Source organism: Puniceibacterium confluentis, assembly GCF_007923445.1.
Classification (GTDB): Bacteria; Pseudomonadota; Alphaproteobacteria; order Rhodobacterales; family Rhodobacteraceae; genus Puniceibacterium; species Puniceibacterium confluentis.
The window spans coordinates 112218-168554 of record NZ_VOJI01000009.1; the positions used below are offsets into that span (position 1 = coordinate 112218).

Genomic DNA, 56337 nt, shown 5'->3' on the forward strand with positions numbered 1-56337 from the left:
AGCGCTGACGATGGATCTGGCAAACCAGCTCGCGGGCGAGTTGCGCTCGGCACTGGCGCAGAATGACAGGGTGGCCTTTGCGGTGCCGGGGGGCACGTCGCCGGGGCCGGTGTTCGACGACCTGTGTGCGGTCAGTCTTGATTGGGACCGGGTCAGCGTGATGCTGACCGACGAACGCTGGGTGCCCGAGGACAGCGAGCGGTCCAACACCAGACTGCTGCGCGAACGGCTGTTGGTCGAAAAGGCTGCGGCCGCACATCTGTTGCCGATGTACCTGGACTGCACCCACCCCGAAGAGCGGATCGCGGAACTGTCTGACATCATCGCGCCCAACCTGCCGTTGGGCGTCGTGCTGCTGGGCATGGGGGCTGACATGCATACGGCGTCGCTCTTTCCCGGCGCGGACAGGCTGGTCGAGGCGCTGACGCCCGGCGCGCCGATAGTGCTCCCGATGCGCGCGCCTGGGGCGCCGGAACCCCGGATCACCCTTTCAGCCGAGGTGCTGAACGGCGCGTTGCGCAAACATCTGCTGATATTCGGGCAGGACAAACGCGAGGCGCTGGAGCGATCCAGGTCTCTGACACCGCTGGAGGCGCCGATTTCGGCGGTTCTGGACGGAGCAACGGTTCATTGGGCGGAGTGACCTCATGTGGGATGACGTAAAGCAACTGGCGGACGGCATTGGACCGCGCCGGATCGAAGACCTTTTCCAGAACGCCAACCGGGCTGCGGAATTCAGCCTGCAGGCGTCGGGCATGTTGTTCGATTATTCCAAGACCCAACTGGACGATCAGATCCGCGCGGCGTTGATCAAAGTCGCGCAGGACGCGGGCGTCGAAGCGCGCCGGGACGAGATGTTCGGCGGCGCTCAGATCAACGAGACCGAGGGCCGCGCCGTGCTGCACACCGCGCTGCGCAATCTTGACGGCGGTGCGGTGCTGGTGGATGGCACCGACGTCATGCCCGAGGTGATGGCGACGCTCAGACAGATGGAGACAGTCGCCAACGAGATCCGCGGGTCGCAGATCACCGACGTGGTGAACATCGGGATCGGCGGTTCCGATCTTGGACCCAAGATGGCGGCGATTGCGCTGTCTCCCTATCACGACGGTCCGCGCTGCCATTTCGTGTCGAACGTAGACGGCGCGGATATCTCGGACGTGCTGCGCGGGTGCGATCCTGCGACCACGATGTTCATCGTCGCGTCCAAGACCTTCACGACCATCGAGACGATGACCAACGCCCGGACCGCCAGGGATTGGCTGGACCATCACGGGGTATTGGACAGCGGACGCTTTGTCGCCTTGTCCAGCAATGCGGCAAAAGCTGCCGAATGGGGCATCCCGGGCGACAGGGTTCTGGGGTTCGAAGACTGGGTCGGAGGGCGCTATTCGGTCTGGGGACCAATCGGTCTGACACTTATGGTTGCCGTGGGCCCCGATGCCTTCAAGGCGTTTCTGCGCGGCGCGCAAGAGATGGACCGGCATTTCCGCGCGGCTCCGCTGCATCAGAACATGCCGGTGCTCCTGGCGCTTGTCGGCATGTTCCACAATCAGGTTCTGGGCCATGCCACCCGGGCGGTGCTGCCCTATGACAACCGGCTCTCGCGCCTGCCGGCCTACCTTCAGCAGCTGGAAATGGAGAGCAACGGCAAAGGCGTGTCGATGGACGGCAACCCGCTGTCGGTCCATTCCGGACCGGTTGTCTGGGGCGAGCCGGGCACCAATGGCCAGCACGCGTTCTATCAGCTGATCCATCAGGGCACCCGCACGGTTCCCTGCGAATTTCTGGTCGGGGCGGCGGGTCACGAGCAGGACCTGCGTCACCATCAGGATCTTCTGGTCGCCAACTGTCTGGCCCAGTCCGAGGCTTTGATGAAGGGCCGCTCGATCGAGGCGGCGCGTGACATCATGCGCACCAAGGGGCTGACGGGCGCCGAGCTGGAACGGCAGGCGGCGCACCGGGTCTTTCCCGGCAATCGCCCATCCACCACGCTGATCTATCCGTTGCTGACACCCGAGGTGCTGGGACGGATCATCGCGCTGTACGAACACCGGGTCTTTGTCGAAGGTGTCATTCTGGGCATCAACTCCTACGATCAGTGGGGGGTCGAGTTGGGCAAGGAGCTTGCGACCTCGCTCGGGCCGGTCGTCACGGGCCGGGAAACCGCCGAAGGCAAAGACGGCTCCACCCGGCAATTGGTTGAATACGTGCTGCTATATCGCTGAAAACCGAAGTCGCAAACGCACGGTTTGTGGTCAGAGTTCCGTGAAAATTGCGAAATAAATTTCCCGGCTTCCAGGGAACGGAGGCCGGGCAAGCCAGTTATCCTTGCACAACTTCGAAGCAGTTCGCAAAGGATCTGAACATGACACGTCTTCTGACCACAACCGCTCTTGCCTTCACGCTGGCGACCGGCGCCGCATTTGCCGAAAGCCACACCAATGGCGAGCAGATGGAAAAGAACCTCGAAAATGCCGGCGAGAACCTTGAGAACGCCGCTGAGAACGCCGCCGAAGCCACCGAAAACGCAGCCGAGAACGCGGCTGACGCGACTGAGAACGCAGCCGACAATGCGGCCGATGCGGCAGCGGATGCTGCAAACGATGCGGCTGTCGCAACCGAGACCGCGGTCGACAACGCCACGACTGAAACCGCCGAAGCGACGGACGGCATGATGGAAAACCATTCCAACCTGATCCGCGCCCGCGACATTCTGGGTGGCACGATCTATTCCGCCAACACTGTCGAAGGTGTGGCCGAGTTTGAAACCGTGACCTACGAAGGTGTCGGCGAAGACTGGGAAAACATCGGCGAAATCGAAGACATCGTTCTGTCGTCTGACGGCAAGATCAAGGGTGTCGTTGCCGAAGTCGGCGGCTTCCTCGGTATCGGCGACAAGCACGTCTTTGTCCCGATGGAGAGCGTCAAGCTCATCCCCGTGGACGATGCCAGCATCTCGCTGGTGGTGGGTTACAGCGAAGAGCAGCTGAAAGAGCTGCAGGACGTTGACGAAGCCTTCTGGGAGTAACTTCCTGCACTCATCGCCGGGGTCGCTGACCCCGGCACAGCGCGCGTCCCGACCGGGGCGCGCGTTTTTTCGTACCCCCGCGTATTTTCGTACCCCGTTGATCGCGCAAGCAGGCCCTGCAACCGCCGCAGTCAGTCCGGAATGGTCACGTCCGGTCTGGCCAGCGTGAAGCCGTCGAACCGGAATGCCGGGCAGACGGTGCAGCCGACCAATGTCCAGAGCCCGGTTGTGGCAGCGGCCTGCCAGTGGTCCCTTGGCACAATGATCTGTGGTCGCGCACCGCCGGCCAGATCCGGTCCAAGCAGATGGTCCCGTCGCGGGCCCCGCAGCGACGGTGCCAGTGACAGGGTCAGCGGCGCCCCGGCGTAGTGATGCCAGATCTCGGTGGCATCCACCCTGTGCCAGTGGCTGGCCGCACCTTGTTTCAGCAGGAAATAGATGCAGGTCCCGCTGGGACGGGCGTCACCATCCGCGGTGTCGATCCAGGTCTGGCGGTAAAATCCGCCCTCGGGATGAGGCGTCAGGTCCAGAAGCGCGATGATCTGGTCTGCGGTCAGGCTGTCGTGTTGCATCGGGTCTCCGAACGGCGGGCTCAAGGATCGTTAATCCCTTTGGAACAGCCTTTGCCCAGGCTTTCAACACAGCACGAGGCAACAGATGTCCCGAACCCGTCGGAGCGTCCGTCAGATCGCAGAAGAAATTGTCACCCGCGAAGGTGGCTTTGTGAACGATCCCGACGATCCCGGGGGCGCCACCAATTTCGGCGTCACCATCCACACGATGCGCAGGCTGGGGCTGGACCTTACCGGCGACGGGCAGGTCAGCGTCGCGGACGTGCGACGCCTGACGCGCACCCGGGCAGTGGACATTTTTGTGGAGCACTATTTCCAGCGTCCCAGGATCGCGCTCCTGCCCGAGGCGTTGCAGGCGTCGGTATTCGACATGTACGTGAACGCCGGGGCGAATGCGGTGAAGATCCTGCAGCGGCTGCTGTGTCAGATGGGCGAGCTTGTGCAGGTCGACGGGCTGATCGGTCCGCAGACCGTCCGTGCCGCGGCGGCGGCACTGGCGGCGGCCCCGGACCATCTGGAAGATGCCTACGGTATCGCGCGACGCAACTACTATTTCGATCTGGCCGAACGTCGCCCGGCCTCTCGAAAATACGCACGGCGACGGGATGGCGGAAAAGGCGGCTGGATCACACGCGCCGAGAGCTTCATCGCACCGCGCTATCATCTCAGTGACCGGCAATTCAGCGAAAGGGTGGCAAGATGGGGGTGATCGGGAAGATGATGACGCTGTTGTTCGGGTCCGGCCGCAATGTCGTGGCCGAAACGGCCGAGGTGTTCCGCGTCAATGCCGAAGCGCAGGCGGGCCGCGACTCCTCATTGCAGACGGCCGCCCTGCAACAGTTTGGCCAGGAATTCCGCCTGACCCGGCGTGGCCTGTTCGATCGTTTCATGGATGCGCTGAACCGGGTGCCGCGCCCGGCGATGGCATTGGGAACGCTGGGCATGTTCGTTGCGGCCATGGTCGATCCGGTCTGGTTTGCCGCGCGGATGACCGGAATCGCCCTGGTGCCCGAACCGCTCTGGTGGCTGCTGGGGGCGATCGTGAGCTTTTATTTCGGGTCGCGCTATCAGGCCAAGGGACAGGATTTTCAACGCGATCTTGCGGTGACAATGGCGTCGGTGCCGCAGGTGGTGCGCACCCTTGGCGATATCGAGACTCTGCGGGATGTGACTCCGGCGCACGACCAGGGGGCGTTGTTGCAGGAAGATGACGACACCGCGCCCGACAATCCGGCTTTGGCGGACTGGCTGCGCTCCAGGGCGTGAGACCCGCGACAACGTGAACACCCGGGGCCGCGGAATTCCGTTGGCCCCTTGGCCGTGAGCGCCTATACCTTGGGCATGATTACAGAGCTTGGCCACTTCGCCCTTATCCTCGCGTTTCTGATCGCCTGCGTTCAGTCGGTTGTCCCCCTTGTCGGCGCGCACAAGCGCTGGCCGGGGTGGATGGCCGTCGCGGAACCGGCGGCGACAGCGCAGTTCCTGCTGACGGCCTTTTCCTTCGGCGCGCTGATGCATGCCTTCATCGTTTCGGATTTCAGCCTGAAGCTGGTGGTCGACAATTCCCACTCGGCCAAACCGATGCTCTACAAGATCTCTGGCACCTGGGGGAACCACGAAGGTTCGATGCTGCTCTGGGTGCTGATCCTGGCGCTGTTCGGCGCGATGGCCGCCTGGTTCGGGGGCAATCTGCCGCCAACCCTGCGGGCACGGGTGCTTGCGGTGCAATCCTCGATTGCCGTGGCGTTTTTCGCGTTCATCCTGTTCACCTCGAACCCGTTCCTGCGGCTGGTCGTGCCGCCGTTCGACGGCCAGGACCTCAATCCGCTGCTGCAGGACCCCGGATTGGCCTTTCATCCACCGTTCCTGTATCTGGGATATGTTGGCCTCAGCATCTGTTTTTCCTTTGCGGTCGCCGCACTGATCGAAGGCCGGGTCGACGCGGCCTGGGCCCGCTGGGTCCGGCCCTGGACGCTGGCGGCCTGGATCTTTCTCACCATCGGCATCGCGCTGGGGTCCTGGTGGGCCTATTACGAGCTCGGCTGGGGTGGGTTCTGGTTCTGGGACCCGGTCGAGAACGCGTCGTTCATGCCCTGGCTGCTGGCCGCGGCGCTGCTGCATTCCGCCATCGTGGTCGAAAAGCGCGAGGCGCTGAAAAGCTGGACGATCCTGCTGGCGATCCTGGCGTTCGGATTTTCGCTGATCGGCACCTTCATCGTGCGCTCGGGATTGCTGACCAGCGTCCATGCCTTTGCCAACGATCCCGAACGCGGCGTCTTCATCCTGATGATCCTCGTGTTTTTCACCGGCGGCGCGCTGACCTTGTTTGCGGCGCGGGCCGGGGCGATGCAGGCCAAGGGTGTCTTTGGCGTGGTCAGCCGCGAAAGCGCGCTGGTGGCCAACAACATCCTGCTGGCGGTCGCCGCCTTTGTCGTCTTTGTGGGCACCATGTGGCCGCTCGTGGCCGAGATGTTCTTTGACCGCAAGCTGAGCGTCGGGCCGCCGTTCTTCAACTTCGCCTTCACACCGTTCATGATCCTGCTGGGGCTGATCCTGCCGCTTGGCGCGATGATGTCCTGGAAACGCGGAAAAGTGACCCGCACGCTGCAAAGCCTGCTGCCGGCCTTTGGTCTGGCGGTTGCCCTGGCCGGGCTGGTCTGGGCCAGCCAGACCGGGCGCAGCCTGATGGGGCCGATTGGCGTCTTTCTCGGGGTCTGGCTGGTCGCGGGGTCGGTCACCGATCTCCTGGGGCGGCTGGGCCGGTCGCGGAACCTGTCGCGACTGCTGCGGTTGCCACGCGCAGACTGGGGCAAGTTGCTGGCACATTCCGGCATGGGGATCACGATCCTGGGGATCGCCGGACTGATGGCCTGGCAGGAAGAAGACATCCGGGTGGCGCAGATCGGTGAAACCTTCACGGTTGGCCAGTACGAACTGCAGCTGCAAAATGTCGAGCAGATCCGCGGGCCGAACTATTTCTCGACCATGGGCACGGTAAGCCTGTTGCGGGACGGGCAGGAGGTCGCCCTGCTGCATCCCGAGAAACGCAACTATCCGGTGGCGCAGATGCCGACGACCGAGGCGGCGATTGACTACCGCTTTCTGCGCGACGTCTATGTGGTGATTGGCGATGCACAGGACAACGGTGGCTTTGTCATGCGCACCTATGTGAAGCCGCTGGCGAACTGGATCTGGGGCGGGTGCATCATCATGGCCCTTGGCGGCGCGCTGAGCCTGTCGGACCGGCGTTACCGGATCGCCGCCGGAGCCCGCAAGGCGACAACCCCGGTACAGGGGATACCGGCGGAATGAGGGCCCTGTTGCTGTCAGTGATGTTCGGGACGCTCGTCGGTATCTCCGCGTCGGTTGGCGTCTTCCCGAGCGCGGCGCTGGCGGTGCAGCCGGACGAAGTGCTGGACGACCCGATGCTCGAGGCCCGGGCGCGGGAACTGTCCAAAGGGCTGCGCTGTCTGGTTTGCCAGAACGAAAGTATCGACGAATCCAATGCGCCGCTGGCGCGGGATCTGCGCCTGCTGCTGCGCGACAGGCTGGTGGCCGGGGACAGCGATTCCGAGGCCATAGCCTTCATCGTCGAACGCTACGGCGAATTTGTCCTGCTGCGCCCCACCACGGGCGGCTGGAACTGGCTGCTCTGGGCGGCCGGACCGCTGATGTTGCTGGCGGCACTGGGCATGGGGGCGTTGTACGTCAGGGGCCGGGCGGATGCCGCCGCACCGCGCGAAGCCGGGCTCAGCCCGGACGAGCAAAAGCGCTTGCAGGAGATCCTCAAGGAGTGACGCCGCGTTTGGCTTTGCCAAACCCTGTGGCGGCGTGTTTGATGCCGACGCACCACAGGAGGCACGCCGATGCACTATGATACCATCCAGTTCGAAATCCGCGACAACGTGGCGGTGGTCACGCTGAACCGTCCGGATGTGATGAATGCCCTGAACACCCAGATGCGGGCCGAAATCACCGATGCGGTGCTTCGGGGCGGACGCGACGCGCGGGTGGTTGTGTTGACCGGGAACGGGCAATCCTTTTGTTCCGGTCAGGATCTGGGCGATCGGGCGACGGCGGCAAATCTCGATCTCGAGCGGACGTTGCGCGACGAATACGTGCCGATGCTGCGGGCGATCTATGACTGCCCGGTGCCGACGATTTGTGCGGTGAACGGCGCGGCGGCCGGGGCCGGGGCCAACCTTGCGCTGGCGGCGGATGTGGTGATTGCCGCCGAATCCGCGTTCTTCCTGCAAGCCTTTACCCGGATCGGACTGATACCCGATGCCGGCGGCACCTGGTATCTGCCACGGCAGATGGGGCTGGCCAAGGCGATGGGGGCGGCGCTGTTTGCCGAAAAGATCACGGCGCGGCAGGCCGACGACTGGGGCATGATCTGGGAAGCGGTCGGGGACGAGGACTTTGCCGCGCGGTGGCAGGCACGTGCCGCGCATCTGGCGAAAGGGCCGACGGCGGCCTATGCGCGGGTCAAGGAATCTATCCGCGGGTCGTTCGACAACTCACTGGACGAACAACTGGCGCTGGAGGCAAAGCTTCAGGGCGAATGCGGCAAGACCCGGGATTTCCGGGAAGGGGTCGTGGCGTTCCTCGAAAAACGCCCGGCGCAATACGAGGGGCGCTGAAACGGGATCTGGGCTCTGCCCTGTCCCGGCCTGTGCCGGGACTCCCCGGGATATTTGACACCCGGAGAATGTGCAGTCGCTGTCAAAGGGTTCAGGCGGTGCGTCAAAAAGGGCGCGGGGGTTGTTCCCCGCGCCCTTTTTTGATGTCAAAAGCGCTGGTTCAGCGGTTTTCGATATCGATGTAGTCGCGGGCGGTGGCGCCAAGGTAGAGCTGGCGCGGGCGACCGATCTTGAGTTGCGGATCGCTGATCTGTTCCTTCCACTGCGAGATCCAGCCGACGGTGCGGGCGACCGCAAAGATCGGTGTGAACATCGAAGTCGGAAAGCCCATGGCCTCGAGGATGATGCCCGAATAGAAATCGACGTTCGGGAACAGCTTTTTGTCGGCAAAGTACGGGTCGGCGAGGGCCGCGGCTTCCAGTTCCTTGGCAACCTGCAGCACCGGGTTGTTCTCGACCCCGAGCAGATCGAGCACTTCGTCGGCGGACTGCTTCATCACCGTCGCGCGCGGATCGAAGTTCTTGTAGACCCGGTGGCCAAAGCCCATCAGACGGTAGGGGTCGTTCTTGTCCTTGGCGCGGGCGATGAATTCGGGAATGCGGTCAACCGTGCCGATTTCCTTGAGCATCTCGAGGCAGGCCTGGTTGGCGCCGCCGTGTGCGGGCCCCCAGAGGCAGGCGATACCGGCGGCGATGCAGGCAAAGGGATTGGCGCCGGACGAGGACGCCAGCCGCACGGTCGAGGTCGAAGCGTTCTGTTCGTGATCGGCGTGCAGGGTAAAGATCCGGTCCATGGCGCGGCTGAGGATCGGGTTGACCACGTAATCCTCGGCCGGGACCGCAAAGCACATGCGCAGGAAGTTCGAGGCATAGTCAAGATCGTTGCGCGGGTACACGAAGGGCTGGCCGACGTGATACTTGAAGGCCCAGGCCGCGATGGTCGGCATCTTGGCGATCAGGCGGATCGAGGCGACTTCGCGCTGCCAGGGGTCCGAGATGTCCGTGGAATCGTGATAGAAGGCCGACATCGCTCCGACCACACCGACCATAACCGCCATCGGGTGCGCGTCGCGCCGGAAACCGCGGAAGAAGTTCTGCATCTGCTCGTGCAGCATAGTGTGGTTGGTGACGCGGTTCTCGAAATCTTCGAGCTGCTTGCCCGAGGGCAGTTCGCCGTACAGCAGCAGATAGCAGACCTCGAGGAAGTGGGACTTCGACGCCAGCTGGTCGATCGGATAGCCTCGGTGCAGCAGTTCGCCCTTGTCGCCGTCGATGAAGGTGATGGTGCTGTCGCAGGCCGCGGTCGACGTAAAGCCCGGATCATAGGTAAACACGCCCGCCTGGCCGTAGAGCTTGCGGATGTCGAGCACATCTGGCCCCGCTGTGGGCGAGTGGATCGGCAGGTCATAAGACGTGCCGTCAATTGTAAGGGTCGCAGTCTTGGTGGAGTCAGCCATGGAAGTTCCCTTCGTCTCAATCCGCCTGGGCGGGCGCCCGGGCCAAGTAACCAGTTGCAGCTCAGGCAAGGGTGAACCCAGTGGCTCCTATCCCTCGTAAGCCGCGGCCTGGGACAGACGAAGAATGCTTTCGTCGCGGCCCAGGACCAACATCATGTCGAATACGCTCGGCGTCACTGTCCGGCCTGCCAGCGCGGCCCGCAAGGGACCGGCCAGCTTGCCGAATTTGGTGCCGTTTTCTTCGGCAACACGGTTCAGCACCGCCTCCAATTCGTCTCTGGTCCAGCTAGCATTTTGCAACTGCGGCGTCAACGCAAGCAGTATACCACGGGATACCGAATCCAGCATCTTCGCCGCTTTCTCGTCCATGGACAAAGGGGTAGAGGTCAATACAAAATGTGCCTTTTCAATAAGTTCAGGGTATATCTTCACGCGATCTTTGAGGCAGTACAGCGCCCGTTCGATGCCCCGTGCCTGTGCCTCACTGAGGGGGGATTTTTCCGCAGCTGCCAAATACGCCTGCAATTCATGCAGCAGTGCAGCATCGGAAGCCACCGCGATATGCTGCCCGCACAGGTTTTCCAGTTTTTTAAAGTCGAGACGTGCAGGTGACTTGTTGATTCCCGACAAATCGAACCATTCCCGCGCTTGGGAATCGTTGAAGAATTCGTCGTTGCCGTGGCTCCAGCCCAGCCGGGCGAGGTAATTGCGCATCCCCGCGGCCGGATAGCCCATGGCCTGATACTCTTCGACCCCGAGGGCACCGTGGCGCTTGGACAGCTTCTTGCCGTCCGGTCCGTGAATCAGCGGAATATGGGCCCAGACCGGAATATCCCAGCCCATCGCAGTATAGATGCCGATCTGGCGGGCCGCATTGTTCAGGTGGTCGTCGCCACGGATCACGTGGGTCACGCCCATGTCGTGATCATCCACCACCACGGCCAGCATGTAGACCGGCGTGCCGTCGCTGCGCAGCAGGACCATGTCGTCGAGCTGATCGTTGCGGATGGTCACATCGCCCTGCACCTCGTCCCGGATCACCGTCACGCCCTCGGTCGGAGTCCTGAGGCGGACGACATAAGGCCGGTCCGGAAAGGTCGCCGGATCGGCGTCTCGCCAGGGGCTTTGGAACAGGGTCGAGCGGTTCTCGGCCCGGGCCGTCTCGCGGAAGGTTTCGATTTCGTCCTGCGTGGCAAAGCACTTGTAGGCGTTGCCGTCCGCCAGCATCTGGTGCGCCACTTCGGCGTGGCGCGCGGCCCCGGCGGCCTGGCTCACTGCCTCGCCGTCGTGATCAAGCCCGAGCCAGTCGAGCCCGCGCAGGATCGCGGCGGTGGCCTCTGGTGTCGAACGGGCGTGGTCGGTGTCTTCGATCCGGAGCAGAAATTTGCCACCGCGCCCCCGGGCATAGAGCCAGTTGAAAAGGGCGGTTCGGGCACCGCCAATGTGCAGATATCCGGTGGGGGACGGGGCGAAACGGGTGACGATCTGCTGGGACATGGGGGCATTAACCTTTTGATAACCGCGGCGGGGCTAGCGTTGGGCATTCCTTAACCATGCACCGGGATGAGGACAAGCACCGGGACGGGGACAACCATTGCGGCGCGGCGTCAACGCCTTGATCGACAGCCTGCTGCTCCAGCGCGGACATCTGTTCCACTGGACACCGGTTTTCCTTGCTCTGGGGATCGGATGGTATTTTTCCCTGCGCTTTGAACCGCCCCTCTGGGTGCTGTGGACCGCCTGCGCGCTGGGAGTGGCGGGCCTGTTGACCTGCCGCCGGTTCGGGATCCTTGCCGGACCTGCGGCCTGCGGTCTGGCGCTGGTTCTGATTGGACTGGCACTGGCCGGCGCGAGAGCACATCAGGTTGCCGGGCCGTTGCTGACATTTCGGTATTATGGCCCGATCGAAGGCCGGATCGTCAAGATTGACCGGTCCGCGTCCGATGCCCTGCGGCTGACTCTGGATCAGGTGGTGCTGGAACGCATGGCACCAAAGCGCACCCCTCTGCGGGTGCGTGTGTCGCTGCACGGCAGGACAGCGTTCGTCCCGGTGCCTGGTGCGGTCGTCATGACCACCGGGCACCTTTCGGCGCCCAACGGCCCGGTCGAACCAGGCGGGTTCGATTTCCGGCGCAACGCCTGGTTCCAGCGCATCGGCGCAGTGGGATACACGCGGGTGCCGGTGGTGACTCTCGCCCCCCCGGGCGGCGCGTTGCCGGTGTTTGCCGCCCGGATGGCGCTGTCGGGCCATGTCCGCGACGCGCTTCCGGGCGAGACCGGCGCCTTTGCTGCCGCGATCATGACCGGTGACCGGTCCGGCATCGGTCAGGACACGTTGCAGGCTTTGCGGGACAGCAACCTGGCGCATTTGCTGGCGATCTCCGGACTGCACATGGGGCTGCTGGCAGGTTTCCTGTTTGCAACGTTGCGACTGATGTTCCTGATGGTGCCACCGTTGGCGTTGCGCTGGCCGATAAAGAAGTTCGCCGCTCTCGGCGCCCTCGCGGGGGCTGCCGGGTACCTTGTGCTTTCCGGCGGCAATATCGCAACCGAGCGCGCCTTCATCATGGTTGCCGTCGCGTTGATCGCCATCACGCTGGACCGCAGGGCGCTGACGCTGCGCGCCGTGGCGATGGCCGCGCTGCTGGTGCTTGGTCTCTGGCCCGAGGCGTTGCTCGGTCCCGGGTTTCAGATGTCGTTTGCCGCCACCACCGCGCTGGTCGCCGTCTTTGCAATGATGCGCAATCTTCCCGAGGGATGGCGCGCGCCGCGCTGGCTGGCGCCGGTTCTGGCGCTCTTTCTGTCCTCTTTCGTGGCCGGGGCCGCGACTGCGCCCATCGGCATGGCGCATTTCAATCAGATCTCGCATTTCGGGCTTGTGGCAAACCTGCTGTCCGTGCCGCTGATGGGGCTTCTGGTCATGCCGGCCGCAGTTGTGGCTGCGCTGCTGATGCCCTTTGGCCTTGACTGGATCGGACTTTGGCCGATGCAGTTGGGGTTGAGGTGGATCCTGTGGGTGGCGCATGCCGTCGCGGGCGCTGACGGGTCGGTCGGCCAGGTGGCGGCCCCGGTGCAACCGGTCTTGCCGCTTCTTGCCTCGGGTGCTCTGTTCGTCATCCTGTGGCAGGGACGTGCCCGCCTGTTCGGGGCCGTGCCGATGATCGTCGCGGTCGTTCTGTGGCAGCAAAGCGCGCGCCCCCTGGTGCTCATCTCCGAGGACGGCGGCCTGGTGGGGGTGATGACCGCGGCGGGACGCGCCCTGTCCAGGTCCAGCGGCGCGGGCTTTGTGGCCGGCAACTGGCTGGAAAATGACGGCGACGGCGTGGCTCAGGCGCAGGCGGCAGCGCGCTGGCCCAGGCAGGACGGGCAGGGGATAGCGACCTACGATCTGGCAGAGTTCCGCCTGGTGCACGTCCAGGGCAAGCGGGCACTCAAGGCGTTTGCCGGATGTGACAAGGACGATATCGTCGTGTCCAGCACACCGCTCGCCGCGCCGCTTCCCTGCCTGACGTTCGATCCCGCAAAGCTGTCACAGACCGGAGCGACGGCGATGTATGCGCACCCGGACGGTCTTCGGTTGCGCAGTGTCTCCGACGTCACCGGACACCGCCTTTGGCATGGGGCACCAAAGAGCCCGCCGAAGGCTCAGTATGTTCTGATCAGACCGACGAGTTTGCCCTGAACGGTGACATCCCCCACCGGCAGGCGCCGCGATTCATGGGCCGGATTGGCCGCTTCGAGAACAATTGTGCCCCCGTCGCGCCGAAACCGTTTCAACGTCGCCTCATAGCCTTCGATCTGCGCGACGACGATATCGCCGTTTTCGGCCTGACTGGTTTCCCGGATCACCACCACGTCGCCATCGTTGATCCCGGCGTTGACCATCGAATCGCCTTTGACCTCGAGCGCATAGTGCCGCGCCGATCCGGAAAGCATCCCACCGGGCACCGCAATTGCCGGAGCGGGGTCGTTCATCGCCTCGATCGGGACGCCTGCGGCGATGCGCCCGACCAGGGGCAGTTCCATTGCATGGATGGCGGCGATGGGCAGGGCATCGTCAGGAACGCTGTCAGGGCGGTCTCCGTCGATCACCCGGGGGGTAAAGCCGGCCGGTTTGGCGGACATGCTGTCGGGCAGTTTGACAATCTCGATGGCCCGGGCGCGATGGGCCAGACGGCGGATGAATCCGCGTTCCTCCAGCGCCGTGATCAGCCGGTGGATGCCGGATTTCGAGCGCAGGTCCAGCGCCTCTTTCATCTCGTCAAAGCTGGGCGGAACCCCGTCACGTGACACCCGTTTGTTGATGAACGCCAGAAGGTCGAGTTGTTTTTTGGTCAGCATGGCCCGGTCCTCACTTCAGTTCCGATTTGTTCTATCCATGTTCCCGTTTTGTGTCAACGCCAGCTGTTTGCATTCGTGCGGTCACGGACGCGGCAGGGCGCAAACGAGGATCGGAATTGAACTGGGATTACAGCAGGATGAACGGCATTTCCGCGCCGACGGCGCGGGCCGGATCATCGGGGGCACGCACCAGCAACGCATTCGCTTCGCCCAGCACGCTGAGCAGCGAGCTGTCCTGTCGCTCAAAGATGCGCAGGCCCGTGGCCCCAAGGATCGCGCGCATGTAATGCTCACGCGGCCCGTTGGCGGCAATGGCATGTGCAAGCGGCGCGTGCCGGCGCGGTGCAGGAACGGCGGGCAGACCCTGCATGGCCCGGACCACCGGGGCCACGAAGACATGGCCGCAGACCATGGCCGATACGGGATTGCCGGGCAGTCCGATCATCAAGGACACGCCGTAACGCCCTGCCATCAAAGGCTTTCCCGGTCGCATGGCCACCTTGTAGAACGACCGTTCCAGCCCCAGCTCCTGGGCCATCCTACCCAGGATGTCATGATCGCCCACCGAGGCGCCGCCGACGGTTATGATCAGATCCGCGCCGACCGCCAGATCCAGCGCCTGGCGCATCGAGACAACAGTATCGCGCCCGATGGGCAGCAGACGCGGATCGGCGCCCAGCTGCAACATCTGGGCGTAGAGCCCGAAGGTGTTCGAGGCGATGATCTGGTCCGGGCCGGGCTTCTCGCCCGGCATGACGAGCTCGTCTCCGGTTGCGATCAGGGCGACCACCGGGCGGCGTGTGACCGTGACCCGGCTGACATTCATCGCAGCCAGCAAGGCGATATCGTTGGGGGTCAGGCGGCGGGGCGACGGTACCCTGAAACCGGCGGAAAAATCGTTGCCCGCCGGGCGGATATGGTCGGAGGTATCGAGCTTTGCTCCCAAAGTTATGGAATCGCCCGTGCGGATCACATCCTCCTGGATGATCACGCGCGTTGCGCCCGGGGGCACTGGCGCGCCGGTGAAAATGCGCACCGCCTGACCGTCGCCCAGTTGCCCGTCAAAGCGGTGGCCGGCGGCGGATTCCCCGACGACTGCAAGGGTTGTGCCCGGCTCGGCCCGGACCACCGCGTAACCGTCCATCGCCGAGGCGGCGAAGGGTGGCTGATCGCGTTCCGCGGTGGCGTCGACCACCATCACCCGGTCCAACGCCCGGGTCAGCGGAACCGTTTCGGTGTCCAGCGGTGTGACCAGCGCGAATAGCTGCTCGAGGGCGGCGCTGACAGAGATCATTCCGCCTCGTAACGTCCTGATTTTCCACCGTCCTTGAGTCGGACGCGGATTCCGCCGATTTCCATCGCCTTGTCGACGGCCTTGGCCATGTCATAAACGGTGAGCGCGGTGATGCTGACGGCCGAAAGCGCCTCCATTTCGACCCCGGTCTGCCCGGTCGTCTTGACCGTGGCCTCGATCCGCAGCCCCGGCAGAGTCGGATCCGGGATTAATTCCACCGCCACCTTGGTGATCGGCAGCGGATGGCACAGCGGGATCAGATCCGCCGTCTTCTTGGCGCCCATGATGCCGGCGATGCGGGCGATGCCGATGACGTCGCCCTTTTTTGCGCGCCCTTCGGTAATGATATCATAGGTTTCCTGCGCCATCTTGATGTAACCCTCGGCCACGGCGATCCGCGCTGTCACCGCCTTGTCCGAGACATCGACCATATGGGCGTCGCCCTTGGCGTCGAAATGGCTGAGGCCTGTCATGCCGCCACCGGGTTTGCCAGCAGGCTGCGGGTGGCCTGCGCCACATCTGCCTGCCGCATCAGGCTTTCCCCGATCAGGAAGCTGCGCGCGCCATATCCGGCCATGTCGGCCAGGTCCGACGGGGTGTTCAGGCCGGACTCGGATATCAGCATCCGCCCGGCAGGCACAGCGCGTGAAAGCGTGCGCGTCGTGTCCAGACTGGTCTCGAAAGTCTTGAGGTTGCGGTTGTTCACGCCGATCAACTGCGACTTCAACCGCAAGGCGCGATCCAGTTCCGGCTGGTCGTGCACCTCGATCAGCGCATCCATTCCCCAATCAAAGGCGCAGGCTTCAAGCTCTGCCGCCTGAACATCCGAGACGCTCGCCATGATGATCAGGATGCAGTCGGCTCCCAGCGCGCGGGCTTCGGCCACCTGATAGGGGTCATACATGAAGTCCTTGCGCAAAGCAGGCAGCGACGTGGCACTGCGGGCCTCGGTCAAATAGGACTTCTTGCCCTGAAAGCTGGGGGTGTCCGTCAGAACCGAAAGGCATGTGGCGCCTCCGGTCTCGTAAGCCCGGGCGAGCAGGGGCGGGTTGAAATCTTTCCGGATCAACCCTTTGGAGGGAGAAGCTTTCTTGATCTCCGCGATCAGTCCATAGCCCCCGGTCTGCGCGGCGATCAATGCCTGCGCAAACGGGCGCACCGGATCAGCGGCCTTAGCGGCGGCTTCGACGGCGGCAAACGGCATTGCGGCCTTGTCGGCAGCGACTTCCTGCAACTTGTAGGCCTTGATCTTGTCGAGAATGGTCTCGGTCATGGGTCCGTCCATTTGATCGGTGTGTCGCCTCTGGCTTTAAGCCAAGCGTTGATCTGGGAAAAGGGTCGCGCACCGAAAAAGCCGCGATGCACCGACAGCGGCGACGGGTGAGCCGTCTTCAGGATCAGGTGATCCGACCCGGTGATCGCTGTTGCAAAGCTCTGGGCATGGTTGCCCCAAAGCACAAACGCGCGGGGATGACCGGAGAGGCGACCCAGCACTTCGCGGGTCAGCGCGTGCCAGCCAAGCTTGGCATGGGCATGTGCTCGCCCTTCGGCCACCGTCAGCGCGGTGTTGAGCAGCAAGACACCCTGTCTGGCCCAGTCCGTCAGGTCCGTGCGCGTGCGACCCGCGCCAAGATCCGACTGTATCTCTTTGAAAATGTTGCCAAGGCTGTCCAGTCTGCCGCCAAAATCCTGCGGAATCGAAAAGGCCAGGCCGTCGGCCTTGCCCGGCGTGTGATAGGGATCCTGACCGAGGATCACCACGCGCGTCGCGGCCGGGGACGACAGCTCCAGCGCGCGAAATATCTGCGATGCCGGTGGATGGACGATGCGCCGTTCGGCGGCCAGTTTTTCACGGATGCCGGGCAGGTCGCGCTGGAAGAACGGCAGGTCGGCCCAGGCGTCGGGGATCGCAGGATCAGGCATTCTGCGTGGCGCGTGCAAGCGCTTCGATCTTTCCCAGAGCCGCGCCACTGTCGATGCTGGCCCTTGCGATTTCAACGCCTTCCAGCAGTGAGCTGGCGCGGTCGGCGACGACCAGTGCGGCCGCGGCGTTCAGCAGGACCGCGTCGCGATATGCCGAGGGTTCGCCTGCCAGCAGCGCGCGGAAGGCGGCGCCGTTCTGCTGCGGGCTGCCACCGACGATATCCGCGAAGGGGTGCACCGGCAGGCCGGCGTCATCCGGGTGGATCTCGAATTCGCGCACCGAACCGTTTTCCAACCCGGCCACCCAGCTGACTCCGGTGATGGTCAGCTCGTCGGTGCCGTCAGAGCCGTGCACCAGCCAGGCCTTGTCCGAGCCGAGCTGCGCCAGCGTGTCCGCCATCGGGCGGATCAGGTCGCGTGAAAACGCGCCGGTGAGCTGGCGCTTGACCCCGGCGGGGTTGGTCAGCGGCCCGAGGATGTTGAAGATCGTGCGGGTGCCCAGTTCGGTGCGGACCGGGCCGACATGCGCCATGGCCGGATGGTGCATCGGCGCCATCATGAAACAGATGCCGACCTCGCGCAGCGCGGCTTCCACGCGGGCCGCATCCAGCATCACGTTGATGCCCATCTGGCCCAGCGCGTCTGCCGCACCGGACTTCGAGCTGAGGTTGCGGTTGCCATGCTTGGCCACAGGCACCCCGGCACCGGCCACCACAAAGGCGGTGGCGGTCGAGATGTTCAGTGTGCCCTTGCCGTCACCGCCGGTGCCGACAATGTCCATCGCCCCGTCCGGGGCGGCGACGCGGTGGCATTTTGCACGCATGACCGAGGCGGCGGCGGAATATTCATCGACCGTTTCCCCGCGCGTGCGCATTGCCATCAGCAACCCGCCGATCTGCGACGGCGTCGCCTCGCCGGCGAACAGGATGCCAAAGGCGGTTTCCGCCTCGGCACGGGTCAGCGGACGGTCGGCGGCGGCGCCGATCAGCGGTTTCAGCAGATCGCTCATGCAGGGACTTTCAGCAGATCGACAAAGTTTTTCAGCAGCGCGTGACCGTGCTGCGAGGCGATGGATTCCGGGTGGAACTGTACGCCGTGTATCGGCTGACTGCGGTGCGACAGCCCCATGATGGTGCCATCCTCGAGCTCGGCCGTGACCTCGAGGCAATCGGGCAGGGTGTCCCGGGCCACAACCAGAGAATGATAGCGCGTCGCCTCAAACGGGGTGGGCAGGCCGGCGAACACGCCGCGCCCGCTGTGGTGCATGATCCCCATCTTGCCATGCACGATCTGGTCATGCTGCACCACCTGGCCGCCAAACGCCTGACCGATGGTCTGATGCCCGAGGCACACCCCCATCAGCGGCGTGCCGGTTTCGGCCGCGGCGGCGGTGAGCGCCAGGCAGATGCCGGCGTGATCCGGGTCGGACGGCCCCGGTGACAGCAGGATGCCGGCGGGATTCAACGCCATCGCCTCCTGCACGTTCAGCGCATCGTTGCGGGCAACTTTCACGTCGGCCCCAAGCTCGCCCAGATAATGGACAAGATTGTAGGTGAAACTGTCATAGTTATCGATCAGCAGCAGCATAAGCGTTTCTTTATTGCAGGGCTGGCCTGCATGGGCCAGGTCGCGATATACATGCGCAGGCAGGTGGCACAGCGTCAAGGGGCGCATGTCACAACCGGCCCGAAGGAACGAGGTCGCGGGTGCAGAAGGTCTGGGCAGCAAAGGGTACAGAGACATGGCAAAAGGTTTGTTGGCAGGGGCAGTCTGTGGCGCTGCGGTAGCGGTGGCCAGTGCGGCCGCCCTGTCGTTATATGTCGGCGGGCTGGACGGAACCGGGATGCCCAAGGGCTCGGCCGCACCGGTGGTTACGCCGGACCCGGACACTGCCGCGATGCCTGCGGATCCAGCTGGAACCACGGACATCGCAAATGTTCCGCCGAAGGCCGTGCAGGCCGAGGACAGCCCGATAACGGCCGAGATGCCACAGGATGCGGTGCTGCCCGACTCGCCGCCGCTGCGTTTCGAGCCCGCGCCGACTCCCGAGACCGCGGCCGTCGCACCTCCCGCGCCGGCTGTGCGCCCGGGGGACGAAGCCGGAATTATGGTGCCGGACGCCAGTGCGCTGGACGCGCCCACGGGCGTCGATGCCGATGCGCGGGAGGCTGCGGACACCACACCGGGTGAGGTGCCCGACGTCGCCGACGACAGCGCCGCGCTGCCGCCGCCGCAGGAGCCGGACGCCACCACGGCGGTGGCGGTTTCGACCGACACACCGGTGATGCCGACCATCCAGAGCCAGGTTCCCGCCGCGCCACGCACCGAGCCCGAGCCAAGCGTCACAACCGAACCGGCACAGCCGCCGGTGCCGCAGGTGCCGCAAGAGAACAGCGGCCTTGTGGTGGCCGAGCCAGACGCGGAGGGGGCACCGCGACTGCCGGTCATCGCTCCTGCCGAAGAGCCGACACAGCAGGCTGACGCCCCGGCGCCGGGGCAGGTGGCAGCGGTCACGCCTCCCGAACCCGAGCGTCCGGCAATCGGCACGCCCGGCGTATCGCTGGTTGATCGCGGCGGTCAGGCCAGCCGGCTGCCCAGTGTCGGCACGGACAGAAAGGACTTTGTGCCCAGTGCCGCGCCGGACGCCCCACTCAGCCGGTATGCAGTGAACCTGGAGCTGGACTCGGATTTGCCGCTGATGGCAATTGTGCTACTCGACGACCCGGACGGCCCGCTTGGGCCGGACGCGCTGGACGCGTTTCCTTTCCCGCTGACCTTTGCCATTGACCCCAGCCGCCCGGGAGCTGCCGCCCGGATGAAGGGCTACCGGGACCAGGGGTTCGAAGTGGTCGTGCTGGGGGCGGTACCCTCGGGCGCCCAGGCCAGCGATGTCGAGGTCGCGCTCGAGGCGACGCTGTCGTCGGTGCCCGAGGCGGTGGCGGTGCTGGAGCCGCCGTCGGGCGGGCTGCAAAGTTCGCGGCAGGTTTCTGATCAGGTGACCCGGGTGGTCAAGGACAGCGGTCATGGCCTGGTGCTGATGCCCAACGGCCTGAATACCGCCCAGGCGCTTGCGCTGCGCGACGGCGTGGCGGCGGCAACGGTGTTCCGTGATTTCGATCAGGACGGTCAGGATGCCCGCACCATCCGCCGCTTTCTGGACGGTGCGGCCTTCCGTGCCCGGCAGAACGGCAATGTGATCATGCTGGGTCGGCTGCGTGCCGACACGATCTCGGCGCTGCTGCTGTGGGGCTTGCAGGATCGCGCGGCACAGGTGGCACTGGTGCCGGTGTCGATGGTGCTGAAGGCCGAAAGCGCACCGGAATAACAGGGCGGGTGGTGAGCGTCAGCGCGGTGCGCTGCGCGCCCAACCCGCCATCGCGGTTTCCAGGTCGCCGTATCCTGTCAGCCGCCGCTCGAACGTCAGGCCGAGACGCGCGGCGTGGTGCCGTGCCAGTTCGGTGAGTGCCGGATCATCGGTCTGCGCCTGATAAACCAGCGTTTCGTAATTGCCGAAATACATCTCGAGAAGCTCGGGATGCCGTCCCAGCCCCAGCGGCTTCCAGACAAAGGCGTCGAACTGCCGCACCAGAAAGTCGGTGAGAAAGAACGACGTCACCTCACCCCGGGTGGCAAACTTCTCGACACCTTCGAAGAAGCTGTAACAGTGCGGTCCTGGCAGCATCTGCACCCCCATGTCCTCGCAGGCGGCCTGCAGCAGGCCGCCGGTGCCGCAGTCGCCGTACAGAACGTGGATGCTGTCATAGGAGCCGCGATGCCGCGCCACGGTGTCGCGCACCGCCTGGGTGATCCTTTCGGGGTGATTGTGCAGGATGGCCGGCAGGCAGGTCAGATCCAGGTGATCCCAGCCGTTCTGTGCCTTCAGGTCCAGAATTTCCCTTGCCAGCGCACCACAGGCGATCAACAGAACCTGTCCGCAGCCCCGGGGGCCAAGCCCGCTGCGGGTCAGCGTGGTGTCGTCGGGCGGATCTACCGTGGCGCCGGCGGTCTCAGGGGCGGCTGTCGTCATAGGGCACATGCCCCAAAGCCCATCGCGCGAGAAGGACAACGACCATCAGGAGCGGGAAGACGGTCAGAAAGCCCCAGGCGGTCATTGCCCACAGAGTGAGTGCGGCGGCGAAGATCACGCCAAGAATGGTCAAAGCAAACGACGTAACTGGCATTCGAATCTCCTCTGCCCACCAATATGGGGCGGAGTCGCCTAAAGAAAAAGACCCTGCCGACACGGCAGGGTCCGAAAACTGCACAATTCAGCGACATTCAGCCGGCTTTTGCCCGGTTATGCTTCCGTGCGACGTATTCTTTGGCGGTTTCGACGGCCACGGCCGCATCCCGACAATAGGCATCGGCGCCGATTGCCTTGCCGAATTCCTCGTTCAGCGGCGCGCCCCCGACCAACACGATGTAATTGTCGCGGATGCCGCGTTCGATCATCGTGTCAATGACCACCTTCATGTAGGGCATTGTCGTGGTCAGCAGTGCCGACATGCCGACGATGTCCGCGCCTTCCCTTTCGGCGGTGTCGAGATAGTTTTCGACCGGATTGTTGATGCCCAGATCCAGCACCTCGAACCCGGCGCCCTCCATCATCATGCCGACGAGGTTCTTGCCGATGTCGTGGATGTCGCCCTTGACCGTGCCGATCACCATCTTGCCGATGGTCGGTGCCCCGGTTTCTGCGAGCAGTGGCTTGAGAATGGCCATGCCACCCTTCATCGCATTTGCGGCCAGCAGAACCTCGGGGACAAACAGGATACCGTCGCGGAAATCCTTGCCGACGATGGTCATGCCGCCGACCAGCGCCTTGGTCAGCACTTCGTAGGGCTGCCAGCCGCGCCCGAGCAGGATGTTCACACCCTCCTGGATCTCTTCCTTGAGACCGTCGTAGAGGTCGTCGAACATCTGCTGGACGAGTTCGTCGTCATCAAGTTCCGACAGGATGATATCGTCTTCTTCAGACATAAAGCGTTCCTTTGTACCGATGCCGGGCGCCGCGCGGATTGCAAGCTTGACAACGACACTTGGTCATTTTCGCGCCACCGCACTTGGCGGATTGCGACATGACCGGCGCGTTCCCCGACGTTGACACTGGCCTAAGCAGACAGCGCCGTGGAATGCAAGCCTGCGGATTGCAAGTGTTCCCGTATTGTTCTAATATTTGCCGATGAGCGAACTTGCAAACAGGGTCAGCCGGGAGATCTGCCGCGGACGGGGCGCGTCAAGCGCGCAATCCGGGCGGTTTGAAAAACTTGCCCGGGTGCGGGAACCGGATGGCTGGGACATCCCCGAAGAGCAGGGCGTTCTGCGCACCGAGGTCACGCTCGAACAGCCGCGCAGCGTGATCAATTACGTCCGCTCGCCGGATTTGCCGTTTGACCGGTCACTCAATCCCTATCGCGGGTGTGAACATGGCTGCATCTATTGCTTTGCCCGTCCGAGCCACGCCTGGCTGGGGTTGTCGCCAGGACTGGATTTCGAAACCCGGCTGATCGCACGACCCGGCGCGCCAGAGGTGCTGCGCCGCGAATTGCGGGCGCGTGGCTATCGGGTCGCGCCGCTGGCGATCGGCACCAACACGGATCCCTATCAACCGATAGAGCGGCAGCACGGCATCACGCGTGCCTGCCTTCAGGTGCTGTCGGAGTGCGATCATCCGGTCGCGGTCACCACCAAGGGCACGCTGATCGAGCGGGATATCGACATCCTTGCGCCGATGGCGGCACGCGGTCTGGCCCGGGTCGGGATTTCCGTCACGACGCTGGATGGCGACCTGTCGCGCCGGATGGAGCCGCGCGCCCCCGCGCCTCGGCGGCGGCTGGAGACGATCCGGCGGTTGAACCAAGCGGGCATTCCGGTGCGGATCATGGTGTCACCGGTGGTTCCGGCCCTTACCGACCCCGAGCTGGAGGCAATCCTCGAAGCGGGCAGGGACGCCGGAGCCGAAGCGGCCAGCTGGATCATGCTGCGCTTGCCGCACGAGGTGTCGGCCCTGTGGCGTGACTGGCTGGACGAGCATTATCCGGACCGGGCGGCGCGGGTGATGGCCCGACTGCGCGAAATGCACGGCGGCAGGGACTATGACGCCGCCTGGCACCGCCGGATGCGTGGCGACGGGCCGTATGCGCACCTCATCGCCCGACGTTTCGAACTGGCGGCGCGGCGGCTGGGGCTGGACCGCCGCACCGAAGCGTTGAGGTGTGATCTGTTCCGCCCTCCGGCCGAGCCGGGCGATCAGCTGAATTTGTTCGCGGCGCACCGGTGACGCCCGGGGTCCGGCACGGTTCGAGCGTTGACACTGTTCGAACCCTGCAAAAGAAAAGGGCCCTTTCGCAAGGGCCCCGTCCTGTATCGGTCCTGGTGCGGGCCTAGCCGCGACGGCGGCCGCCCCGGCGTTCGCGTTTGGGCGCAGTGTCGTCGCCGGTGCCGTCGCCCTCGGAAGAGAACGGCCCCAGCGCCTGGACAATCTTTTCCAGAGTCGGGCGGTCGCCCTTGGGGCGGGTTTCAAGCGCCTCACGCATGGCGCGCAGATGCTCGGGCATGGTGCCGCAGCAACCGCCGATGATGCGGGCGCCGCAATCCCGTGCCAGCACGGCGTAATCCGCCATCAACTCTGGTGTACCGTCATAGTGGATATGGCCGTCGTGGTATTTGGGAATGCCGGCATTCCCCTTGGCGATGATCGGCATTTCGGTGCCCTGGGCGGCAAAGCCCAGAACGGTGCGCAGCAGATCCGAGGCGCCGGTGCCGCAGTTGGCGCCAAAGGCCAGCGGCGCGTTTTCGATTCCGCCCGCCAGTTGCACCATATCCGCCGACGTGACGCCCATCATCGTGCGTCCTGCGGTGTCAAAGCTCATCGTGCCACACCACGGCATCCCGGCCAGCTTGAAGCCTTCGGCCGCCGCGCGATATTCCTCGGGGGCCGAGATGGTTTCAAGCCAGAGCACATCCGCGCCGCCCGCCTTCAGCCCCTCGGCAGTCTCGTGGAACATTTCCACGGCGTCCGCATGGCTCAGCGTGCCAACCGGCTGCATGATGTCCCCCGTGGGTCCGACCGAGCCGGCCACCACGATCGGCCGGCCGGCACCATCCGCGATCTCGCGCGCGATTTCGGCGGCCAGGCGCGACAGTTCAAAGGCGCGGGCCTGCGCATTGTGCAGCTTGAGCCGCGACGCGTTTGCACCAAAGGAATTGGTCAGGAAGATGTCGCTGCCCGAATCAACCGCCCCGCGATACAGGGTGCGGATCTTGTCGGTTTCGGTCTCGTTCCAAAATTCCGGCGGATCGCCGGCGCCAAGTCCCATGTTGAACAGGTTCGTGCCCGTTGCACCGTCGGCCATCAGCCAGTCGTTGGTTTCAAGAAGTTTGCTCAGGGCATTGGTCATGTTCAGGTCCTGTCTGGCGGGTTTGCGCGTCGGGCTCCGTTTCTCACAGAACCCGGCGCGACGCAATTTCTATCCCAGATCGGCGGGCGCGCGGCGGTGTCGGCGCGACCTGAACCGTAGAGCTCAGGCTTCGTCGACCATCTGCGCCTTTGCCACGACCGCCAGCTCCGCCATTTTCCTGCGGATGTCGTCGTCGCTCACCTTGCCCGCCAGATCACCGGAAACCTTGCGCACCACATCTTCGTGACCGGCTTCTTCGAAATCCGATTTGACCACCTCTTTGGCATAGGCATCAGCCTCGGCGCCGGTCTTGCCCATCAGGTCCGCAGCCCACAGACCCAGCAGCTTGTTGGCGCGCGCCTGCGCCCGGAATTTCATTTCTTCGTCATGGGCGAACATGTTTTCAAAGGCATGTTCACGGTCGTCAAATGTGGTCATCTTTCGGGCTCCCTGGTTCTTGCCGTTACCTTCAGGATATGCCGTCCCGTCGGCTGTCGTGCAAGTCCCGTGGCCCGCAGGCGGCAAAAGTTATCTGCGTCGCCCCCTGCGGCACCGGCACCCGCATCCGCAACCCAAGCGGCGCTTGCGACAAGGCTGTCCATGCACTATGACGGCGCAAACGGGCGGATTTCCGGCCCGAATGCTCCTTAGGGAAAGAGACCGTATGGCACGCCGCAAGAAAATCTATGAAGGCAAGGCGAAGATCCTGTATGAAGGCCCCGAACCGGGCACGATCGTGCAGTATTTCAAGGACGACGCCACCGCCTTCAACGCCCAGAAGAAGGACGTGATCGACGGCAAGGGTGTGCTGAACAACCGGCTTTCCGAGTTTTTCATGACCGGGTTGAACAACATCGGGGTGCCGACGCATTTCATCCGTCGCCTGAACATGCGCGAACAGCTTGTTCGTTCGTGCGAGATCGTGCCGCTGGAAATCATCGTGCGCAACTTTGCCGCCGGATCGCTGTCGACCCGTCTGGGCATAGAGGAAGGCACACCGCTGCCGCGTCCGATCGTCGAATACTGCTACAAGGACGACAAGCTTGGGGATCCACTGGTCACCGAAGAGCATATCGCCGCCTTCGGCTGGGCCAGCCAGCAGGACATGGACGACATTCTGAGCCTCGCCCTGCGGGTCAACGATTTTCTCTCGGGCGTGATGATGGCCGTCGGCATCCGTCTGGTCGATTTCAAGATCGAATGCGGCCGGGTCTACGACGGCGATTTCCAGCGGCTGGTGGTGGCTGACGAGATTTCACCCGATTCCTGTCGCCTGTGGGATCTTGAAACCGGCCAGAAGCTGGACAAGGACGTGTTCCGCCGCGATCTGGGCAATCTGACCGATGCCTATACCGAAGTGGCGCGGCGTCTTGGCGTGATGCCGAAGAATGCAACGCAGATGGCCAAGCCCAAGCTCATCAACTGAGCTGTCGGCACCTTGACCGGTGCCGGATCCGCGCAATTGAAATGACAAGAAGCAGGGGCGCCGTCCCTTGCCACGACCGGAGACGACACGATGAAGGCACATGTGCATGTGATGCTCAAGGACGGCGTTCTGGATCCGCAGGGCGAGGCCGTGCGCCATGCCCTGGGCGGACTGGGCTTTGATGGCGTCCGGGGTGTGCGCCAGGGCAAGGTGATCGAACTGGATCTGGCCGAGGGCACGAGCAAGGACACTGTGCGCGACATGTGCGAAAAGCTTCTGGCGAACACGGTGATCGAGAGCTACCGCATCGAGATGGCCTGAGTCGCGGCCGCCCGCGCCGCGGGCCGGAGGGTTTCACCCTCGGGCCTTGCAAACCCGCGGCAACCGCGCCAAAAGCAGGCCAAAGCCGCAAGGAGCTAGCCCCATGAAAGCCGCCGTCGTCGTGTTCCCCGGGTCCAATTGCGACCGTGATCTAGCCACCGCCTTTCGCAATGCCGGTTGCGAGGTCACAATGGTCTGGCACAAGGACACCGCGTTGCCGACCGGGATCGACATTGTCGGCCTGCCCGGCGGGTTCTCGTTCGGTGACTACCTGCGCTGCGGCGCCATCGCCGCCAATTCGCCGATCTGCCGTGCGGTCAAGGCACATGGCGAAAAGGGCGGTTATGTGCTGGGAATCTGCAACGGCTTTCAGGTTTTGACCGAGACCGGCCTGTTGCCCGGGGCCCTGCTGCGCAATGCCGGACTGAAGTACATCTGCCGCACGGTGCCGCTGACCGTGGCATCGACCGACAGCGTCTACACCCAGGGCTATGCCGCCGGTGAAACGATCCAGGTGCCGATTGCCCATCACGATGGCAATTACACCGCGGATCCGGACGAGATTACGGCCCTGAAGTCCGAAGACCGCATCGCCTTTACCTATGGCACCAACCCCAACGGCTCGGACACCGACATTGCCGGCATCCTGTCCCCGAACCGCCGGGTCCTTGGCATGATGCCACATCCCGAGCGGGTGGCGGAACCGGACCATGGCGGCACCGACGGTGCGCGCCTTTTCGCCCATCTGACCGGGGTCCTGGCTCAGGCTTGACTTGAGCCTGCGGCCGCCGCGCCGTATCCTCGGGTATGTCCAAAGACAAGCCAGTCCCAGCGCGCCCCCACAGGGTCCGGCGTGAAAAGCGCGCCGGACCGCTGAGCTGGCGCGTGCGCGGCGCTCTGGTCGTCATGTTCCTGCTGGCGGTCTCCACGGTCTGGGTCACCAATTCGCTGTTGACCAGCCGCTTTACCGAAACCACCCGCAACCGCGCCGAACTGCGTCTGGCGCTGTACAGCGGCAACCTTCTGTCGGAACTGCGCCGCAACGCCATCGTGCCGCAACTGCTGTCGCGGGACCCGGCGCTGATTTCGGCGCTCAACTCTTCGGAGTACAGCCAGAGTTCGCAGCGGCTGATCTCGTATGTCGATGAAATCGGCGCGGCATCGTTGATGCTGCTGGATTCGGATGCGCGCACTGTGGCGGCCACCGATCGCAATCGTCTGGGCGAGTCGCACCGCAACGCGCCGTATTTTGTCGATGCCCTGCGGTCGAATGCGACGGTGTTCACCACGCTTCAGCGCGAAACAGGCGGCTATTCGTTCACCTATTCGCGCCGCCTTGACAGCCAGGGCAGCGCCATCGGCGTGATCGTGGTCGAGGTCGATCTTGCCAAGTTCGAACGGGCCTGGGCCGGCATTTCGGATGCGGTGCTGGTCACCAATTCCGAAGGCAACATCATCCTTGCGACCGAACCGCGCTGGCGCGGACTGACGCCCGCTGCGGCGCTGAAGCGCGAGCCGCCGGACAGTGCCATCGAACGGGCCATCCAGGCGACCGCCGACTGGACCGCCTTGCCCGCCGACGCCTATGTCCAGGGCGAGGCGGTGATGCGGATCGACGGCCGAATTCCTTTCCGCGGCTGGTCGATGACCAGCTTCACCACCTATTCCTCAGTCCGCGAACGGGTGAACGGCGTTCTGGCACTGGAAATCATGGGGTTTGCCATCCTTGCCGCGCTGGCGTTTTACGTGCTGTCGCGCAAGACCGCGCTGCGGATGGCCCTGTTCCAGCGGGAATCGGCGGAACTGCGCCAGCTGAACCTGCGCTTGCAGCGGGAAATTGCCGAGCGTGAACGCGTGCAGGAGACGCTTGCCGTGGCCGAACAGACCCTGGCGCAGAGCTCGAAACTCGCCGCGCTCGGAGAGATGTCGGCGGCTGTCAGCCACGAGTTGAACCAGCCTCTGGCGGCAATGAAGACCTATCTTGCCGGTGCCCGCCTGCTGCTGCGCCGGAACCGTCCGGACGAGGCACTGGCGGCATTCCACCGGATCGACGATCTGATCGAGCGGATGGGCGCCATCACCCGGCAGCTGAAAAGTTACGCCCGCAAGGGACAGGCCGAGTTTACCCCTGTGGATATGGGCGAGGCGCTGGTGTCGGCCCTGTCGATGATGGAACCGCAGCTGAAATCCCGCCGGGTCAAGATCACCCGGATCCTGCCCGAGGAACGGGTGCGCGTCATGGGGGACCGGATGCGAATCGAACAGGTCATGGTGAACTTGTTGCGCAATGCGCTGGATGCCACCAAGATGGTGCCGGATCCGCAGCTGGATATCATTCTTGCCTCTGGTGAAACGGCGACCCTGACAGTGCGCGACAACGGTCACGGAATCGAAGATCTGGATGCGCTGTTCGAACCCTTCTACACCACCAAACAGCCCGGCGACGGCGTGGGGCTGGGGCTTGCCATTTCCTCGGGCATCGTAAACGACCTTGGCGGCAGACTGATGGCACGCAATGCCGAAGCGGGCGGGGCTGTATTTGAAATTCAGCTGCCCATATTAAGTGACAAGACCCAAGCGGCAGAGTGATATCTCTTGTCGAAGCCGGAGCGGAGAGACCTATGTCCAAGGCGATGAAAATAGCTATTGTCGATGACGAAAAGGACATGCGCCAGTCCATCAGCCAGTGGCTGGCCCTGTCGGGCTATGACACGGAAACATTTTCCAGCGCCGAAGAGGCGCTTGGCTCGGTTGGCGCGGATTATCCGGGGATCGTGATCTCGGATATCAGGATGCCGGGGATGGACGGCATCCAGCTGCTGCGCAAGCTGATGGGGCACGATTCCGCCCTGCCGGTCATCATGATCACCGGTCACGGCGATGTGCCGATGGCGGTCGAGGCGATGCGCATCGGCGCCTTTGATTTCCTCGAGAAGCCCTTCAACCCGGACCGCATGTCCGAGCTGGCCAAAAAGGCGACCAATGCCCGCCGTCTCACGCTGGACAACCGGGCGTTGCGCCGCGAACTGTCTGACGGCACTCAGATGATGCGCAAGCTGATCGGCAACTCTGCATCGATGGAGCGGCTGCGCGAGGATGTGCTTGATCTGGGGCAGGCCGACGGTCACGTGCTGATCGACGGCGAAACCGGCACCGGCAAGACATTGATCGCCCATGCGCTGCATGCGGTCGGATCGCGTGCCGGCAAGAAATTCGTGCTGCTGTCCTGCGCCGCGATGGACGAGGACACGCTGATGCAGCGCCTGTTCGGTCCGATGCAGCCCGAAGACGTCCGGCTGCCCGCGGTCGAAGAGGCACGCGGCGGCACCCTGGTGCTCGAGGATGTCGAGGCGCTGAGCGATGCGGCGCAGTCGCGGTTGCTGTCGGTGATAAACGATCAGGGCAACCCGCCGGAAACCCGCATCGTTGCCATCTGCAACATGCAGGACGAAGGCCGCACCTGCGAGGATGCGTTGCGGTCCAATCTGTATTACCGGCTGGCGGCGCTCAAGATCACCGTGCCGCCGCTGCGGCAGCGCGGCGAGGATATTCTGACGCTGTTCACTCGCCTGTCCGAGCAATACGCCGAGGAATATGGCTGCGACGCGCCGCAGGTCAGCGCCCAGGAGGCCGCACAGCTGTTGCAGGCGCCCTGGCCAGGAAATGTGCGCCAGCTGATCAATCTGGCCGAGCGCGCGGTGCTGCAATCGCGGCGTGGTTCGGGCACCATCGCGTCGCTGCTGATGAACGACCATGACGAGATGCAGCCGGTGATGACCACCGAAGGCAAACCGCTCAAGGAATATGTCGAAGCGTTCGAGCGGATGCTGATCGACAACACCATGCGGCGTCACAAGGGATCTATCGCCGCAGTGATGGACGAGCTGTGCCTGCCGCGGCGCACCCTGAACGAAAAGATGGCAAAGTACACGTTGCAGCGTTCGGACTATCTCTGACGACACCGCGCCGGTCCGGCGCGGCCACTGCGCGGGGCCAAGGCCCCTCGTCTGGCCTGCCGCACGGGTCGGAAGGTGCGACGCCGGGACGACGCCGCCTGCAATCAACGCGCGCGTCGGCGCGTGCCGTCAGGTCGTTGTGCAACTTTTGTCTAATCCCGCCCGTGGCTCTTGAGGTGCAGGAGATTTGCACCACAATGGTCTGGAAATTGGCTTGGGGGCAAAGACTTGCGCGCATTTTTTACGGTTTTGGCAGCATTCATTTTCGTGGGGTCTGTCGCGAATGCCCATGAGGTACGCCCCGCCATCGGCGATCTGACGGTGTCAGGCAGCCTTGTGACGCTGGAAATCACCCTGAATGCCGAGGCCATCGTCGCGGGCGTCGATCTGGAAGGTGTGGCAGATACCAACGAAACCGCACAAGCGGCACAGGTGGATGCGCTGCGGGCGCTTGCGCCTGCTGCCTTTTCCGACCGGATCCGCGCCGACGCGGCGCAAGTGGCGGCGGCGATCTCGCTCCGGGCGGATGGTGTTGAGCTGCCGCTCGCGCTTGACGACGTCACCGTCGGTCCGGTCGGCAATGTCGAGCTGCCGCGCGACTCGATACTGCGGTTCACCGCCCCGATTCCGACCGACGCCAAAGGTCTGCAGGTGACCTGGCCCGCGTCCTACGGGGCGCTGATCCTGCGCCAGCAGGGGGTCGAGGCGCCCTATACCGGCTATCTCGACAACGGCACACCCAGCGACGAGATCGCGTTGACGGGCGGCGGCGAGGACACGGCACTGCAGGCGTTTGCGGGGTATATACCAGTCGGATTCGATCACATCCTGCCCAAAGGTCTGGATCACATCCTTTTTGTGCTGGGACTGTTTTTCCTCTCGACCCGCATCGGTCCGCTGCTGTGGCAGATCTCGGCTTTCACGCTGGCGCACACCGTCACCCTAGCACTGGGGGCAATGGGCTGGGTCACCCTGCCGGGGTCGATCGTCGAGCCGCTGATCGCCGCGTCGATCGTCTTTGTGGCGGTCGAGAACATTCTCACCGACGGGCTGAGCCGCTGGCGTCCGCTGGTGGTGTTCCTGTTCGGGCTTTTGCACGGGCTGGGTTTTGCGTCGGTTCTGGGCGAGTTCGGACTGCCGCCGGGTCAGTTCTTTCCGGCGCTGATCGGCTTTAACGTCGGGGTCGAACTGGGGCAGCTTACGGTCATCGCTCTGGCCTTTCTGCTGGTCTGGGTGGCGCTGCGGGTGGATGACAACGACATGACCCCGCGCAGCGGTCAGGTGTTTTACGGTGTGCTGGCAGCGGGTTTCCTTGTCCTTGGCTGGTTGCTGAATAATCCGGAATTCACGTCCGTGATGGGCGCAAGGGCACCCGTTTTCCTGTGGCCCATGGCGATGATTTCCCTGTTCTGCGTATTGTCGGCGACCTGGGTTGACCAGCTTGCGGCCTATCGCACCTATGTGGCCATCCCTGCCTCGGTCGCAATCGCGCTGGTCGGCTTTTACTGGTTCGTCGAGCGGGTCTTCCTCTAGCCGCGCCGCGACCGCCGACCCTGATCCTCCGTCCGACACGGCGCCGCACCGAATTTTGTGGCACCGGGAAAATTGCGCCGTATTGTCATTTTTGGCGGAGATTGGCTCCGCCAGATTGGTTGCAGGTAACCGGAAGACTTTTTGTCTTCCGAAGTTTTCAGGGAACGATAGATCCATGGCCATTGCCCTTACGGACACCGTGTTCGACGCCATTCCGTCTGACGGACAACGTGTCCATTCCTACGCCATCGGCAATACGCTGGTGCTGGTCTGGACCAGCGCCGGGCCGGTGTTTTCCGACATCGCCAATTTCACGGTTCTGTCGCTGGGTGACGGCACTGTGCTGGTGCCGCCGACACAGCTCGACACCGGGTCACTGGACGCGCCGAACGGTTTTGACGACAGCATCATCAACGTGGCAGCGGACGGGGCAGGGGGCTATGTCTTCCTCGTCTCGCACGCGCAGAACGGTTTCATCGACGAAGACAACAACTTTACACCCTATTCGGAATCGCGGCTGGCAATCTCGGTCGATTCCGCAGGCACGGTGACCGGCAGCCAGAGTGTGCCCGCGACATTTGTCGGCTGGGAAAACGCCAGCTCCGTGACACTGGACAATGGCAATGTGGCGGTGCTGTCGCGGGCCACCGCGACGCAGGCCGTGACGCTGCAGATCCTCGGGCCGGATGGGGCCACGCTGTCGAGCACGGAAGTCGAGGGCACCTTTGGCACCTCGGAGGTCGAGGGTATCTTTTACCAGCTGACCGCCGGGCTTGAGGTTGCCGAAGTCGGTGGCCGGATTCTGGCGCTTTATCGGGACAGCTTTACCGACACGCTGTTCGGACAGTTCTTCACCCAGGCGGGTGTGGCCGACAGCGGCGAGTTCGATATCTCGGTTGGCGATCATGGCGATGCCAGCAACGCTGCGGTGTTTCAGGACGGACTGCTCGAGGCCGCGGTGCTCACCGATGGACGGGTCGCCATTGCCTGGGCGGACAGTCTGGACGGGGACATCAACGTCTGGGTGACGGTGCTGAATCCCGATGGCACGGTCTCGGTTTTCGAGCAGCAGGTCAACATCGGCGCGACCGCCGCGGGCGAGCAGTACCACGCCACTGTGCACGCGCTCGAGGGCGGTGGTTTTGCCGTTACCTGGAATCAGAACCTTGTCACATCACAGGAACCGGGCAGCTTTGTGCAGTGCTTTGGCGCGGACGGCACCCCGGTCGGAGACCTGATCACCATCACCGCCGGTCCAGGCGCGGGCGTCGGGTACGGCGCCATCCTGCCGGATGGCAGCGGTTTGCTGGTTGACTGGTACGGCAACGTCACCGATCTGGCCGGGGGCGACACGTCCACGCAGGGTCTGAGCCTGACCGGCACCGAGAGCAACGACACCCTGACCGGCAGCAACGGCAATGACACGCTCCGGGGCGCGGGTGGCGATGATGCGCTGTCCGGCGCGTCTGGCGACGATGTCATGGATGGCGGCGACGGCAACGATGGCATTCAGGGCAACGCGGGCAACGACACTTTGAATGGCGGGCCCGGCGATGACCAGATTTCCGGTTCCGACGGCGACGATGTGATCGACGGTGGCGACGGCGATGACAATATCGGCGGCGGGCTGGGCGACGATTCCATCACCGGCGGGGCTGGCAACGACACAATCGGCGCCGGTCAGGGCAACGATTCTGTCGACGGCAGTGGCGGCAACGACGTGCTGGCCGGCGGGGCCGGGGATGACACCCTGTCCGGTGGCGACGGCAATGACGTGATGGGGGCCAGCTATGGAGTCGACAGCATCGATGGCGGTGCGGGCAGCGACAACATCGGCGGCGGCTTTGGCCGCGACACCATCGACGCCGGGGATGGCGACGATTCGGTTGGCGGCGGCGAAGGTGACGACAGCATCGAGGGTGGGGCGGGCAATGACTTTCTGGCCGGCGGCGGACGCAATGACACCATCACTGGCGGGACCGGCGCGGACACCATCAACGGCGGCGCCGGGGATGATGTGCTGACCGGCGGCGCGGACGGCGACCTGTTTGTCTTCAATGCGCTGACGGACGGCGAATTCGACCACCTCACCGATTTTGCGGTCGGCATCGATACGCTGCGGCTGAATGCGGCCAATGGCACCAACTTCGACGACCTTGCCTTTGACTCCACCGCTGTGGATGGCATTGCCGGGGTGCAGCTCGCGCTCGAGGGGCATGTGATCTTTTTTGCCGGGCTGGAACAGGGAGAGCTGACCGCCGGCGATTTCCTCTTCGTCTGAGGTTGCCGCCGGGCTGAAAGTGTCGCGCGCCGTTGTCCGGGTCGCGGCACTTGCGCCCGGGTCAAAACCCCGCTATGAGCGCCCCACTCAATCCCGCAGGCGGGGTCGGGCCGTTGGGGGAGACATCCCCAGAGGTCCACCGGTTGGCGCAGTCGCGCACGCACCCCCGCCAAGGCGTAAACCGGAAAGGATAAGACCATGGCTCTTCCCGAGTTCAACATGCGTCAGCTGCTTGAAGCAGGCGTACACTTTGGCCACCAGACGCAGCGCTGGAACCCCCGTATGGGCGAGTTCATCTATGGTGCGCGCAACGGCATCCACATCATGGACCTGACGCAGACCGTCCCGATGCTGGACGCCGCGCTGAACGTTGTCCGCGAGACCACCGCCAAGGGCGGCCGCGTGCTGTTCGTCGGCACCAAGCGTCAGGCGCAGCAGTCGATTGCCGACGCCGCCGAGAAATGCGCGCAGTATTACATGAACCACCGCTGGCTGGGCGGCACGCTCACCAACTGGCAGACCGTTTCCAAGTCGATCCAGCGTCTCAAGCAGATCGACGAGCAGATGGAAACCGGCTCTGAAGGTCTGACCAAGAAAGAGCGCCTGAACATGGAGCGCGACCAGACCAAACTGCAGGCCTCGCTCGGCGGGATCCGCGAAATGGGCGGCGTGCCTGATCTTCTCTTCGTCATCGACGTCAAGAAAGAAGCGCTGGCCGTGGCCGAAGCCAACAAGCTGGGCATCCCGGTTGTCGCCATCGTCGACACCAACTGCTCGCCCGATGGCGTCGACTACATCATCCCCGGCAACGACGACGCGGCCCGCGCCATCTCGCTTTACTGCGATCTGGTCAGCCGTGCGGCTCTGGATGGCATGACCGCCCAGATGGGTGCCGCCGGTGTCGACATCGGTGCACTCGAAGACGCCCCCGTCGAAGACGCTGCCGCCGAGGCCTGAGCGTCTTTTGTCGCACGGGCGACATGCAGAGATGACATGAGCGGACAGCCTTCTGGCTGTCCCGGGATGGCCCGGACGGGGCCGTCCCAAATTGCAATTCCAGACGAGGAGAGCCGCAGATGGCGATTACAGCATCCCAGGTGAAAGAACTGCGCGAGATGACCGGCGCAGGCATGATGGACGCCAAGAAGGCGCTGACCGAGACCGACGGCGATATGGACGCCGCCGTTGACTGGCTGCGCACCAAAGGTCTGGCCAAAGCCGCCAAAAAGGCCGGCCGTACCGCAGCCGAAGGCCTTGTCGCCGTCGCCGTCGAGGGCAGCACCGGCGTTGCCGTCGAAGTGAACTCGGAAACCGACTTTGTCGGAAAGAACGCCGATTTCCAGAAGATGGTCGCAGGTATTTCCGCCGCCGCTCTCAAGGTCGACGATCTCGAGACGCTGATGGGCGCCGATCTGGGCGGCAAGACCGTTCAGGACGAGATCACTTCGAAGATCGCCACCATCGGTGAAAACATGTCGGTGCGCCGCATGGCCAAACTGTCCGGTGAGACCGTTGTGTCCTACGTCCACAACGCGGCTGCCGAAGGCATGGGCAAGATCGGCGTCCTGGTCGCCATGACCGGCGACAACGAAGCCTTTGGCCGTCAGGTCGCGATGCACATCGCTGCCGCCAACCCGGCATCGCTGTCCGAAGCGGATCTCGACCCGGCCGTTGTCGAAAAGGAACGCCAGATCCAGATCGAAATCGCACGCGAGTCGGGCAAGCCTGACTCGGTGATCGACAAGATGATCGTTGGCCGGATGAAAAAGTTCATGGCCGAAGTCACGCTGCTGGGACAGGCATTCGTGGTCAATCCCGACCTCACCGTTGCCGCCGCGGCCAAGGAAGCAGGCGTCGAGATCACAGGTTATGTGCGTCTTGAAGTCGGCGAAGGCATCGAAAAGGTTGTCGAGGATTTCGCCGCCGAAGTCGCAAAGACCGCCAAAGGCTGAGGGGCAGGGGCTCTGCCCCGGCTTCAACCTCAGCGCGCGTCGCCCCCGGGGGTGGCGCGCGATTTGCGTTTCAGACCAGCTGTCAGCCAAACGTAAACGGAGCCGCCCGCAAGGGCAGCTCCGTTTTTTCTTGACCGGAAGGCATCCCCGAGACATTGGGGATGAGATGAGGATACCTCCAAGTGCGCCGACCTTCCCAGGGCAATACCCGGAAAGGCCGACAGCGGTACTTACCGCAAAGTCCTGCAGTGCCTTGAAATTACAAGGGTTTCAGAACCAGCATTCCCAGGCTAAAGGCCACCACTCACGGAACAGTTATAGATTGGCAAGGTTTGTGACGTAACGGAAGTCAGGATTTCCCGACCTTTGTTCATTTGCGCTCATATGTTAACTTTTTCACGGTGGGTTCACGGACCACGCCAGACCGGAGCGAATTTATGCCTCCAAAACAAACATCTGGTTCTGAAACGTTGCCTTCATCACCGCCTGTGCGGTGGTTTCGACGTTCAGAGCCTCGCGTGCCAGCCGCAAATGCTTTTCGACAGTTGCCTGAGTGAGTCCCATGATTTGCGCGATGTCCTGCATGGTCTTGCCACTTCCCACCCATTCCAGCGCCTCCCGCTGGCGTTTGGTCAGCGTCTGGTTGGGGGGCGTATAGGGCAGGGACAGGATTTTCAGGTGAACGAGGTTGTTCATCAGCACGATGGTTTCACCATGTTCGGCCCACAGGGCATCGGTATCGGCCTGTGACAGACCGGGCTTCGCCGTCAGTGCGATGGCGCCCTTGGCCCCGGCGGACACCGATTTGAAGCTGATCGAATAGCCCGCGGTTACATTGTGGGACACGTTGAAATCAAACACCCGACGTTCTTCTCGGGTCAGCGTATCGCTGAGTATCTTCTCGGCAAGCACGCGCCAACTGCAGAACCCTTCGTTCTCGAGTGCCCATTTCACCATGGGCGCATGGGCATATAGACCCTGGCCGATGAAGACGTTCGTGTAACTGGGCGCATGATTGGACAGCAGCAGGAAATCGTTTGGATCACCCAGGGAATGGGCCGTGCGAAACCGGGTAAATCCGTACAGAAGCCGGTCAAAGCCATAGGCCGCCATATGTTCGCAATGTTTCGACCACAGCATTTCGATGCTGCTGGCATTGGTCAACTCGATCAGGTCACCGCAGAGCGCCGGTGTCATCAGGTACCCTCAAGGTGGCTGAACAGCGCGTCCATCGCCAATGTATAGCCGCGCGCCCCAAAGCCGCAGATCAGACCGATGGCGACAGGCGAGATATAGGACAGGTGCCTGAAACTCTCGCGCGCATGGATGTTGGACAGATGCAGTTCGACGACGGGGACTTCTGCCGATCGGATCGCATCCATCAGCGCGATCGAGGTGTGGGTATAGGCTCCGGCATTCAGGATCACACCATCCTTGGTGCCGCGCGCCGCGTGCAGTGCATCGACCAGAACACCTTCGTGATTGCTCTGGGCAAAATCCAGGGTCACTCCGATCTTTTCCGCATGCGCCCGGCACATGGCTTCGACATCCGCCAGTGTCGTCGAGCCATATATCTCTGGCTGACGGGTGCCCAGCAGGTTGAGGTTTGGTCCGTTGAGGATCAGCATCGTGCGCATTGTCGTTGTCCTGTTGTTTGACATCACAGTGACCGTCTAGGTTTGTCCTGTCCAGATGCCGGGGTTGGGGCTCTGACGCAAGCGGCCAACACCGTGATCGACGCACCACTGAGGCGCGGACCCGAAAAACACCTGTGCGGCTGGGATAATTGACGAATTTAAAATACATAATACTGATTATACGAATTATTGAATTACCGCGGCACGCGCGACTTTGCAGTGCGGCGCATGTCCGGCTCGACGGCCCTGTCGCGCAAAAAAACTGCGGCGCCCGTTACAGGCGCCGCAGTCCAGGGATCGTCGTATCCTGACGCAGGGTTTAAAAGAACGCCTGCAAGCCCGTCTGCGCCCGGCCAAGGATCAGCGCGTGCACGTCATGCGTGCCCTCATAGGTGTTCACTGTTTCCAGGTTCACCATGTGCCGGATGACCTGAAACTCGGCTGAGATCCCGTTGCCGCCGTGCATGTCGCGGGACTGCCGCGCGATATCCAGCGCCTTGCCGCAGTTGTTGCGCTTGATCAGCGAGATCATCTCGGGTGCGCCCTTGGCCTCGTCCATAAGCCGACCGACCCGCAAGCTGGCCTGAAGTCCCAATGAAATCTCGGTCTGCATGTCGGCCAGTTTCTTTTGAAACAGTTGGGTTTGCGCCAGTGGCTTGCCGAACTGCTTGCGGTCCAGCCCATAGCCGCGGGCCGCGGTCCAGCAGAACTCGGCCGCGCCCATGACCCCCCAGGAGATGCCGTACCGGGCGCGGTTCAGACAGCCGAAAGGCCCCTTGAGCCCCTGAACGTGCGGCAGAAGCGCGTCTTCACCCACCTCGACATTGTCCATCACGATTTCGCCGGTGACCGAGGCCCGCAGGCTGAGTTTGTTGCCAACCTTCGGCGCCGACAGTCCCTTCATGCCTTTTTCCAGCACAAAGCCGCGGATCTTGCCGTCGTGGGCTTCGGATTTGGCCCAGACCACAAAGACATCGGCAATCGGCGAGTTCGAGATCCACATCTTGGAGCCCGAGATCCGGTAGCCGCTGTCGGTTTTCACCGCACGGGTCTTCATGCCCGCAGGGTCAGACCCCGCGTCCGGTTCGGTCAGGCCGAAACAGCCGATCCATTCACCGCTTGCCAGTTTCGGCAGGTATTTCTGCCGCTGCTCTTCCGAGCCATAGGCATAGATCGGATACATCACGAGGCTGGATTGCACCGACATCATCGACCGGTAACCGGAATCGACCCGCTCGATCTCGCGTGCCACCAGCCCGTAGGCCACGTAGGAGGATCCCAGCCCGCCGTATTCCTCGGGCACGGTGATGCCCAGCAGGCCCATGTCGCCCATTTCGCGGAAGATTTCCGGCTCAACCCGCTCTTCGTTATACGCTGCAATCACCCGCGGCTGCAGTTTTTCCTGCGCGTAGGACCGGGCGCTGTCAGCGATCATGCGTTCATCTTCGCTCAGCTGGTCAACCAGCCGGAACGGATCTTCCCAGTCGAAGGATCCCATATCGGGCGCGTCCTTGGCTTTGAGCTTCGGCCCAGGTGTCTTCATCTCGTTCATGTCGCAACTCCTCATGTTCGGATCAGATTAACTTGCATCTGCCGCAAGTAAAATGGACATTCCCGCAAGTAACCATGCGGAAATGTCATATATGTCCCTCGCCCGTCGCCTGCTTCCCCCGATTGCCGCGCTCCGCGCGCTGGAAGCGCTGGACCGACTGGGCAGTGCCACAGCCGCTGCACAGGAGCTCGCGCTCAGCCAGAGCGCCATCAGCCGCCAACTGCAGACGCTTGAGGACCACCTTGGCACTGCGTTGCTGATCCGTGAAAAACGCAGTCTGCGACTGACCCCGGCGGCGCAGGATTATGCCGTCTCGATTCGCGCGGCGCTCGGCAGCATCGCCAATGCTTCGATGGCATTGCGGGTTGGCCCCAAGGGAGGCAGCCTCAGCCTGGCGATACTGCCGAGCTTTGGCATGCGCTGGCTGGTGCCGCGTCTTCCCGATTTTGCCCGCCGCCACCCCGAGGTGACGATCAACCTGACAACCCGCCTGAAGCCCTTCAGCTTTGCGGCAGAACCCTTTGATGCTGCGATACATTTTGGTGACAACTGGCCCGGAACCCACCGGCTTCAGCTGATGCGCGAACAGGTGCTGCCGGTCTGTGCTCCGTCACTTCTGGCGCGGGCGACAGAGATTCCGGCGCTGGCAAAGCTGCCACTGCTGCACATCCAGACCCGGCCCGAAGCCTGGCGAAACTGGTTCCGGCTGCACGGAACCGATCCGGGCGCCCTGCCCGGCACCACCTTTGACCAGTACACCACCATCATCCAGGGGGCGCTGCACGGGCTGGGTGTGGCCTTGCTGCCCGACTACCTGGTCGACAGTGAACTGATGTCGGGGCAACTGATGCGCGCGGCGGAAACCGCTCCGGTCAGCCTGGGCGCATATCATCTGGTCTGGCCGGACGACAGACCACCGGCCCCGGCGCTGATCAAATTTCGCGACTGGTTGTCGTTCCAGACCGAAGAGGAAGAAAACCTTCCGCGCTGAGTCCGGCAGTCATCTGCGCGAAACCGCCCGGGGATCTTGGCCCGACCGCGCTGGTGCGCCGGTCGTCGCGGCGTCAGGCGTCACCCCAGGGCGTAGCCCGCGCCCCGGACGGTGCGCAGCGGATCACCTCCGCCGTACTGGCACAACGCCTTGCGCAGCCGCCCGATGTGGACATCCACCGTGCGCGTGTCGACATAGATGTCCCGTCCCCAGACCCGGTCCAGCAGCTGTTCGCGTGACCAGACCCGGCCGGGTTTTTCCATGAAGGTCGACAGCAGCCTGAATTCCGTCGGACCCAGTTTGAGCGGTTCGCCCAGACGGGTGACGCGATGGGTTTCCGCGTCCAGCATGATGTCATCATATTGCAGCCGCAGACCTGCCGCCGCCGGCCGGGTGCGGCGCAGCTGCGCGCGCACCCGTGCCATCAGTTCCACCACCGAATAGGGTTTGACCACGTAGTCGTCCGCCCCGGTTTCAAGCCCGCGCACCTTGTCGACCTCTTCCGAGCGCGCCGACAGCATGATGACGGGCACCGAGCGGGTCTCGGGCCGGGTCTTGAGCTGGCGGCACACCTCGATTCCCGAAACATTCGGCAGCATCCAGTCCAGCACGATGATGTCGGGCTGTTCCTCTGCCACCAGAATCAGCGCCTCTTCGCCGTTTTCGGCACGCGCCACCCGAAAGCCTTCGGCCTCAAGGTTATAGCTCAGGACCTCGCGCTGCGCGGCCTCGTCCTCGACCACCAGAACGACCGGCTGATCTGCTGACATCCGTTCAATCCTTGTCGCTGCCGGCATCGACGCTGTAACGCGGATCGGACGACGTCATGTCGCCTTTCTGACGCGGTTCGCCGGGCTTGGCCCCGGTGACCAGGAACACCACCTGTTCGGCGATCGAGGTCACGTGATCGCCCATGCGTTCGATGTTCTTGGCGATAAAGTGCAGATGCATGCACGCGGTGATGTTGCGCGGATCTTCCAGCATGAAAGTCAGGAATTCGCGAAACAGGGTGTTGTACATCTGATCGACGTCGCGGTCGCGCTCGATCACGTCCCGTGCCAGTTCGGCGTCGCGCTGGATATAGGCGTCCAGCGCGTCCTTCAGCATCAGCTCGACCTCGCGGGCCATGCGGCGCAATGCGGTCGGCGAGCCCTGGATGGGCTGAAGCTGCACCAGGACGCCGGTGCGCTTGGCGATGTTCTTGGACAGATCGCCAATGCGCTCGAGGTTGGCCGACATCCGCATCACCGACAGGATCACCCGCAGGTCGACGGCGGTGGGCGAGCGGATGGCGATGACCCGCGCCGCCTCTTCGTTCAGCTGTTCTTCCAGTGTGTCGATGGCCTTGTCGCCCTGCCGCACCTGTTCGGCCAGCTCTTCGTCGCGGGTTTCCAGCGACTTGGCACCGTCGCGGATGGCGGCCTCGACAAGACCGCCCATCTTCATGATCTTGGCCTGGATGCCTTCGAGGTCGCGGTCAAAGGCCGAGGCGATGTGCTGTGTCATCTCTGTCATGGCTCTATCCGATCCGTCCGGTGATGTAGGCTTCGGTGCGTGGGTCCGTCGGGTTGGTGAATATCTTGTCAGTGACACCGAATTCCACAAGGTTTCCCAGGTGGAAAAATGCGGTCTTCTGGCTGACACGCGCGGCCTGCTGCATCGAGTGGGTGACGATCACCACGGAATAGTCCCGGCGCAGTTCGTCAATCAACTCCTCGACCTGGGCGGTGGCAATCGGATCCAGCGCCGAGCAGGGTTCATCCATCAACAGCACCTCGGGTTCGGTGGCGACGGCGCGGGCAATGCACAGCCGCTGCTGCTGTCCGCCCGAAAGCCCGGTGCCGGGCGCGTGCAACCGGTCCTTGACCTCGTTCCAGATCGCGCCGCGTTTCAGCGCGCGCTCGACGATCTCATCGAGATCGGCCTTGTTCTTGGCCATGCCGTGGATGCGCGGGCCATAGGCGACATTGTCATAGATGGACTTGGGGAACGGGTTGGGCTTCTGGAACACCATGCCAACCTTGGCGCGCAGCTGCACCGGGTCGACGCGCTTGTCATAGATGTCCTCGCCGTCGAGCAGGATGTTGCCCTCGACGCGGGCGATGTCGATGGTGTCGTTCATCCGGTTCAGGCAGCGCAGGAAGGTGGACTTGCCACATCCCGAGGGCCCGATAAAGGCGGTCACCGTCTTGTCCTCGATATCGACGCTCACGTCCTTGATGGCATGGGTGTCGCCGTAGTAGACCTGCACACCCTGCGCGGTGATCTTGATGTCCTTGACTTCCACGTCTCTCTCCGAATTGGGGGCGTCGTACATGGGTATACCTTTCTTGTCCGCAGCGTTCAAAGCGGCAGTCCTCACCAGCGACGCTCAAAGCGGCGGCGCAACAGGATGGCGATGATGTTCATGACCATGAGGAACACGAGAAGGATGATGATCCCGCCCCAGGCGCGTTCGTAATATGCCGGATCGGCGCGTTTCGCCCATTCATAGATCTGCGCCGGCATGGCCGAGTTCGGGTCGAGAAAGCCGCTGGCCACGCCGTCGGGATAGTTGGTGGCGATATAGCCCACCATGCCGATCAGCAGCAGCGGTGCCGTCTCGCCCAGCGCCTGCGCCAGGCCCAGAATGGTCCCGGTCAGGATGCCGGGCATGGCCAGGGGCAGCACGTGGTGAAACACCGACTGCATCTTTGATGCCCCGACCCCCAGAGCGGCCGAGCGGATGCTGGGCGGCACCGAAGCGAGCGATGCGCGGGTCGAGATGATGATCGTCGGCAACGTCATCAGGGTCAGCACCAGCCCCCCCACCAGCGGGGCGGACTGCGGCAGATGCATGAACTGGATGAAAACCGCCAGCCCGAGGATGCCGAACACGATCGACGGCACGGCGGCAAGGTTCGAGATGTTGACTTCGATGATGTCGGTGAACCGGTTCTTCTTGGCGAATTCTTCCAGATAGATCGACGCGGCCACCCCGATCGGCAGCGACAGCAGCAGGACCACCAGCATCATGAACAGCGACCCCAGGATCGACACGCCCAGACCCGCCTGTTCGGCGCGGGATTCCGAGGCATCGGCCCCGGTGATGAAGTCCATGTTGAATCTGCGCGCGACAATGCCCTTTTCGCGCAGCGCATCGGTCAGGTCGAGATGTTCGACATTGATGTTCTTGTCCCGCGCAACATCCGCGCGCTGGACCCGGCCCTTGAGATATCCGTCCACCCGGCTGGATGCGAGAATCTGGAAATCGACCGTCTCACCGACCAGGTCCGGATCTGCCAGCACCACATCCCGCACCTGTGCGGCGGCAGAAGCGGAAATCATCTCTTTCATCGCCTTGGCACTGTCCAGCGGTGTGTCGACGCCCTGTGCCTGCACCTCGGCAAACAGCGCATCCTGAATCAGCGGGCTGTAGCCAAAGGTCGATACCTTCTTCATCTCTTCGGGATCGCGATTGCCGGACTTGTCCAGCTTGGCCGGGTCCAGATAGACCGGCACCTGAATGAAAGTCTGCTGGAATGCGCCGACCCCGTTGATCAGGATGGCACTCAGCAACACCACCAGAAAGAAGATCCCGGCGCCGATGGCAGCAACCCCGTAGGCTTTGAACCGGGTTTCCGCGGCGTTGCGGCGTTTGGTGCGGGCGTCCGGAACCACCAGGGATTTGCCCTTGCGCGCCGGGGCGCCTGACGTTGCGAGGCTGGCATCGGTCATTCGTATTGCTCCCGGTATTTCCGCACGATGTAGAGGGCAAAGACATTGAGCCCGAGGGTAATGACAAACAGGCTCATCCCGAGGGCAAAGGCCACCAGCGCCTCGGGCGAGGAAAAGTCGGCGTCGCCGGTCAGCTGGCTGACGATCTTGGCAGTGACCGTGGTCATGGCATCAAAGGGGTTCATCGACAGCCGGGCCGCCGCCCCTGCCCCCAGCACCACGATCATCGTCTCACCGATGGCGCGGGACGCGGCCAGAAGGATGGCACCGACGATGCCCGGCAGCGCCGCGGGCAGCACCACCTGGCGGATGGTCTCGGACTGGGTGGCACCGAGCCCGTAGGATCCGTCGCGCATCGCCTGTGGCACGGCGTTGATGATGTCATCCGACAGCGAACTGACAAAGGGGATCAGCATGATGCCCATGACCAGACCGGCGGTCATCACCGCAGTTCCCGCCTGCATCCAGCCCAGGCCCTCGCGGCCAAAGACCGACATCAGCAGCGGGCCGACCGTCAGCAATGCAAACAGGCCGTAGACGATCGTCGGGATGCCGGCCAGCACCTCAAGCAGCGGCTTGGCGACGCCGCGCACCTTGGGGCCGGCGTATTCCGAAAGGTAGATCGCGGCGAACAGCCCGATCGGCACCGCCACCAGCAGTGCAATGACCGAAATGTAAAGCGTACCCCAGAGCAGCGGCAGCAGCCCCAGTTCAGAGCCGCCGCCGAAACTGGGCGACCAGACCAGACTGAAGAAGAACTCGCTTGCCGGATACCGCTGAAAGAATTCGATGGTGTTGAAGATCAGGCTGAGCACGATGCCGAAGGTGGTCAGGATCGCCAGCGAGGCGGCGGTGACCAGCAGCGCCTCGATGCCCGCCTCGACCACGTTGCGCGCACGGTAGTCCATGTGCGAGTTTTTCACCCCCCAGGCGCATCCGCCAAGGGCGGCAACCAGGACCAGCGCCGACATGAACAGCCGTCCGGTCGCGCTCAGCACGCGGTACCGCTGCGCGGCGTTCAGAACCTCGGCACTGACATCCGAGCCCAGTGCGACACCGGCGGCACCCAGCGTTTCGCGGACATTGTCAGAACTGGCATCCAGAGCCTGCGCTTCGTCCGGTGACAGCAACCCCTCGGCCACGGCAAAATCCAGCCCGTCCGCCACCCGGCGCACGTCGGACATAACCAGCCCGAGAGTGGTGTCCTCGGACTGCGCGGCGTCAGGCAGCAGTTTCGACACCGTGGCGTCGACGAAAAAGGGCTGAACAATCAGCCACAGAACCAGGACCCCCATCGCGGGCATGATGGTCTTCATCGCAACGTTGCTGCCGTAGTAGCTGGGCAGCGAATGCAGTTTGCGATTGTCCCCGCCCGCACTGGCAAGCGCCCGGCCGCGTCCCAGCACAAAGCCGATCCCGCCCAGCGCCACCACGATGAGAACAAGCCAGAGTGTGGGCATGGTCGCTCCGTTCGTACTGATATTGATCTACAAAAGAGTCGGGGGCGGTTTGGACCGCCCCCGCCGCAAGCCCAGTGGCTTACATGTTCGAACCCATGACCTGCTCGTCGGCAACGATGCCCTGGGTTGTGGCCAGGTCCGGATCGGCAACCAGACCATAGTCGGACAGCGGGCCATCGGGGCCTGCAATCTCGTCCGCAACGAAGAATTCAGCGAATTCCTTCAGGCCGGGGATCACGCCGATGTGGGCCTTTTTCACGTAGAAGAACAGCGGGCGCGATACCGGGTATTCACCGGTCGAGATGGTCTCGGTCGAGGGCGCGATGCCGTCCATCGTCGCAACTTTCAGCTTGTCGGTGTTGTTTTCGTAAAACGCCAGACCAAAGACACCGACACCGTTCTGGTTGCTGTCGATACGCGCCAGCGTCTCGGTGTAGTCGCCGTCGATGTCGACCGACATGCCATCGGTGCGCACCGCGATGCAGCCATCTTCCATGCCCGCGGCTTCCAGCAGCTCCTTGGCACCGGTTTCTTCACAGCCGGCCTCAAGAACCTTTTCCTCGAACACTTCACGGGTGCCGTGCTTGGTGCCGGGAATGAAGGCGGCGATTTCGACGTCCGGCAGTTCGGCGTTGACTTCGGACCATTTGGTGTAGGGGTTGTCGACCAGCGCGCCGTCAACGACGACCTTCGGCGACAGGGCGTTGAACCAGTCGGTCGGGGTGAAGGCAGAGAAGGCCGGGCCGTTGATCTGGCTGGCAAAGACAATGCCGTCATAGCCGATCTTGACTTCGATGATGTCGGTCACGCCATTTTCGGCACAGGCGGCAACCTCTTTTTCGCGGATGGCGCGCGACGCGTTGGCGATGTCGATGGTGTTCTCGCCCACACCTTCGCAGAACCGCTTGAGGCCCGCCGAAGAGCCGCCGGATTCCACGACCGGTGTCGGGAAATCAAAGTTTTCGCCAAAGGCTTCGGCCACGATCGACGCGTAGGGCAATACGGTCGAGGAACCGGCGACCTGCACATTGTCACGGGCATAGGCTGCGGAGGCGGAAACGGCAGCGATCGCCAGGGCAGAGGCGGTCAGTTTCACGGTTGTCATTGGTAGCTCCTGTTCGGGTCGGTATGACGGCCATCATCGCGATGATCCTGGCGCCGGACTAAAGGTGCCGAGCTATAGTTTTGTGACGCTTGTGTAACAGTTTTGCGACGACGGCGGAAATGGAAGGATTAATCTGCGCGCCCGGAAATCCGGCCGCGCGGCGAGCTGCGGATTTCCGAACAAATTCAAGCAGGACCGATGACTTCGGCAGCGCACCTGTGCCGCCGCACTGACCCGAGGTCAGCATGGCCAGGCCCCGAGGGCACGGCTGCGGCGATACCCTGCCCGCCCGCTTCGCGACGAATGTGACTGATTCTTTAACAGGGATACCTCGGCGGAAAGGGATCTGCGATGGTCAGGTCCGGGCCTGTCACAACCTGCGCCGAACCGCTGGATACACCTGCACCCGCGGCGCCGGAGTTGCCGCTCAGACCGGCAGCACCACCTTGAAACAACTGCCCCGACCCAGGGTGCTGTCGACCTGCAGGCGGCCGCGATGGCGGTTCACGATGTGTTTGACGATCGCGAGTCCCAGGCCTGTACCGCCCATCTCGCGGCTGCGATGGCTGTCGACGCGGTAGAACCGTTCGGTCAGCCGCGGGAGATGGATCGGATCAATTCCCGGGCCGCTGTCTTCGACCTCCAGTGTCACCCCTTCGGCGCGTACCCGCGGTTCGTACCGGGGCGGGGATATGCGCACCGTCACCTGGGACCCGCGACCGGAATACTTGATCGCATTTTCCAGCAGGTTGGTCAGCACCTGACGCAGTTGATCGGCGTCGCCAGTCATCTCGAACGGCGGTGGCAGGTCGGTCTCGACCTGCACCCCGGCCTCGTGTGCCAGTGGCGCCAGTCCGTGGACGGTCGACAGCACCAGCCCCCCCAGGTCCAGACGTTCCGTCGGCCGGACCCGTTCGTCCGCCTCGACCCGGCTGAGCGACAGCAGATCGCCGACCAGGCGGTTCATCCGCCCGGCTTCGGTTTCCATGATGCCCAGAAACCGGTCCCGGGCGACGGGATCGTTGCGCGCCGGTCCCTTCAGTGTCTCGATAAAGCCCATCAGCGCCGTGAGCGGCGTGCGCAGTTCGTGACTGACGTTGGCCACAAAGTCGCGGCGCATCTGTCCGGCCTGCTCGAACTGGGTCACATCCTCGAACACCACCAGGGCCCCCATCCCGTCCGCCAGCGGCAGCGGACGACACGAGACCCGGAAAGTGGTGTCCTGACGCCCATCGTTGGTCAGATACCGGGATTGGCGCGGCGTTCCGTCGCGCAGCGTCGCCTCGATCACGTCGAGCAGCGCCGGCTGACGCAGGGCCGTGATGAAATGCCGCCCTCGGATGCCCTCGCCCAGCAGGCGCAGCGCGGCCTCGTTCGCGCCTTCTATCCGCTCGTCGCGCCGGATCATCACGGCCGGCAGCGGCAGCGCATCGATCACGGCCTGTGGCGCAGATGTCATGCAGCGGCTCCGGCGGCGCGCAATCCGTCGTCGAAGGTCGCGATCAGCGCCTCGGCCTCTTCCAGCCCCACCGAAACGCGGAAGAAGCCTTCGGTTATGCCCAGCCCGGCGCGCGCCTCGGCCCCCAGTGCGCGGTGTGAACTGGACGCCGGGTGAGACAGGGTGGTGCCAACGTCCCCCAGGGTCGGTGCAAAGGCGATGCCCTTGGCGGCAGCGGCAAAGGCATTTGCCTGTGCGCGTCCGCCATCAAGCTCAAAGCTCATCATGTTGCCGCCCAGCCCGCGCAGAACCCTCTGCGCGCGGGCGCGGTCGGGGTGATCATCGCGGGTCGGATACAGCACCCGGCGCACGCCCTTCTGGCCTGCAAGGTGATCCGCCAGCCGACGCGCCGTCTGCTGTGCATGGGCGAACCGCAGGCCAAAGCTCAGCATCCCGCGCTCGGCCAGCCAGCAGTCGAACGGACTGGGGGTCATGCCTGTGGTCACGATGAAATCGTAAAGTTTCCTGGTCAGCTCCGGTGTCTTCGCCGCGATCCAGCCCAGGGTCACATCGGAATGGCCGGCCAGCAGTTTGGTCACCGAATGCAGCACCACATCCGCGCCCCAGTCGAACGGGGTGATCGCCGCCGGGGTGGTGAAGGTGTTGTCGACCACCAGCAGCACACCGCGCGCCTTGCAGACCTCGGCGATCCCGGCCAGATCGGCAATCCGCAGCGTCGGGTTGGACACCACCTCGATCAGCGCCAGCCGGGTTTCCGGGCGGAAGGCAGCGGCAAAGGCCGCCGCATCGGTCGGATCCGCCATCGAGGTCGCGATGCCCAGTCGTGGCAGATCCTCCTTCATCATCCGCAACGACCGCCCGTAAAGCTGGTCGCCGCCGACCACGTGATCGCCGGACCGGCACAGACCCAGCAGCGCCGCCGTGACCGCCGCCATGCCCGACCCGGTGACGAGCCCGTCGCTGCATCCCTCCAGCGCGTCGATCCGGCGTGCCAGCACATCGGCGTTGGGGTGACCCTCGCGAGCATAGGTATAGCCCCGCACGTGACCGTCGTACTGCGCATCCAGCGCATCCGGCGTTTCGCTGGCGTAGGCGACAGCGGGCATAAGCGGCGTGACCAGGGGGGTCGAGGCACTGGGGGGCAGTCCGACAGGGCGCATCAGTGTGGGTTTCATGTCCGGTCTCCTTCTCGTTTGCGCAACTGGTGGCACAAGGCATGCGGCTGGGCAAGGCAATGGCACCTCGGCCCGGCGGCCGGGCCGTCCCGCCCGCTGTGCATCGTTTCCCACTGCAATGGGCTCAGGCCGGCCTGCCGCAAAAGATGCCGGGCAGATTGAGGGCCGCCGCGCTCGTGCGTGCAGCCGTCGCGGGACGGGTCTTGCGAAACCACGGCATCCGCGCCAGAACTCGAAGGATGACACAGTCTCCTGATATTCTCTGCATAGGCTCGGTCCTCTGGGACGTGATCGGCCGCTCTGCCAGCGTCATGGCGCGCGGCAGCGATGTGCCGGGGCGCATCATCCGCCTGCCCGGCGGAGTCGCGCTGAACATTGCCATGACGCTGGTGCGTTTCGGCCTGCGTCCCGGGCTGCTGTCGGCCGTGGGGCGCGATGCCGAAGGTGACGAGCTGACCACGGCCTGTGCCCATCTCGGGCTCGACACCACATATCTCTACCGCTCGGAGGACCTGCCGACGGACCGGTACATGGCCGTCGAGGGCGCCAACGGGCTGATTGCCGCCATCGCCGACGCGCATTCGCTGGAATCCGCGGGGGCCAAGATCCTGCGCCCCCTGACCGAAGGGCCGCTGGGCAGTGTCGACTCCCCCTACCCCGGACCGATCGCGCTGGATGGCAACCTGACCGAATCCCTGCTGGACGAGATTGCCCGAAGCCCGGCGTTTCGTGCCGCCGATCTGCGGATCGCGCCAGCCTCGCCGGGCAAGGCCGAGCGGCTGTTGCCGTTTCTGCGGGCCGGACGCGGCACACTTTATGTCAACCTCGAAGAAGCGGGGCTCCTGTGCCAGACACGGTTTGATACCGCGCCGGAAGCCGCCGCCGCCCTGCTCAGGCGCGGTGCGGCCCGCGCCTTGGTCACCGACGGCGGAGACATCACCTGTGACGGGCATCACGACGGCATTCTGTCGCTGAGCCCGCCCGAAGTTCTGGTGACCCGCGTGACCGGTGCGGGGGATACGTTCATGGCCGCCCATGTGGCCGCCGAATTGGGCGGGCAGGACCGCGGGTCGGCACTGGCGCGGGCGCTGGATGCCGCCGCCGCCTATGTCTCGGGCGACACTCCGTCCTGACACGGGTCCGGGGCCAGGCCCCGCGACAGCGGGCAGCGACACGGCGCACCTGATTGAAAACCCAAGACTTAACACCAATCGCTGTCTCGACAGGACGCCATGAACCGGGCTATTCCCAAAGGGCCCGGCACCCTGCCCCGACACTCGGCCCCGACACCCTGCGATGAAAGGATTCTCCATGCCGCTGTTCCATCTCTCTCCCGCCGTCGCTGCAGCCCTGTCGGAAAAGCGTCCTGTCGTGGCGCTGGAATCCACCATCATCACCCACGGGATGCCCTGGCCACAGAACCTGGAAGTGGCCCGCCGGATCGAAGCCACGGTCCGCGAATCAGGTGCCGAGCCTGCCACCATCGCTGTCATCGACGGACGGCTGTGCATCGGCCTTCAGGATGCGCAGATCGAGGCGCTTGCCAAGGCGCGGGGCGTGGCCAAGCTCAGCCGGGCCGACATGGCGGTCTGCATGGCCGAAGGGCGTACCGGTGCCACAACCGTCGCCGCCACGATGATCGCGGCACAGCTGGCGGGCATCCATGTCTTTGCGACCGGCGGCATTGGCGGCGTCCACAAGGGCGCGGAATCCTCATTCGACATTTCCGCCGATCTGCGCGAACTGGCCCAGACCGCGGTGACGGTGGTCGCGGCCGGCGCCAAGGCCATTCTCGACCTGCCAAAAACCATGGAAGTTCTCGAAACTCTGGGGGTTCCGGTCATCGCTTATGGTCAGGACCAACTGCCGGCCTTCTGGTCTCGTTCTGCCGGAATGCGGGCGCCGCTGCGCATGGACAGCCCCGCCGCCATCGCGCGGGCCCACCGGATGCGTGCCGCGCTGGGCCTGCCCGGCGGCCAACTGATCGCCAATCCGATTCCGGAAGCGGCGGAAATTCCGCGCGCCGAACTGACACCCGTGATCTCCAAGGCGACCCGCGACGCGGCGGACCATGGTATCACCGGCAAGGACCTGACCCCCTACCTGCTTCAGCGCATCTATGAACTCACCGAGGGCCGCTCTCTCGAGGCCAACATTGCGCTGGTTCTCAGCAATGCCCGGCTTGGGGCGCAGATCGCCTGCGAGCTTGCGAAAGACTAGGACAGGCCGTGGGGGCGGGAAAAATGCGCACTGGTGCCCGCGAAACAGGCTGTTGCCGGTCTGGCGGGCAGATCATTGTACCGGGACCATTGTACTACTCGGTCCGACTGCCTAGATTTCGCAAAAGCCTTTGAAAGCCCGCAGATGAACACCCCCTTTGATCCCACCACTCCACGCCCTCCGGGGCTGCTGGCCAAAATTCGCGCCAGTTTTCTGACAGGGCTGGTGGTCATCGCGCCAGTCGGACTGACCATCTGGCTGATCTGGACGGTGATCGGGTGGATCGACGGCTTCGTCTTGCCCCTGGTGCCGTCGCGCTTCAACCCCGAGCAGTATATCGGCATCAACCTGCGCGGCATCGGCGTGATTTTCTTTCTGGTGTTCACGGTGGCGGTGGGCTGGGTTGCCAAAGGACTGATCGGGCGGTCGATGATCCGGTTTGGCGAAAGCGTGGTGAGCCGGATGCCGGTGGTCCGCTCGATCTACAGTGGCGTCAAACAGATTGCCGAGACGGTGTTTGTGCAGGCGGACCGCAGTTTCGAAAAGGCCTGCCTGATCCAGTATCCGCGCAAGGGGATCTGGGCGATCGGCTTTGTCTCGACCCAGGCGCGGGGCGAGGTTGCCCGCCGCGCCGAGGTCGGCGGCGATCTCATCTCGGTCTTTGTGCCGACAACGCCGAACCCGACATCGGGATTCCTGCTGTTCTTTCCCGCCGAGGATGTCATCGAACTGGACATGAGCATCGAGGATGCCGCGAAACTGGTGATTTCGGCCGGTCTGGTCTATCCCAACGGCAAGGACCCCAGCCAGCCGCCCGCCCGGCTGGTGTCCTGACACCGGCGCGGATGACCGGCTTCTGACAGGGTCAGATCTCGATCACAGCGACGGATTTGCCGTTGGCCGCCAGTGCGATTCGTCCTTCGCAGAGCCGCAGCGCATCGGCACCAAAGACCTCGCGCCGCCAACCTGTCAGCGCCGGCACATCACGCAGTCCGGCGGCAATCGCATCCAGGTCCGCCGATGGCGCGATCAGCTTTGATGCCACCCCCGAGCTTTCGGTTTTCGCCTTCAGCAACACCCGCAGCAAATCGGCCAGAGCCGGGTTCACCTGCATCTTTTCGCGGCTCAGGTCCGGTTCCGGAAGGTTTTCCCTGGCGCAGTCGACGCCTCGTTTGACGGCGGCAAGAATGCCATCGGCTATCTCGCCCTTGCGGGCCTCGCGCAGCAGCAGGCGCGATCGTCCCAGATCTTCGAAGCTCTGCGGTTTGGTCGAAGCAAGCTCGACCAGCGCATCGTCCTTGTAGACCCGGCTGCGCGGAATGTTTCTCTCCTGCGCATAGGCTTCGCGGAAGGTGGCCAGTTCCCGGACGATTGCCAGAAAGCGCGGCGCGGTCGAGCGTGTCTTGATTCGCTGCCAGGCCTCTGCCGGGCGGGTGATGTAGGTTTCGGGATCCGTCAGCAGCCTGATCTCTTCCTCGACCCAGCGGTGGCGCCCGGTTTCCTCGAGCTTGCGCGCAAGATATTCATAGATCTGCCGCAGATGGGTGACATCGGCCAGCGCATATACCTTCTGCGCCTCTGACAGCGGGCGGCGTGACCAGTCGGTAAAGCGCGAGGATTTGTCGAGCCCGTGCTTGGCGATACGCTTGACCAGCGTTTCATAGCCGGCCTGCTCGCCGAATCCGCAGACCATCGCCGCAACCTGGGTGTCAAACATCGGCGCGGGAATCACGCCATGGTCGACGTAAAAGATTTCCAGATCCTGACGCGCGGCATGGAACACCTTGACCACCGAGGTGTCGCGGAACAGATCCAGCAGCGGCTCCAGGGACAACCCCTCGGCAAGCGGGTCAACCAGAACGGCGTTGCTGTCGTCGGTGCCCGGCATCGCCAGTTGTACGAGGCAGAGCTTGGAATAATAGGTGCGTTCGCGCAGGAATTCGGTGTCCACGGTCACATAGGGTTCATCCTTGGCGCGCGCGCAAAAGGCGGCCAGGTCTTCCGTCGTTGTCAAGGTCTTCATCCGGGCTCCGGCCTTATTGTCATTCTTGTTTGCAGGCGCGTCGTATACCCATGTGAACGATAGATCAAAGCCAGACGCAAGGAAAGCGAAGCGCATCTGACATTGAACGCCGGATAAGGCCCGAAGCGACATCAGGACGTGTCGGGAAGCGACGGATTCGCGCAATTCGCGGCGGCATCCCGGGCTCTGCCCGTTTCCAGCTGGGCTCGATTCCGATCAGCTCGGGCTCTGGACCTTGGTGCACCATTATTGATCAAATATCGTGATAAGTTACACACAGAACATTCATTTTGAGAATGAATCAGGGACAGATATATTCCGGCCATATCCTATGGAACGGAGTTCTCCCATGGCCACTCTCGATCTACACGTCACCCCAGCCCACCGCGGAACTGTGGACCGCTCGACGCTGGTTGCCACCCTGACCGCAGTTGCCCTTGTGCTGTTGATGGGGCTTCCGGCGCTGATGGCGCCGCCCGCCGAAGTCCCGGCAGACGGCTGGCACGGCAACGCGGCACTGTCGCGCGCCCACTAAGGCAGCGTGACAAGGCTCCTGTCCCCGGCCGCGAAACGGCGCAGGACCGCCGGATAAAGCTGGTGCTCCATCACAAGGACACGCGCGGCCAGGGTGTCGGGCGTGTCGTCTGGCAGAACCGCAACCGTCGCCTGCCCCAGAATCGGGCCCTCGTCCAGTTCCGGTGTGACCTCATGCACAGTGCAGCCGTGCAGGGATTCGCCGGCCGCGAGGGCGCGGGCATGGGTATGCAGCCCGCGGTACTTGGGCAGCAATGACGGGTGGATGTTCAGCATCCGACCCTGCCAGCGCCGGACGAATCCCTCGGTCAGAACCCGCATGAACCCGGCCAGACAGACGATGTCGGGGGCGGCCTGCATCAACCGCGCGTGCAGGGCATCCTCGAACGCGGCGCGATCACCCCCGAAGGGCCGATGGTCGACGAAATCCGTCTCGAGTCCCATGGCGCGGGCCTTGTCCAGCCCGCCGGCGTCGGCACTGTTCGCCATCACCAGCACCGGGCGCGCCGGATGGTCGCCGGTCATGCTGCGGGCCAGCGCCACCATGTTGGAACCGCCGCCCGAAAGCAGAATCGCAACCCGTCTGGTCACGCAAGGTCGCCCGCATACTGCACACCAGGTGTGTCAGTGACATAGCCCAGCGGAATCACCGTCTCTCCTTCTTCGGCCAGCAGCGCCGTCAGCGCTTCGGCCCGATCCGCAGCCACCACGGCGATCATGCCGACACCACAGTTGAAGGTCTTGAGCAGTTCCCCCTGCGCCATCCCCCCGGTCTCGGCCATCCAGGCAAAGACGGGCGGCAACGTCCAGGCGTCGAGGTAAATCGAGGCGCCCAATCCCTCGGGGAGCACCCGCGGCAGGTTCTCGGTCAGACCGCCGCCGGTGATGTGGGCCAGCGCGTGTACGCCGCCCGCCCGCACCGCCGCCAGTGCCTGACGGACATAAAGCCGGGTTGGCGTCAGCAATTCGGCGCCAAGGCTCTGGTCCGACCAGGGGCAGTCCGAGTCCCAGTCCAGGCCAGACACCTCGACCAGTTTGCGCACCAGCGAATAACCGTTGGAATGCACACCATCGCTTGCAAGACCCAGCAGCACATCGCCCGCGACCACTCCGGCGGGCAATTCGGTGCCGCGCTCCATCGCGCCGACGGCAAAGCCGGCAAGGTCGAAGTCTCCCGCCGGATACATCCCCGGCATTTCCGCAGTCTCACCACCGATCAGCGCACAGCCAGAGCGTACGCAGCCTTCGGCGATGCCCTCGATCACCCGCGCGGCCGTGTCGGTGTCAAGTTTGCCGGTGGCGAAATAATCCAGAAAAAACAGCGGCTCAGCGCCCTGACAGACCAAGTCGTTGACGCACATGGCAACAAGGTCGATGCCAACGCCGTCCACATGACCGGTATCGATGGCGATGCGCAATTTGGTGCCGACACCATCCGTCGCGGCGACCAGAACCGGATCGGTGTACCCTGCCCCCTTAAGGTCGAACAATGCACCAAAGCCACCGAGTCCCGACATCACACCCGGGCGCGACGTGCGCTTGGCCGCAGGCTTGATCCGCTCGACCAGCGCATTGCCCGCATCGATATCGACACCGGCGTCGGCATAGGTGATGCCGTTCTTTTCGCCCGTATCATTGCTGTTTTCCCCGGTCATGACGCACCTTTCGACAGAATTTGCGCTGCTTTACCCTGCGACGCGGTCAAAGGAAACAGCGAAGGTGCGCCGGGGGGCAACCGGGCCGGGTTTCGAATCATGTGCTGCCCTGACCGGGGGCAAGGCACCTGGGCTTGTGCCGCACCCGGGCCCGACAGGCGCTGACCGGCCGACGGATCCGGCCGTCGCCGGTGCATCCGGCGGGACAGATCGGTGCCACGCCCGACTTTCCACTTGGCCTCGCCGTCACACGGGTTTAACAGATCCCTATTCCGTGGGTGGTTAGCTCAATTGGTTAGAGCAGAGCGCTCATAACGCTTTGGCTGGGGGTTCAAGTCCCTCACCACCTACGGAATTTTCGCCCGGTGCCTGATGGCTTTGCATATGGCCCTGGCTTCAGCAAACGCTCTTGTCCGCGGGTTCCATTGCCGATCCATTGCGGGGCGGCGGCCAACCAACGACCGTGGCGGTCCGCAACAATTTTCCCCGGAATTGGGTCTGCCGCGGTTTCGCTCCGGTGTCATGTCCGCGATGAGTGCCACGACGGCGGGCCCTGTTGCACCATCGCCCCGCTGCAGTCATCTCGCGACTCCTGCGTGGGCACCGGAACATGTGTGCGACCCCTCAAGCTGCAAAGCGACGCGCTGTCCGGAACCAGTTCCGTTCCGGACAGCTTCACA

Annotated in this window: 54 protein-coding genes and 1 tRNA gene (1 of these 55 cut by a window edge); 26 read left to right on the forward strand and 29 right to left on the reverse strand. The window is 63.8% G+C overall.

Going from position 1 to position 56337, the window contains the following annotated elements; all coding sequences use genetic code 11:
- The 3 genes from pgl to FOY53_RS11965 form a co-directional block, all read left to right on the forward strand.
- Nucleotides 1-643, forward strand: the 3' portion of a protein-coding gene (pgl, locus tag FOY53_RS11955) for a 6-phosphogluconolactonase (RefSeq protein ID WP_146589085.1). Its footprint begins 35 nt before the window's first position; only the last 643 of its 678 coding nucleotides appear in the window; its start codon lies beyond the left edge, outside the window; its stop codon occupies nt 641-643.
- Nucleotides 644-647: 4 nt separating this feature from the next.
- Complete coding sequence (gene pgi, locus FOY53_RS11960) at nt 648-2228, forward strand: glucose-6-phosphate isomerase (protein WP_146589087.1); 1581 nt, start codon at nt 648-650, stop codon at nt 2226-2228.
- 140 nt (nt 2229-2368) lie between these two features.
- Entirely contained in the window at nt 2369-3031 is a 663-nt protein-coding gene (locus tag FOY53_RS11965; RefSeq protein ID WP_146589089.1) for a PRC-barrel domain-containing protein, read from the forward strand.
- Nucleotides 3032-3162: 131 nt separating this feature from the next.
- On the opposite strand, the gene FOY53_RS11970 is transcribed toward FOY53_RS11965, so the two are convergent.
- A complete protein-coding gene (locus FOY53_RS11970) occupies nt 3163-3603 on the reverse strand; it encodes a cupin domain-containing protein (RefSeq protein ID WP_246107369.1) in 441 nt (146 codons plus the stop codon).
- Nucleotides 3604-3688: 85 nt separating this feature from the next.
- Here FOY53_RS11970 and FOY53_RS11975 point away from each other — a divergent pair, with 85 nt between their 5' ends.
- The 5 genes from FOY53_RS11975 to FOY53_RS11995 all read left to right on the forward strand — a co-directional run bounded on the left by FOY53_RS11975 (nt 3689) and on the right by FOY53_RS11995 (nt 8246).
- A complete protein-coding gene (locus tag FOY53_RS11975) occupies nt 3689-4312 on the forward strand; it encodes a holin-associated N-acetylmuramidase (RefSeq protein ID WP_146589091.1) in 624 nt (207 codons plus the stop codon).
- The gene (locus FOY53_RS11980) at nt 4303-4869 is read left to right on the forward strand and encodes a holin family protein (protein WP_186766589.1); all 567 of its coding nucleotides are present in this window, start codon (nt 4303-4305) and stop codon (nt 4867-4869) included. The genes FOY53_RS11975 and FOY53_RS11980 overlap by 10 nt, the downstream gene beginning before the upstream one ends.
- A gap of 75 nt (nt 4870-4944) precedes the next feature.
- Nucleotides 4945-6915 carry a heme lyase CcmF/NrfE family subunit gene (locus FOY53_RS11985; RefSeq protein WP_146589093.1) on the forward strand — a complete coding sequence of 657 codons (1971 nt, stop codon included), beginning with the start codon at nt 4945-4947 and terminating at the stop codon, nt 6913-6915.
- A gap of 20 nt (nt 6916-6935) precedes the next feature.
- Complete coding sequence (locus FOY53_RS11990) at nt 6936-7400, forward strand: cytochrome c-type biogenesis protein (RefSeq protein ID WP_246107378.1); 465 nt, start codon at nt 6936-6938, stop codon at nt 7398-7400.
- 69 nt (nt 7401-7469) lie between these two features.
- Nucleotides 7470-8246, forward strand: a complete 777-nt coding sequence (locus FOY53_RS11995) for an enoyl-CoA hydratase-related protein (RefSeq protein WP_146589097.1) — start codon at nt 7470-7472, stop codon at nt 8244-8246.
- 160 nt (nt 8247-8406) lie between these two features.
- Here FOY53_RS11995 and gltA read toward each other — a convergent pair whose 3' ends face one another.
- Nucleotides 8407-9702, reverse strand: a complete 1296-nt coding sequence (gltA, locus tag FOY53_RS12000) for a citrate synthase (RefSeq protein WP_146589099.1) — start codon at nt 9700-9702, stop codon at nt 8407-8409.
- A gap of 87 nt (nt 9703-9789) precedes the next feature.
- Nucleotides 9790-11199: a glutamate--tRNA ligase gene (gltX, locus tag FOY53_RS12005; RefSeq protein ID WP_146589101.1), complete on the reverse strand. Its 1410-nt coding sequence runs from the start codon at nt 11197-11199 to the stop codon at nt 9790-9792.
- 97 nt (nt 11200-11296) lie between these two features.
- On the opposite strand from gltX, the gene FOY53_RS12010 reads away from it, so the two are divergent.
- Nucleotides 11297-13384: a ComEC/Rec2 family competence protein gene (locus tag FOY53_RS12010; protein WP_246107370.1), complete on the forward strand. Its 2088-nt coding sequence runs from the start codon at nt 11297-11299 to the stop codon at nt 13382-13384.
- On the opposite strand, the gene lexA is transcribed toward FOY53_RS12010, so the two are convergent.
- The 7 genes from lexA to FOY53_RS12045 all read right to left on the reverse strand — a co-directional run bounded on the left by lexA (nt 13348) and on the right by FOY53_RS12045 (nt 18847).
- Nucleotides 13348-14043, reverse strand: coding sequence for a transcriptional repressor LexA (gene lexA, locus FOY53_RS12015; RefSeq protein ID WP_146589103.1), 696 nt, complete (start codon nt 14041-14043; stop codon nt 13348-13350). The two genes, FOY53_RS12010 and lexA, sit on opposite strands and share 37 nt — an antisense overlap.
- Nucleotides 14044-14170: 127 nt before the next feature.
- Nucleotides 14171-15337 (reverse strand): molybdopterin molybdotransferase MoeA, encoded by a 1167-nt coding sequence (locus tag FOY53_RS12020; RefSeq protein WP_146589105.1) that lies wholly within the window; start codon nt 15335-15337, stop codon nt 14171-14173.
- Nucleotides 15334-15810: a cyclic pyranopterin monophosphate synthase MoaC gene (moaC, locus tag FOY53_RS12025; protein WP_146589107.1), complete on the reverse strand. Its 477-nt coding sequence runs from the start codon at nt 15808-15810 to the stop codon at nt 15334-15336. The genes FOY53_RS12020 and moaC overlap by 4 nt, the downstream gene beginning before the upstream one ends.
- Entirely contained in the window at nt 15807-16610 is an 804-nt protein-coding gene (gene trpC / locus FOY53_RS12030) for an indole-3-glycerol phosphate synthase TrpC (RefSeq protein ID WP_146589109.1), read from the reverse strand. The genes moaC and trpC overlap by 4 nt, the downstream gene beginning before the upstream one ends.
- Nucleotides 16607-17260: a uracil-DNA glycosylase gene (locus tag FOY53_RS12035; protein ID WP_146589111.1), complete on the reverse strand. Its 654-nt coding sequence runs from the start codon at nt 17258-17260 to the stop codon at nt 16607-16609. Before FOY53_RS12035 ends, trpC begins: the two co-directional genes overlap by 4 nt.
- Nucleotides 17253-18269 (reverse strand): anthranilate phosphoribosyltransferase, encoded by a 1017-nt coding sequence (gene trpD, locus FOY53_RS12040; RefSeq protein WP_146589113.1) that lies wholly within the window; start codon nt 18267-18269, stop codon nt 17253-17255. Before trpD ends, FOY53_RS12035 begins: the two co-directional genes overlap by 8 nt.
- The gene (locus FOY53_RS12045) at nt 18266-18847 is read right to left on the reverse strand and encodes an anthranilate synthase component II (protein WP_146589115.1); all 582 of its coding nucleotides are present in this window, start codon (nt 18845-18847) and stop codon (nt 18266-18268) included. Before FOY53_RS12045 ends, trpD begins: the two co-directional genes overlap by 4 nt.
- A 154-nt stretch (nt 18848-19001) precedes the next feature.
- On the opposite strand from FOY53_RS12045, the gene FOY53_RS12050 reads away from it, so the two are divergent.
- A complete protein-coding gene (locus FOY53_RS12050) occupies nt 19002-20585 on the forward strand; it encodes a polysaccharide deacteylase family 2 protein (RefSeq protein ID WP_186766590.1) in 1584 nt (527 codons plus the stop codon).
- 18 nt (nt 20586-20603) lie between these two features.
- Here the strand turns inward: FOY53_RS12050 and FOY53_RS12055 are convergent, their stop codons facing one another.
- From FOY53_RS12055 to FOY53_RS12060, 3 genes are all read right to left on the reverse strand, one after another.
- Entirely contained in the window at nt 20604-21287 is a 684-nt protein-coding gene (locus FOY53_RS12055) for a DUF1638 domain-containing protein (protein ID WP_146589118.1), read from the reverse strand.
- A complete protein-coding gene (locus FOY53_RS23085; protein WP_186766591.1) occupies nt 21268-21441 on the reverse strand; it encodes a hypothetical protein in 174 nt (57 codons plus the stop codon). The genes FOY53_RS12055 and FOY53_RS23085 overlap by 20 nt, the downstream gene beginning before the upstream one ends.
- Before the next feature lie 97 nt (nt 21442-21538).
- Complete coding sequence (locus tag FOY53_RS12060; protein ID WP_146589120.1) at nt 21539-22240, reverse strand: corrinoid protein; 702 nt, start codon at nt 22238-22240, stop codon at nt 21539-21541.
- A gap of 202 nt (nt 22241-22442) precedes the next feature.
- Here FOY53_RS12060 and FOY53_RS12065 point away from each other — a divergent pair, with 202 nt between their 5' ends.
- Nucleotides 22443-23540 (forward strand): PA0069 family radical SAM protein, encoded by a 1098-nt coding sequence (locus FOY53_RS12065; protein WP_146589122.1) that lies wholly within the window; start codon nt 22443-22445, stop codon nt 23538-23540.
- A gap of 103 nt (nt 23541-23643) precedes the next feature.
- Here the strand turns inward: FOY53_RS12065 and bmt are convergent, their stop codons facing one another.
- Nucleotides 23644-24660 (reverse strand): betaine--homocysteine S-methyltransferase, encoded by a 1017-nt coding sequence (gene bmt / locus FOY53_RS12070; protein WP_146589124.1) that lies wholly within the window; start codon nt 24658-24660, stop codon nt 23644-23646.
- A gap of 123 nt (nt 24661-24783) precedes the next feature.
- A complete protein-coding gene (locus FOY53_RS12075; RefSeq protein WP_146589126.1) occupies nt 24784-25098 on the reverse strand; it encodes a DUF1476 domain-containing protein in 315 nt (104 codons plus the stop codon).
- 226 nt (nt 25099-25324) lie between these two features.
- Between FOY53_RS12075 and purC the strand changes: the two genes are divergently transcribed.
- From purC to tsf, 9 genes are all read left to right on the forward strand, one after another.
- Nucleotides 25325-26086: a phosphoribosylaminoimidazolesuccinocarboxamide synthase gene (gene purC / locus FOY53_RS12080; protein WP_146589128.1), complete on the forward strand. Its 762-nt coding sequence runs from the start codon at nt 25325-25327 to the stop codon at nt 26084-26086.
- 90 nt (nt 26087-26176) lie between these two features.
- Nucleotides 26177-26407: a phosphoribosylformylglycinamidine synthase subunit PurS gene (gene purS / locus FOY53_RS12085; RefSeq protein ID WP_146589130.1), complete on the forward strand. Its 231-nt coding sequence runs from the start codon at nt 26177-26179 to the stop codon at nt 26405-26407.
- 103 nt (nt 26408-26510) lie between these two features.
- Nucleotides 26511-27179, forward strand: a complete 669-nt coding sequence (purQ, locus tag FOY53_RS12090; protein ID WP_146589132.1) for a phosphoribosylformylglycinamidine synthase subunit PurQ — start codon at nt 26511-26513, stop codon at nt 27177-27179.
- A gap of 35 nt (nt 27180-27214) precedes the next feature.
- The gene (locus tag FOY53_RS12095) at nt 27215-28996 is read left to right on the forward strand and encodes a sensor histidine kinase (RefSeq protein ID WP_146589135.1); all 1782 of its coding nucleotides are present in this window, start codon (nt 27215-27217) and stop codon (nt 28994-28996) included.
- A gap of 32 nt (nt 28997-29028) precedes the next feature.
- Complete coding sequence (locus FOY53_RS12100; protein ID WP_146589137.1) at nt 29029-30363, forward strand: sigma-54-dependent transcriptional regulator; 1335 nt, start codon at nt 29029-29031, stop codon at nt 30361-30363.
- 249 nt (nt 30364-30612) lie between these two features.
- Nucleotides 30613-31896: a HupE/UreJ family protein gene (locus FOY53_RS12105; RefSeq protein WP_246107371.1), complete on the forward strand. Its 1284-nt coding sequence runs from the start codon at nt 30613-30615 to the stop codon at nt 31894-31896.
- A gap of 175 nt (nt 31897-32071) precedes the next feature.
- Nucleotides 32072-34177: a calcium-binding protein gene (locus FOY53_RS12110; protein ID WP_146589139.1), complete on the forward strand. Its 2106-nt coding sequence runs from the start codon at nt 32072-32074 to the stop codon at nt 34175-34177.
- A gap of 198 nt (nt 34178-34375) precedes the next feature.
- Nucleotides 34376-35134 (forward strand): 30S ribosomal protein S2, encoded by a 759-nt coding sequence (gene rpsB / locus FOY53_RS12115; protein ID WP_146589142.1) that lies wholly within the window; start codon nt 34376-34378, stop codon nt 35132-35134.
- Nucleotides 35135-35253: 119 nt separating this feature from the next.
- The gene (gene tsf / locus FOY53_RS12120; RefSeq protein WP_146589144.1) at nt 35254-36129 is read left to right on the forward strand and encodes a translation elongation factor Ts; all 876 of its coding nucleotides are present in this window, start codon (nt 35254-35256) and stop codon (nt 36127-36129) included.
- A 435-nt stretch (nt 36130-36564) separates the two neighbouring features.
- Here the strand turns inward: tsf and FOY53_RS12125 are convergent, their stop codons facing one another.
- From FOY53_RS12125 to FOY53_RS12135, 3 genes are all read right to left on the reverse strand, one after another.
- Nucleotides 36565-37326, reverse strand: coding sequence for a helix-turn-helix transcriptional regulator (locus tag FOY53_RS12125; RefSeq protein WP_146589146.1), 762 nt, complete (start codon nt 37324-37326; stop codon nt 36565-36567).
- Nucleotides 37326-37766: a type II 3-dehydroquinate dehydratase gene (gene aroQ / locus FOY53_RS12130; RefSeq protein ID WP_146589149.1), complete on the reverse strand. Its 441-nt coding sequence runs from the start codon at nt 37764-37766 to the stop codon at nt 37326-37328. Before aroQ ends, FOY53_RS12125 begins: the two co-directional genes overlap by 1 nt.
- 319 nt (nt 37767-38085) lie before the next feature.
- The gene (locus tag FOY53_RS12135) at nt 38086-39309 is read right to left on the reverse strand and encodes an acyl-CoA dehydrogenase (RefSeq protein WP_146589274.1); all 1224 of its coding nucleotides are present in this window, start codon (nt 39307-39309) and stop codon (nt 38086-38088) included.
- Nucleotides 39310-39409: 100 nt separating this feature from the next.
- On the opposite strand from FOY53_RS12135, the gene FOY53_RS12140 reads away from it, so the two are divergent.
- A complete protein-coding gene (locus FOY53_RS12140) occupies nt 39410-40309 on the forward strand; it encodes a LysR substrate-binding domain-containing protein (protein ID WP_146589151.1) in 900 nt (299 codons plus the stop codon).
- Between the two features lie 80 nt (nt 40310-40389).
- Here the strand turns inward: FOY53_RS12140 and phoB are convergent, their stop codons facing one another.
- The 8 genes from phoB to FOY53_RS12180 all read right to left on the reverse strand — a co-directional run bounded on the left by phoB (nt 40390) and on the right by FOY53_RS12180 (nt 49225).
- Nucleotides 40390-41079: a phosphate regulon transcriptional regulator PhoB gene (gene phoB, locus FOY53_RS12145; protein WP_146589153.1), complete on the reverse strand. Its 690-nt coding sequence runs from the start codon at nt 41077-41079 to the stop codon at nt 40390-40392.
- Nucleotides 41080-41083: 4 nt separating this feature from the next.
- Nucleotides 41084-41824, reverse strand: coding sequence for a phosphate signaling complex protein PhoU (gene phoU / locus FOY53_RS12150; RefSeq protein ID WP_146589155.1), 741 nt, complete (start codon nt 41822-41824; stop codon nt 41084-41086).
- 4 nt (nt 41825-41828) lie between these two features.
- Nucleotides 41829-42626, reverse strand: coding sequence for a phosphate ABC transporter ATP-binding protein PstB (gene pstB / locus FOY53_RS12155; RefSeq protein ID WP_146589157.1), 798 nt, complete (start codon nt 42624-42626; stop codon nt 41829-41831).
- Nucleotides 42627-42667: 41 nt separating this feature from the next.
- The gene (gene pstA, locus FOY53_RS12160; RefSeq protein ID WP_146589159.1) at nt 42668-44026 is read right to left on the reverse strand and encodes a phosphate ABC transporter permease PstA; all 1359 of its coding nucleotides are present in this window, start codon (nt 44024-44026) and stop codon (nt 42668-42670) included.
- Nucleotides 44023-45486, reverse strand: a complete 1464-nt coding sequence (pstC, locus tag FOY53_RS12165) for a phosphate ABC transporter permease subunit PstC (RefSeq protein WP_146589162.1) — start codon at nt 45484-45486, stop codon at nt 44023-44025. Before pstC ends, pstA begins: the two co-directional genes overlap by 4 nt.
- A gap of 79 nt (nt 45487-45565) precedes the next feature.
- On the reverse strand, nt 45566-46591 hold the full coding sequence (locus FOY53_RS12170; RefSeq protein ID WP_146589164.1) for a substrate-binding domain-containing protein: 1026 nt from the start codon (nt 46589-46591) through the stop codon (nt 45566-45568).
- A gap of 427 nt (nt 46592-47018) precedes the next feature.
- Nucleotides 47019-48050 carry an ATP-binding protein gene (locus FOY53_RS12175; RefSeq protein ID WP_146589166.1) on the reverse strand — a complete coding sequence of 344 codons (1032 nt, stop codon included), beginning with the start codon at nt 48048-48050 and terminating at the stop codon, nt 47019-47021.
- Nucleotides 48047-49225, reverse strand: a complete 1179-nt coding sequence (locus tag FOY53_RS12180; RefSeq protein ID WP_146589168.1) for a trans-sulfuration enzyme family protein — start codon at nt 49223-49225, stop codon at nt 48047-48049. The genes FOY53_RS12175 and FOY53_RS12180 overlap by 4 nt, the downstream gene beginning before the upstream one ends.
- A gap of 239 nt (nt 49226-49464) precedes the next feature.
- Between FOY53_RS12180 and FOY53_RS12185 the strand changes: the two genes are divergently transcribed.
- From FOY53_RS12185 to FOY53_RS12195, 3 genes are all read left to right on the forward strand, one after another.
- Complete coding sequence (locus tag FOY53_RS12185; RefSeq protein ID WP_146589170.1) at nt 49465-50358, forward strand: PfkB family carbohydrate kinase; 894 nt, start codon at nt 49465-49467, stop codon at nt 50356-50358.
- A gap of 178 nt (nt 50359-50536) precedes the next feature.
- Nucleotides 50537-51445, forward strand: a complete 909-nt coding sequence (locus FOY53_RS12190; protein WP_146589172.1) for a pseudouridine-5'-phosphate glycosidase — start codon at nt 50537-50539, stop codon at nt 51443-51445.
- 144 nt (nt 51446-51589) lie between these two features.
- The gene (locus FOY53_RS12195; protein ID WP_146589174.1) at nt 51590-52279 is read left to right on the forward strand and encodes a DUF502 domain-containing protein; all 690 of its coding nucleotides are present in this window, start codon (nt 51590-51592) and stop codon (nt 52277-52279) included.
- A 31-nt stretch (nt 52280-52310) separates the two neighbouring features.
- Here FOY53_RS12195 and rnd read toward each other — a convergent pair whose 3' ends face one another.
- Nucleotides 52311-53468, reverse strand: a complete 1158-nt coding sequence (rnd, locus tag FOY53_RS12200; protein WP_146589176.1) for a ribonuclease D — start codon at nt 53466-53468, stop codon at nt 52311-52313.
- Between the two features lie 349 nt (nt 53469-53817).
- Here rnd and FOY53_RS12205 point away from each other — a divergent pair, with 349 nt between their 5' ends.
- Nucleotides 53818-54003: a hypothetical protein gene (locus tag FOY53_RS12205; RefSeq protein WP_146589178.1), complete on the forward strand. Its 186-nt coding sequence runs from the start codon at nt 53818-53820 to the stop codon at nt 54001-54003.
- Here FOY53_RS12205 and purN read toward each other — a convergent pair.
- A complete protein-coding gene (purN, locus tag FOY53_RS12210; RefSeq protein ID WP_146589180.1) occupies nt 54000-54593 on the reverse strand; it encodes a phosphoribosylglycinamide formyltransferase in 594 nt (197 codons plus the stop codon). The two genes, FOY53_RS12205 and purN, sit on opposite strands and share 4 nt — an antisense overlap.
- Nucleotides 54590-55657: a phosphoribosylformylglycinamidine cyclo-ligase gene (gene purM, locus FOY53_RS12215; protein WP_146589182.1), complete on the reverse strand. Its 1068-nt coding sequence runs from the start codon at nt 55655-55657 to the stop codon at nt 54590-54592. The genes purN and purM overlap by 4 nt, the downstream gene beginning before the upstream one ends.
- Nucleotides 55658-55933: 276 nt before the next feature.
- On the opposite strand from purM, the gene FOY53_RS12220 reads away from it, so the two are divergent.
- Nucleotides 55934-56007 (forward strand) — tRNA-Ile (locus FOY53_RS12220).
- The last annotated feature ends 330 nt before the right edge of the window (nt 56008-56337 follow it).

Excerpts from the sequence above, each read along its gene's own strand:
- FOY53_RS12175 (WP_146589166.1), bottom strand. The coding sequence starts at position 48,050 with ATGACATCTGCGCCACAGGCCGTGATCGATGCGCTGCCGCTGCCGGCC.
- FOY53_RS12065 (WP_146589122.1), top strand. The coding sequence starts at position 22,443 with ATGAGCGAACTTGCAAACAGGGTCAGCCGGGAGATCTGCCGCGGACGG.
- FOY53_RS12135 (WP_146589274.1), bottom strand. The coding sequence starts at position 39,309 with ATGAAGACACCTGGGCCGAAGCTCAAAGCCAAGGACGCGCCCGATATG.
- purM (WP_146589182.1), bottom strand. The coding sequence starts at position 55,657 with ATGACCGGGGAAAACAGCAATGATACGGGCGAAAAGAACGGCATCACC.
- FOY53_RS11975 (WP_146589091.1), top strand. The coding sequence starts at position 3,689 with ATGTCCCGAACCCGTCGGAGCGTCCGTCAGATCGCAGAAGAAATTGTC.
- bmt (WP_146589124.1), bottom strand. The coding sequence starts at position 24,660 with ATGACCAATGCCCTGAGCAAACTTCTTGAAACCAACGACTGGCTGATG.
- rnd (WP_146589176.1), bottom strand. The coding sequence starts at position 53,468 with ATGAAGACCTTGACAACGACGGAAGACCTGGCCGCCTTTTGCGCGCGC.
- FOY53_RS12055 (WP_146589118.1), bottom strand. The coding sequence starts at position 21,287 with ATGACGACAGCCGCCCCTGAGACCGCCGGCGCCACGGTAGATCCGCCC.
- FOY53_RS23085 (WP_186766591.1), bottom strand. The coding sequence starts at position 21,441 with ATGCCAGTTACGTCGTTTGCTTTGACCATTCTTGGCGTGATCTTCGCC.
- FOY53_RS12110 (WP_146589139.1), top strand. The coding sequence starts at position 32,072 with ATGGCCATTGCCCTTACGGACACCGTGTTCGACGCCATTCCGTCTGAC.
- FOY53_RS12045 (WP_146589115.1), bottom strand. The coding sequence starts at position 18,847 with ATGCTGCTGCTGATCGATAACTATGACAGTTTCACCTACAATCTTGTC.
- FOY53_RS12140 (WP_146589151.1), top strand. The coding sequence starts at position 39,410 with ATGTCCCTCGCCCGTCGCCTGCTTCCCCCGATTGCCGCGCTCCGCGCG.
- rpsB (WP_146589142.1), top strand. The coding sequence starts at position 34,376 with ATGGCTCTTCCCGAGTTCAACATGCGTCAGCTGCTTGAAGCAGGCGTA.
- FOY53_RS12170 (WP_146589164.1), bottom strand. The coding sequence starts at position 46,591 with ATGACAACCGTGAAACTGACCGCCTCTGCCCTGGCGATCGCTGCCGTT.
- FOY53_RS12050 (WP_186766590.1), top strand. The coding sequence starts at position 19,002 with ATGGCAAAAGGTTTGTTGGCAGGGGCAGTCTGTGGCGCTGCGGTAGCG.
- FOY53_RS12205 (WP_146589178.1), top strand. The coding sequence starts at position 53,818 with ATGGCCACTCTCGATCTACACGTCACCCCAGCCCACCGCGGAACTGTG.
- trpC (WP_146589109.1), bottom strand. The coding sequence starts at position 16,610 with ATGACCGAGACCATTCTCGACAAGATCAAGGCCTACAAGTTGCAGGAA.
- FOY53_RS12185 (WP_146589170.1), top strand. The coding sequence starts at position 49,465 with ATGACACAGTCTCCTGATATTCTCTGCATAGGCTCGGTCCTCTGGGAC.
- gltX (WP_146589101.1), bottom strand. The coding sequence starts at position 11,199 with ATGTCCCAGCAGATCGTCACCCGTTTCGCCCCGTCCCCCACCGGATAT.
- purS (WP_146589130.1), top strand. The coding sequence starts at position 26,177 with ATGAAGGCACATGTGCATGTGATGCTCAAGGACGGCGTTCTGGATCCG.
- purC (WP_146589128.1), top strand. The coding sequence starts at position 25,325 with ATGGCACGCCGCAAGAAAATCTATGAAGGCAAGGCGAAGATCCTGTAT.
- pgi (WP_146589087.1), top strand. The coding sequence starts at position 648 with ATGTGGGATGACGTAAAGCAACTGGCGGACGGCATTGGACCGCGCCGG.
- FOY53_RS12100 (WP_146589137.1), top strand. The coding sequence starts at position 29,029 with ATGTCCAAGGCGATGAAAATAGCTATTGTCGATGACGAAAAGGACATG.
- FOY53_RS11985 (WP_146589093.1), top strand. The coding sequence starts at position 4,945 with ATGATTACAGAGCTTGGCCACTTCGCCCTTATCCTCGCGTTTCTGATC.
- FOY53_RS11990 (WP_246107378.1), top strand. The coding sequence starts at position 6,936 with ATGTTCGGGACGCTCGTCGGTATCTCCGCGTCGGTTGGCGTCTTCCCG.
- FOY53_RS12060 (WP_146589120.1), bottom strand. The coding sequence starts at position 22,240 with ATGTCTGAAGAAGACGATATCATCCTGTCGGAACTTGATGACGACGAA.
- purQ (WP_146589132.1), top strand. The coding sequence starts at position 26,511 with ATGAAAGCCGCCGTCGTCGTGTTCCCCGGGTCCAATTGCGACCGTGAT.
- pstC (WP_146589162.1), bottom strand. The coding sequence starts at position 45,486 with ATGCCCACACTCTGGCTTGTTCTCATCGTGGTGGCGCTGGGCGGGATC.
- FOY53_RS12020 (WP_146589105.1), bottom strand. The coding sequence starts at position 15,337 with ATGATCTCTGTCAGCGCCGCCCTCGAGCAGCTATTCGCGCTGGTCACA.
- aroQ (WP_146589149.1), bottom strand. The coding sequence starts at position 37,766 with ATGCGCACGATGCTGATCCTCAACGGACCAAACCTCAACCTGCTGGGC.
- pstB (WP_146589157.1), bottom strand. The coding sequence starts at position 42,626 with ATGTACGACGCCCCCAATTCGGAGAGAGACGTGGAAGTCAAGGACATC.
- pstA (WP_146589159.1), bottom strand. The coding sequence starts at position 44,026 with ATGACCGATGCCAGCCTCGCAACGTCAGGCGCCCCGGCGCGCAAGGGC.
- trpD (WP_146589113.1), bottom strand. The coding sequence starts at position 18,269 with ATGAGCGATCTGCTGAAACCGCTGATCGGCGCCGCCGCCGACCGTCCG.
- gltA (WP_146589099.1), bottom strand. The coding sequence starts at position 9,702 with ATGGCTGACTCCACCAAGACTGCGACCCTTACAATTGACGGCACGTCT.
- phoB (WP_146589153.1), bottom strand. The coding sequence starts at position 41,079 with ATGTCAGCAGATCAGCCGGTCGTTCTGGTGGTCGAGGACGAGGCCGCG.
- FOY53_RS11965 (WP_146589089.1), top strand. The coding sequence starts at position 2,369 with ATGACACGTCTTCTGACCACAACCGCTCTTGCCTTCACGCTGGCGACC.
- FOY53_RS12075 (WP_146589126.1), bottom strand. The coding sequence starts at position 25,098 with ATGACCACATTTGACGACCGTGAACATGCCTTTGAAAACATGTTCGCC.
- FOY53_RS12180 (WP_146589168.1), bottom strand. The coding sequence starts at position 49,225 with ATGAAACCCACACTGATGCGCCCTGTCGGACTGCCCCCCAGTGCCTCG.
- tsf (WP_146589144.1), top strand. The coding sequence starts at position 35,254 with ATGGCGATTACAGCATCCCAGGTGAAAGAACTGCGCGAGATGACCGGC.
- moaC (WP_146589107.1), bottom strand. The coding sequence starts at position 15,810 with ATGACAGGCCTCAGCCATTTCGACGCCAAGGGCGACGCCCATATGGTC.
- FOY53_RS11980 (WP_186766589.1), top strand. The coding sequence starts at position 4,303 with ATGGGGGTGATCGGGAAGATGATGACGCTGTTGTTCGGGTCCGGCCGC.
- FOY53_RS11995 (WP_146589097.1), top strand. The coding sequence starts at position 7,470 with ATGCACTATGATACCATCCAGTTCGAAATCCGCGACAACGTGGCGGTG.
- FOY53_RS12125 (WP_146589146.1), bottom strand. The coding sequence starts at position 37,326 with ATGACACCGGCGCTCTGCGGTGACCTGATCGAGTTGACCAATGCCAGC.
- FOY53_RS12195 (WP_146589174.1), top strand. The coding sequence starts at position 51,590 with ATGAACACCCCCTTTGATCCCACCACTCCACGCCCTCCGGGGCTGCTG.
- FOY53_RS12035 (WP_146589111.1), bottom strand. The coding sequence starts at position 17,260 with ATGCCTGATCCTGCGATCCCCGACGCCTGGGCCGACCTGCCGTTCTTC.
- phoU (WP_146589155.1), bottom strand. The coding sequence starts at position 41,824 with ATGACAGAGATGACACAGCACATCGCCTCGGCCTTTGACCGCGACCTC.
- FOY53_RS11970 (WP_246107369.1), bottom strand. The coding sequence starts at position 3,603 with ATGCAACACGACAGCCTGACCGCAGACCAGATCATCGCGCTTCTGGAC.
- FOY53_RS12190 (WP_146589172.1), top strand. The coding sequence starts at position 50,537 with ATGCCGCTGTTCCATCTCTCTCCCGCCGTCGCTGCAGCCCTGTCGGAA.
- lexA (WP_146589103.1), bottom strand. The coding sequence starts at position 14,043 with ATGCTGACCAAAAAACAACTCGACCTTCTGGCGTTCATCAACAAACGG.
- FOY53_RS12095 (WP_146589135.1), top strand. The coding sequence starts at position 27,215 with ATGTCCAAAGACAAGCCAGTCCCAGCGCGCCCCCACAGGGTCCGGCGT.